Genomic DNA, 49,925 nt, shown 5'->3' on the forward strand with positions numbered 1-49,925 from the left:
GGACGAACACCCAGGTGAGCAGCGCCAGCGGCAGCAGCAGCCACCATGAGCGGACCCGCTTCTGCACCAGGAACCCGAACACCGCGAGCGGCACCAGCGCCAGCGCGAGCCACCCGACGGCGAGGGACGACGTGTAGAAGAGCGCGATGATCGTGATGGCCAGCAGGTCGTCGACGACGGCGAGGGTGAGCAGGAACGTCCGCAGCGCGCTCGGCAGGTGGGTGCTGATCACCGCCAGGACGGCGAGGGCGAACGCGATGTCGGTGGCCGTCGGGATCGCCCAGCCGCGCAGGCCGCCGTCGCCGCCGAGGTTGACCAGCGTGTAGAGCGCCGCGGGCAGCACCATCCCGCCGACCGCCGCGGCCACCGGCAGGGCCGCCCGGCGCGGGTCGCGGAGGTCACCGGCGACGAACTCGCGCTTGAGCTCCAGCCCGGCGACGAAGAAGAAGACCGCCAGCAGGCCGTCGGCCGCCCAGGTGCCCAGCGTGAGGTCCAGGTGCAGCGACGCCGGCCCCACCCGGGTGTCGCGCAGCGCCTCGTAGGAGTCCGCCCACGGCGAGTTGGCCCACACCAGGGCGATGACGGTGCCGATCAGCAGCAGGACGCCGCCGACGGTCTCCTTGCGCAGGACGGCGGCGATCCGGCTGGCCTCGGTCCACGAGCCGCGGCTGAACACGCGGGTGGATCCGTGCGGGGTGGTCATCGGGCGGCTCCTGGGGGAGGGGTCGGGTGCGATCCCGCCGACCAGACTTCCCGGCACACCTGCCGGCCACCCTAGCGGGCACCCCGTCGTCGCCGTCCGTGCACGGGGCCGGTCCGTAGAGTGGGCGCCGTGGACCCCCGCCCGGCACCGCCCCCGCGGGAGCGGTCCCTCCGGCTGGCGGAGCTGGCCGGCCGGCGCGTCGGGGTCTGGGGGCACGGCCGCGAGGGGCGCGCCGCGGTCGCCGCCGCCCGCGCCGCCGGCGCCGCGTCGGTCCTGGTCGCCGACAGCCGCCCCGTCGACCCCGCGTCGCTGCCCGACGGCGTGACCGCCACCGCCGACGTCGCCGACCTCGTCGGCTGCGACGTCGTCGTCCGCTCGCCGGGCATCAGCCCCTACCGCGAGGACGCCCGGGCGCTGGCCGACCGCACGCTCGTGACCACCGGTACCGGCATCGCGCTCGCCGAGGCCGCCGCCCGGGGGATCCCGGTCCTCTGCGTCACCGGCACCAAGGGCAAGAGCACGACCAGCGCGCTGGCCGCCGCGGTCCTCACCGCCGCCGGCCGCCCGGCCGTGCACGCCGGCAACATCGGCACCCCGCTGCTCGACGTCCTGGACGGGGTCGGCGACCGCACGCTCGTCGTCGAGGTCTCCAGCTACCAGGCCGCCGCCGTCCCGGACTTCGCGGGCCACGGCGCGCTCACCTCGCTCGCGCCCGAGCACCTGGACTGGCACGGGTCGGTCGAGACCTACTACCGCGACAAGCTGCGGGTCTTCTCCTCCTGCCCGGAGCGCTCGGTGGTCGTCAGCGCCCAGGCGCGGCCGCTGGCCGCCGGGTACCTCGACGCCGCGCAGCTGGTGGACCCCGCCGACGTGCTGCCCCCCGGACTGGCCGGGGCCCTGCAGCCGGTGCACCTGCCCGGCGCGCACAACCGCAGCAACGTCGAGGTCGCGCTGGCCGCCTGCGCCCTGCTCGGCCTGGACCTCGCCGCCACCGCCGACGCCGTGACCGGCGCCGTCGCCGCCTTCCGCGCGCTGCCGCACCGGCTCGCGCCGGTGGCCACGCTCGGCGGCGTCACCTTCGTCGACGACACCCTGAGCACCACCCCCGTCTCGGTGCTGGCCGCACTGGACGCGCTGGCCGGCCGCCCGGTCACGCTCATCGCCGGCGGCCAGGACCGCGGCCTGGACTACACGGGCCTGGCCGCGACGTTGGTGGCCCGTCGGGAGGAGGTCGCCCTGGTGACCGTCCCCGACACCGGGGCCCGGCTGGCCGACGACGTCCGCCGGGCGGCCGCCGGCGCCGACGTGCGGCTGACCGAGACGGCGTCGCTGACCGAGGCGGTCGCGGCGGCGATCGCCGGTACCGCCCCCGGCGGCGTCGTGCTGCTCTCGCCCGGCGCCCCCAGCTACAACCGCTTCCGCGACTTCGAGGAGTTGGCAGCCACCTATGAGGAGATCCTCGTCGACGCCGGCGCCGACCGCGTCCACGGTGTGTGAGGACGGCGTCGCCGGGGTCGGCACCTTCGTCGTCGCCGGCCGGTCCCTCGACCCCGCGACCGGCGAGGCGGCCTTCACCTACCGGCTGGGAGACGACGAGTTCACCGAGCGGCTCACCCTCGACCCGGCGCTGCTGACCGGGGCCGCGCCCGCGCAGCTCGGTGCCGCCGTGGAGGCCGCGCTGGACCTGGTGCACCTGGTCATGGGCACCAGCTACTACAAGCTCGCCGCGCCCGGCCGGGTCACCGTCGAGCGGCCGGTCACCGCCGCGCAGCTCGCCGTCGCGCAGGCCGCCTACACGCACGGGCTCGGCGAGTTCGCCGCGGTCAACCACCTGCCGGTGCCGCACCGGGTCGCGTTCGACGCCGAGGTCCGCGAGCCCGGCCCGGCCCCGGCCGGCGGCGGGCGCGGCGCGCTGCTGCCCGTGGGCGGCGGCAAGGACTCCGCGCTCGCGCTCGTCGTGATCCCCGACGGCACGGCGCTGGCGGTCAACCCCACCGGCGCGCAGCGCGACGTCGCCCGTGCGGCCGGCGTCCCGCTGGTCGAGGTCCGGCGGCGGCTGGACCCGCTGCTGGCCGAGCGGACGGCGCAGGGCGGCCTCAACGGGCACGTGCCGGTGACGGCGATCAACTCCTCGATCGCCACGCTGGTCGCCGTCCTCGGCGGCTTCGACCCCGTGGTCTTCGCCAACGAGCGCTCCGCCGACGAGGAGACGCTCACCGTCGACGGCGCGAGCGTGAACCACCAGTACTCGAAGTCCTACGAGTTCGAGCGCCTGTTCGCCGCGGCCGCCGCCGAGGTCGGCACCGGCTACTTCAGCCTCACCCGGCAGCTGTCGGAGCTGGCCACCGTGGCCGCCGTCGCCGCGCTGCCGCTCAAGGCCGACATCCTCAGCTGCAACCGGTCCTACACGCAGCGGCACCTGGGCGGGCAGGCCGAGCAGCGCTGGTGCCTGCACTGCGACAAGTGCCTGTTCACCTTCCTCTGCTTCGCCGTCTTCCTGACCCCCGCCGAGGCGCAGGACGTGTTCGGCGGCAACCCGCTGGCCGACGTCGCGCTCGCCGACGGGTTCCGCAGGCTGTGGGCCACGGAGAAGCCGTTCGACTGCGTGGGCGAGCGGGCCGAGAGCGCGGCCGCGATGGCGCACCTGGCCGCCAGCCGGTCGTGGGGGGACGCGCCGGTCGTGCGGGCACTCGGTGCCGAGGCCGCGGCCGCCGCGGAGGTGACCGGCGCGACCGTCGCGCGGTTCCTCCCGCCCCGCGGCGAGCACGCCATCCCGGAGCGGTTCCTGGCGTCGCTGCAGCGCGTGCTCGCGGACGCCCGGTCCGCCGTCGCGTAGCCCGGCCGCAACTAGGCTCGTCGGCGTGACGACCGAGCACGGTCCCGCGCCGCTGGCCGAGCGGCTGCGGGCACAGGGGCTGCGGCTGACCCCGCAGCGCCAGCAGGTGCTGGCCGCTGTCGCCGCGCTCGACCACGCCACCCCCGAGGCCATCGGGGCCCGGCTGCGCGAGGAGGCCGGGCCCGGCGGCGCGGCGCCGGACACCTCGACCGTCTACCGCACGCTGGAGCTGCTCGAGCGGCTCGGCCTGGTCTGGCACACCCACGTCGCCAAGGGCGCGCCGGTCTACCACGCCTCCGAGCACCCGCACCTGCACGTGGTCTGCGCCACCTGCGGGGAGATCTCCTCGGCCGACCCGGCGCTGCTGGAGCAGGCCGCGGAACGTCTGGCCGCCGACCTGGGTTTCACCCTGGACGTGGGGCACGTCGCGCTGTCGGGCACGTGCCGCCGATGCAGGGACGCCGGGACGGAGAACGCATGACCACCACCTCACCGCTGGCCGCACGGGCGGGCGCCGTCGTCGCCGAGGGCGCGACCGTGGCCACCCACTTCGGCGACCCGCTGCGCGAGCAGCGGCTGCTCGCCGAGAGCGCCGGGCTCGTCGACCGCAGCGACCGCGACGTGCTCACCGTCCCCGGCGCCGACCGGCTCACCTGGCTGCACAGCCTCACCAGCCAGCACCTCGAGCGGCTGGCCGACGGCACCGGCACCGAGGCGCTGGTCCTCTCGCCGCACGGCCACGTCGAGCACCACCTGGTCCTCGCCGAGCTCGCCGGCACCACCTGGGCCGACGTCGAGCCGGGCACGGGCGCGGCGCTGCAGACCTTCCTCGACCGCATGCGGTTCATGCTGCGCGTCGAGCCCGCGCTGGTGACCGCCGACCGGGCGCTGCTGTCGCTGGTCGGCCCGCGCTCGCCCGAGGTCCTCGCCGCCGCCGGGCTGCCCGCCCCCGAGACCCCGTACGCCGTCGTCGCGACGCCCGACGGCGGCTGGGTGCGCCGGATGCCGCCCCTCGGCGACGGCGGCGCGACCGCGTTCGACCTGCTCGTCCCGCGCGCCGGGATCGCCGACCGCGCCGACGCGCTGACCGCCGCCGGTGCCGGGCTCGCCGGCCTGGACGCCTACGAGGCGCTGCGGGTGGAGGCCCGCCGGCCGCGGCTGGGCGTCGACTCCGACCACCGCACCATCCCCAACGAGCTGGAGTGGCTGACCACCGCCGTCCACCTCGAGAAGGGCTGCTACCGCGGGCAGGAGACGGTCGCGCGCGTGCACAACCTCGGCCGCCCACCGCGGCGGCTGGTCCTGCTGCACCTCGACGGCGTCAGCGAGGACCTGCCCGTCCCGGGGACGCCGGTGACCTCCGGTGCCCGCGAGGTCGGCCGCACCGGCACGGTCGTGCGGCACCACGAGCTCGGCGTCGTCGCGCTGGCCCTGGTCAAGCAGTCGGTGGCCCCCGGGGCCGAGCTCGCCGTCGGCGGGTCGCGCGCCGCGGTGGACCCCGACGACGCCCCGGCCACGGTCGACGACACCCGGGCCGCGGCCCGCGACCGGGTGCGCGCGGTGCGGTCTGCCACCATCGGGCGGTGACCTCCGCAAGCTCTGGCCCGACCCCCGCCGGCGGCGCGGCCGTCGACGCGCTGCTCGACCCCGGCTTCCTCGCGGGCGTGGAGTCCCGCCCGATGGGCGAGGTGCGCGAGCTGCGCCGCCGCGCCGAGCAGGAGGAGGTCAACCTCTCCTACACGCGGCGGCTGCTGCAGGGCCGGCTCGACATCGTCCGCCGCGAGCTGCAGCGCCGCGCCGAGCACGACGGGCGCTCGCTGGTCGACCTGCTGCCCGAGATCCTCGCCGAGAAGGGCCGCGGCCCCGCTCACGGTCTCGGCCGGCACCAGACGGTGCAGCCGGCCGCGCCCGAGGAGTACGAGTCCTGGGTCACCGCGCTGACCCCCGACGTCGACCTCTCCGCCGTCCCCGACCTCGACGACGCCGACCTCGAGCGGGCCGCCCGCGCGCTGGCCGCCGCCGAGGGGTCGCTGTCCGAGCGGCGCCGCGGCGTGCAGCAGGTGATGGACGCCCTCGCCGGCGAGCTGGCCCGCCGGTACCGCAACGGCGAGGCCGACGTCGCCGCGCTGCTCGCCAGCGAGGGCCGCCACTGATGGAGGACGCCTCCACCCCGTCCTGGCCGGACGCGCCGGTCCTCGTGGAGGTCTGGCGCTCGGGGTTCCTGGAGTCCGTCCACCGCGGCGCGGTCGTCGTCGTCGGTCCCGACGGCGGGGTGCGCTGGTCGGCCGGTGACGTCGCCCGCCCGGTCCTGCCCCGCTCGTCGAACAAGCCGGTGCAGGCGACGGCCTACCTCGCGGCCGGCTGGCGGCCGCGCTCGGGCGAGGAGTTGGCCATCGCCGCCGGCTCGCACGCGGGCGAGGACGGCCACCGCGACCTCGCCGCCTCGGTCCTCGCCGCCGCCGGCCTCGGCCCGGACGCGCTGGGCTGCCCGGCGGCGCTGCCCGGGCACGAGCCGACCCGCGCCGCCTGGCTGGTCGCCGGCCGCGAGCCGGAGCGGCTGGCGTTCAACTGCTCGGGCAAGCACGCCGCGATGCTCGCCTCCTGCGTCGCCGCCGGCTGGCCGACCGAGGGCTACCTCGACCCCGGGCACCCGCTGCAGCAGGCCGTCGAGGCGCGCCTGTCCGACGCGGCCGGCGAGCAGGTGGCCGCCGTCGTCGTCGACGGGTGCGGCGCGCCGCAGCACGGGCTGTCCCTGACCGGGCTGGCGCGCGGCGTCGCCTCGCTGGTGGAGGCGCCGTCGGGCAGCCCGGAGCGGGCGGTGGCCGACGCGATGCGGGCGCACCCCTGGTACGTCGCCGGCACCGGCCGGGACGACACCGACCTCATGACCGCCGTCCCCGGGCTGCTGGTCAAGGGCGGGGCCGACGGCGTGCACGTCGCCGCGGTGCCCGGTCGCGGTGCGGTCGCGTTCAAGCTCGACGACGGTGGCGACCGCGGGCGCACGCCCGTCCTCGCCGCCGCGCTGCGCCGGCTCGGGGTGGACGCCGGGGCGCTCGCCCGGTGGTCGGTCACGCCCGTGACCGGCGGCGACGGCGTCGTCGGCGAGATCCGGTCCGCGGCGGTGCTCGCCGCCTGACGGCGACACGCCGGGTGTGAGGGGACTCACGCCCCGGTGCTTGCTCCTGCGCTTGCAGCTGCTAGCACCCGTGGTTAGCGTCGGAGACGTGCAGACCCCCGGCGAGTTCGTGAGCGGTCAGGTGAGGTCGGTCCGCGAGAAGGTGGACCAGCTCGCCGGCAGCGTCGCGGAGACCGTCGCGGCCGAGGCCCAGCAGGTCTCGGCGGTGCGCTCGCAGGTCGGGGAGTACATCCGGGAGCAGCGCAGCGCCGCCCGGGTGTCCCTGCGCGAGCTCGCCCGCACCGCGGGGGTGAGCAACCCCTACCTCTCGCAGGTGGAACGGGGGCTGCGCAAGCCGTCGGCGGAGATCCTCGCCGCCATCGCCAAGGGTCTGCGGATCTCCGCCGAGTCGCTCTACGAGCAGGCGGGGATCCTCGACCGGCGGGCCGGCAACCCCGACACGGTCGCGGCCATCCGGTCCGACGACCAGCTCTCCGAGCGGCACAAGGCCGTGCTCGTCGAGCTGTACGAGACCTACGTCCGCGAGTACGCGGCGTCGCACACCAGCACGCGCACCACCAGCCCGAGCACCGCCCCGGGTGCCACGCCCGGGTCCGACCCGACCCCCTCCAAGGAGTCCGCATGACCACCGCCACCACCCTGCTGGAGCAGGTCGCCGAGCGCGGCCGCCGTCAGTTCCTCGTCGCCGTCGGCGCCGGTGACCTCGCCGTCGAGCAGGCCCGCACCGTCCTCGCCTCGCTGCGCACCCTCCCCGGTGAGGCCCAGGTCCAGGTCGACCTGGCCACCAAGGAGGCCCGCACCCGCGCCGAGCAGGCTGCCGACCGCGCCCGCGAGGCCGTGTCCCAGGCCCGCGCCAACAGCCGTCAGCTGGCCACCGCCGTCCGTCCGGACGCGGTCGTGAGCACCGTCTCGACCCTGGTCGAGCAGGCCCGCACCCAGGCCGCCGCCACCGTCGAGCAGCTGGCCGAGCGCGGCGCCGACGTGCTGCAGGAGCTGCGCCGCCAGCCCGGCTTCCGCCGCTTCGTGGTCCGCGCCGAGCAGGCCGTCGACGTCGTCGAGGACGCCGTCGAGGAGGTCATCGAGGAGACCGCCGAGGCCGTGAACGAGGCCTCCGACGAGGTCACCTCGCTGGTCCAGAAGGCCGCCTCGAAGACCACCAAGGCCGCCGCCAAGGCCGAGGAGGCCGTCGACCAGGCCGCCGACCAGGCCAAGGCCGCCATCGAGGAGGGCGCCGAGGCCGCCGACGAGGCGACCGCCAAGGCCGCCCGCAAGCCGGCCAAGCGCACCACTGCCGCCCGCGGCAAGGCCACCGGCACCTCGACCCGCGTGACCCGCACCGGCAAGACCACCGACTGAGGAAGGCCCTCCTGCCCCCCGCCGCCCGCACGCCCGCGGCGGGCCCTGCAGGAGGTCCACGCGAGACCAGGGCCCCGGAGCTGCCACCGCGCTCCGGGGCCCTGTCGCGTCTCCGGGGGGAGACGTCCCCCGCGGAGGAGGCCGTGACCGCGTCCCGGCGGGTACCCTGCGGGCATGGGGTTCGACTGGGCCGTTCTCGAGGGCCTGCGGCTGGTCCTGCTGGCCGTCGCGGCCTGGGCGTTCGTCGACGCCGTCATCCGCCCGGCCGCCGGCTACGTCGCCGCCGGCAAGCTGAGCAAGCCGGCCTGGGCGGCGATCACGGCGCTCGCCGCGGTGGTGATCTACCTGCAGGGGCCGATGACCTTCCTCGGCCTGCCCGCGGTGATCGCCACCGTCGTCTACCTGGTCGACGTGCGGCCCGCGGTCCGCGGCGTGCAGCGCGGCAACAGCAGCTGGTGAGCCGGCCCGCCGGGACGGCGGGTCACCAGCGGTCGTCCGCGGGCATCAGCACCCACAGGACGAGGTACGCGATGAACTGCGGCCCCGGCAGGATGCACGAGACCACGAACGCCAGCCGCAGGGCGCCGACGGAGATGCCGTAGCGGCGGGCGATCCCGGCGCACACGCCGGCGATCATCTTGTTGCGGGTGTCGCGGGCGAGACGGCGCGGAGCCGGTGCGGGGTACGTCATGACCCGACACTAGGCGCGGCCGGCCGTCCCGGGCATCGGGGAAGACCCTGGTCAGCGGCCGAAGACCCCTGGGGGAGGCTCCGGTGAGGGGACGGCGCCGTCGTCGTGCACCGGCTGCGCCTTCCCGGTGAACCGGGCGAGGTCGGCGCCGGCCACCACCCGCGCCGGCATCGGGTCGCCCGCGCAGCGCCGGGTCAGCCCGGCCACCGGCAGCTCCGCGTCGGAGGCCACCGCCACCAGGTTGCCGAACCGGCGCCCGCGCAGCGTGCCCGGCTCGGCCAGGAGGGCGACGGAGCCGAAGACGGCGCACAGCGTGGCCACCTGACCGCGGGCGAAGCGCAGCGGCGGGCCGTCGGCGACGTTGGCCGCCAGCACCCCGCCCGGCCGCAGCACCCGGTGCGCCTCGGCGGCGTACCCGACCGTCGTCAGGTGCGCGGGGGTGCGGGCGCCGGCGAACACGTCGCTGACCACGACGTCGGCGCTCGCCGTCGGCAGGGCCGCCAGGCCGGCGCGGGCGTCGGCGGCACGGACCCGCACGCGGGCGCCGCGGGGCAGCGGCAGGTGGGCGCGGACCAGGTCGGTGAGCCGCTGGTCGAGCTCCACGACCCGCTGCCGCGACCCGGGGCGGGTCACCGCGACGTAGCGGGCCAGCGTCAGCGCGCCCCCGCCGAGGTGGACGACGTCGAGCGGCTCGCCGTCCGGCGCGGCGAGGTCGAGCACGTGACCCATCCGGCGCACGTACTCGAACTCCAGGTGCGCGGGGTCGTCGAGGTCGACGTGCGACTGCGGCGTGCCGTCGACCATCAGCACCCAGGAGCCGTCGCGGTCGGCGTCGCCGAGCAGCTCGGCGGTGCCGCCGTCGACCTCGGTGGGGCCGGGCGGGAGCACCTCCGGCCGGGGACGCCTCACCGGGGCGCCACCGCGGACCAGCGGACGGTGAGCTCGCCGTGCCGCCAGCGCCGGGTGCTCCCGACCAGCGGCCAGCCGTCGTCGGCCAGGGCCTGCACCGCGGCGAGCCAGCGCTGCCGCGGGCCGAACGTCGACAGGCCGGCCGCCGACGCCCACGCGGCGTCCAGGGCACGCAGCAGGTCGTGCACCGGCCGGCCGGGGACGTTGTGGTGGATGAGCGCCTTGGGCAGCCGCTCGGCGAGGTCGGAGGGGCGGTCCAGGTCCGCGACCCGCGCGGCCAGCGTGAGCGTCAGCGGCCCGTCGGCGTCCAGGGCCACCCAGGTCGCCCGCCGTCCCCACTCGTCGCAGGTGCCCTCGACCAGCAGCCCGCCGGGCCCCAGGGCGGCGCACATCGTCTCCCACGCCCGGGCGGCCGACGCCTCGTCGTACTGGCGCAGCACGTTGAACGCCCGCACCAGGACCGGCTGCAGCCCGGCGAGCTCGAACCCGCCGACCCGGAAGTCGACCCGCGGCGGTTCGCGGTCCCCGGCGACGGCGGCGACGCGGGCCGGGTCGATCTCCAGGCCGACCACCTCGAGCCCGGGGACCTCCGGGCCCAGCCGGTCGGCCAGCTCCAGCGTGGTGACCGCCGAGGAGCCGTAGCCGAGGTCGACCACCAGCGGACGGGCCGCGTCGCGCAACCGCGGCACCTGGGTGGCGGCCAGCCAGCGGTCGACCCGGCGCAGCCGGTTGGCGTTCGTGGTGCCCCGCGTGGGCAGGCCCAGCGCCCGCGCGCGGCCGGCGGCCAGCCGGGGGTGGGCCTTCCGCGGCGCCAGGTTCGCCCGGCGCTTGTGCTCGCTGCCCCCGTCGCTCACCGGCCCCGAGGGTAGTCGGCCCGCCGGGCGGGCCGGACCGCGCGGCTACCGTGGACGGGTGCTCGCCCGTTCCGACGCCCGTCTCGCCGACCTGACCACCCTGGGGGTCGGCGGCCCCGTCGAGCGGCTCGTCGAGGTCACCGACGCCGCCGAGCTGGTCGCCGCCGTGCGGGAGGCCGACGAGGCCGGGCGGCCGCTGCTGGTCCTCGGCGGGGGGTCGAACCTGGTCGCGCCCGACGAGGGGTGGGCCGGCGACGTCGTCGCGGTGCGCAGCCGCGGGGTCGAGCGGCGCGGCGAGGTCCTCGAGGTGCAGGCCGGCGAGGACTGGGACGACCTGGTCGCGCTCACCGTGGCGCAGGAGCTGGCCGGCATGGAGGCGCTGTCGGGCATCCCCGGCTCGACCGGCGCCACCCCGGTGCAGAACGTCGGCGCCTACGGCCAGGAGGTCGCGCAGACGATCACCGAGGTCCGGGTGTACGACCGCGCCGAGAAGCGCGAGCGCACGCTGACCAACGCCGAGTGCGCCTTCGCCTACCGCGACAGCCGGCTCAAGCGCGAGCCCGGCCGGTTCGTCGTCCTCACCGTGACCTTCGCGCTGGACCCCGGGCCGCTGTCCCGTCCGGTGGGCTACGCCGAGCTGGCCCGGCGGCTGGGCGTGGACCTCGGCGACCGCGCGCCGCTGGCCGACGTCCGCGCGACGGTGCTCGAGCTGCGCCGCGGCAAGGGGATGGTCGTCGACCCGGCCGACCCCGACACCCGCAGCGCCGGGTCGTTCTTCACCAACCCGATCGTCCCCGCCGGGCAGGCGGTGCCCGGCTGCCCGAGCTGGCCGGCCGGCGACGGGCTGGTCAAGCTCAGCGCCGCGTGGCTGGTGCAGTCGGCCGGCTTCGGCCGCGGCACGCGGGAGGGGCGGGTCGGGACGTCGTCGCGGCACAGCCTCGCCCTGACCACCGAGCCCGGCGCCACGGCGGCCGAGCTCATGGCCTTCGCCGACCGCGTCGTCGCGGCGGTCCGCGAGCGCTTCGGCGTCACCCTGGTCCCGGAGCCCACCCGGCTGTGAGGCAGGGCCGGTCTGGCCGGTGGTCCTGGTCGGCGACCGGGGCCGGGTCCGGACGCGGCTGGGTCGACCGCGCGGCTGCGGGGTAGTCGTCGCCCGGAGGTCCCCGTGGACGGCGACTTCCCGTCAGTTGCGGTCGGGGCCCCACCGTGCGGTGCCCGACCTCACCGCACAGGGCGGGGCCGGGCACCGCGAGGTGAGGTCGGCTGCGGGGAGCCGGCGGGCTCAGTCCTCCTCGCGGTGCACCTTGTGCTGCGCGGCCTGCGCGCGCGGGCGGACGACGAGCAGGTCGACGTTGACGTGGTGCGGGCGGGTGAGCGCCCAGGCGATGCAGTCGGCGACGTCCTCGGCCACCAGCGGCTCGCGCACCCCGCGGTAGACGGCGTCCGCCCTCTCCCGGTCGCCGACCCGGTTGAGGGTGAACTCCTCGGTCCTGACCATCCCCGGCGCGATCTCGATCACCCGCACCGGCTCGGCGACCAGCTCCAGCCGCATCGTCTCGGCCAGCGTGTGCACGGCGTGCTTGGCCGCGGTGTAGCTGGCGCCGCCCTCGTAGCTGACCAGCCCCGCCGTCGAGCCCACGAACAGCACGTCCCCGGCGCCGGACGCGCGCAGCGCGGGCAGCAGCGCCTTGGTCAGCCGGACGGTGCCGAGCACGTTGACGTCGTAGGTCCGCGCCCACGAGTCCAGGTCGGCCTCGGCCACCGGCGCGGCGTCGAACGCCCCGCCGGCGTTGTTGACCAGCACGTCGACCTGCGGCAGCGCGGCCGCGAACGCCTCGACCGACGCCGGGTCGGTGACGTCCAGCGGCAGCGCGCGGGCGCCGATCCGCTCGGCCAGCCCGGTGAGCCGGTCCAGCCGCCGGGCCCCGACGACGACGTCGAAGCCCTCGGCCGCCAGCCGGGCCGCGGTGGCCGCGCCGATCCCGCTCGAGGCGCCCGTGATGACGGCGGTGCGGCCGCTCCCCGGCAGCTGGCGCGGGCCGGAGGAGGAGATCTCGGCAACACCGGTCATGTGGTCATCCTGACCCTGTTGCAGGATGGAGAGCCGACAGGGGTGCCGCACCGGCGCCCGGGGCGGCGAGGCGGGAGGTCGTGGGTGCCTGCTCGCCGCCTCCTCCCTCCGCGCGCGCCGCGGCGGGTGGCGACCATCTCGGTGCACACCAGCCCGCTCGACCAGCCCGGCGCCGGCGACGCCGGCGGCATGAACGTCTACATCGTCGAGGTCTCCCGCCGGCTGGCCGCCCGCGGCATCGCCGTCGACGTGTTCACCCGCGCCACCTCCAGCGACCTGCCGCCGGTGGTCGAGATGAGCCCGGGCGTGACCGTGCGGCACGTCAGCGCCGGCCCGTTCGAGGGCCTGGGCAAGGAGGAGCTGCCCGGCCAGCTGTGCGCCTTCACCGCGGGCGTGCTGCGCGAGGAGGCCCAGCACGAGCCGGGCCACTACGACGTCGTCCACTCGCACTACTGGCTCTCGGGCCAGGTGGGCTGGCTGGCGCGCGACCGGTGGAGCGTGCCGCTGATCCACACCGCGCACACCCTCGCCAAGGTGAAGAACGCCGCGCTGGCCGACGGCGACCGGCCCGAGCCGCGCGCCCGCGTGATCGGCGAGGAGCAGGTGGTCGCCGAGGCCGACCGGCTGGTGGCCAACACCGACGAGGAGGCCGACCAGCTCGTCGAGCACTACGGGGCCGACCCGCGCCGCACCCTCGTCGTCCCGCCGGGCGTGGACCTCGACCGGTTCACCCCCGGCGACCGCGCCGCCGCCCGCCGCGCGCTGGGCGTGCCCGCCGACGCCGTCGTGCTCACCTTCGTCGGCCGCATCCAGCCGCTCAAGGCGCCCGACCTGCTGCTGGCCACCGCCGCCCGGATGCTCGAGGTCGACCCCGCGCTGCGCTCGCGGCTGCGGGTGCACGTCGTCGGGGCGCCGAGCGGGTCGGGCCTGGAGGCGCCGCGGCAGCTCGAGGAGCTCGCCGCGCACCTGGGCATCGCCGACCTGGTGCGCTTCCTCCCGCCGCAGCCGCCGGACCGGCTGGCCCTGCACTACCGCGCCGCCGACGTCGCCGTCGTCCCCAGCCACAACGAGTCCTTCGGCCTGGTCGCGCTCGAGGCCCAGGCCTGCGGGACGCCGGTGGTCGCCGCGTCGGTCGGCGGCCTGCGGACGGCGGTCCGCGACGGCGTGTCCGGCGTCCTGGTCGACGGGCGGGACCCGGGTGCCTACGCCGCGGCGGTCCGCGCGGTCCTCGAGCGCCGGCAGCTGATGGGGGCCGGCGCCCGCCGGCACGCCGCCGCGTTCTCCTGGGACCGCACCGCCGACGCGCTGGTGGCCGCCTACTCCTCGGCGGCCGCGGAGATGGCCGCCGTCGCCCGGCGCGGCCGCGCCCTCGGCGCGCTGCGGCCGGTCGCCGGGACGCAGGTGGCGTGGTGAACGAGGAGGCGCGGTGAGCGAGGGGACCGGGGAGGCGCCCTCCGCCCGCGCCGAGGTGGTCACCGCGCTGGACGCGGTCATCGACCGGACCCTGCGCGACGCCGGCCTGGTGCACGAGCACCCGGCGCCCGGCCGCTGGCTGGTCGACCTCCCGGGCACCAAGAAGCTCAAGACGGTCTGCGGGCTCATCGTCGGCGAGCACGCGCTGCGCATCGAGGCGTTCGTCTGCCGGCAGCCCGACGAGAACCGCGAGCAGCTGTGGACCTACCTGCTGCAGCACAACGCACGCATGTACGGCGTCGCCTACTCCGTCGACCGGGTCGGCGACGTCTACCTCACCGGCCGGGTCCCGCACGCCGCGGTGACCCCGGAGGAGCTCGACCGGCTGCTCGGCGCGGTCCTCAGCTACGCCGACGACCACTTCAACACCATGCTCGAGATCGGCTTCGGCACCTCGATCCGCCGGGAGTGGGAGTGGCGGGTCAAGCGCGGGGAGTCGCTGCGCAACCTGGAGGCCTTCGCCGCGTTCGCGCAGCAGGGCCGGACGGAGGCCCCGGCCGACGGCGGGGGAGCGTCCTCCGCGGACGGGGGATGACCACCACCGGGCGGGCCGCGGCGGCGCCGGCCGCCGAGGAGCGCCCCGGCCACGCCCGGCGGTGGTGGGTGCTGGGCACGATGACCGTCTGCCTGCTCGTGGTGATCACGGGCAACACGACGCTCAACGTCGCCATCCCGACGCTGCAGCGGGAGCTCGGCGCCACCCAGGGCGAGCTGCAGTGGGCCGTCGACGCCTACATCGTGGTCTTCGCCGGGCTGCTGTTCTCCTGGGGCGTCATCGGCGACCGCATCGGCCGCCGGCGGGTGCTGCTCATCGGCCTCACCGTCTTCGCCGGCGGCTCGGTGCTGGCCGCCTTCTCCGACAGCCCGCTGGAGCTCATCGCCTGGCGGGCGGTCATGGGCGTCGGCGGGGCCGCGGTGCAGCCGACGACGCTCGCCGTCATCACCAACGTCTTCCCGCCGGGCGAGCGCGGCCGCGCCATCGGCATCTGGGCGGCCACCGCCGGGCTCGCCGTCGCCGGCGGCCCGCTGGCCAGCGGCCTGGTGCTGACGCACTTCTGGTGGGGCGCGATCTTCCTCATCGGCGTGCCGGTCGCCCTGGTCGGCGTCCTCGGCACGCTGGCGTTCGTGCCCGAGTCGCGGGACCCCGACCCCGGCCGGCTCGACGTCCCGGGCGTGCTGCTGTCGATCGCCGCCCTGGCCGGGCTGGTGTACGGGATCATCCACGGCGGCTCGGGCGTGGGCTGGGGGACGCCGGGGGTGCTCGTCCCGCTGGTCGGCGGCGCGCTGCTCATGGTGCTGTTCGTCTGGCTGCAGCGGCGCTCGACGCACCCGGCCCTCGACGTCTCGCTGTTCCGCAACCCGGCGTTCTCCGCCGCGGCCGCCGCGCTGGGCTTGAACTTCTTCGCCCTGATGGGCGCCACGTTCTACCTCGTCTACTACCTGCAGGGCGCCCGCGGCTACGACCCGCTGCAGTCGGGTGCCGCGCTCATCCCGGTGGCGCTGGGGATGGCGGTGATGGCGCCGCGCAGCTCCCGGCTGGCCGAGCGGTTCGGCGCGAAGGCCGTCTGCGCGACCGGGTTCGGGCTCATCACGCTGTCGTTCCTGGGGTTCCAGCTGCTCGACCAGGCCGCGCCGCTGTGGCTGCTGCTCACCACGCTGACCGTGCAGGGCCTGGGCATGGGCGCGGTCATGGCCCCGGCCACCGAGTCGATCATGTCGGTGGTGCCGCGGGAGAAGGCCGGCGCGGGCGCGGCGGTCAACAACACGGTGCGCCAGGTGGGCGGGGCGCTCGGCGTCGCCATCCTCGGCTCGGTGCTGGCGACCGCGTACGCGGCCAACGTCCGCGGCGCCGTCGACGTGCTGCCGGCCGCGCTGCGCGACGAGGCGAGCACCTCGATCGCCGCGACCCTCGAGGCGGCCGGGGCGACGGCGGAGGAGGCGCGGGCCGCCGGGGAGACCGAGGCCGCCGCGGCCGCCGAGGCGCTCGCCGACACCGCCCGCGACGCGTTCGTCGCGGCGATGCACCTGACCGCCGTCGGCACCGCGGCGGCCGCGGCGGTCGCCGCCGTCGTCGTCCTGGTCTGGCTGCCCGGGCGGCGCGAGACGGGCACGCGGGCGACCTGACGGGCCTAGCGTGGGTGCGTGCAGGAGCCGCCCGCCGCGCAGGAACGGCTGGGCCGCGCGCTGATCGGCGTGGTCGTCGCGTCCGGCCTGGTCTACCCGCTGCTGCTGTGCGCGGTGCAGCTGGTGCTGGCTCAGCTGTACGTCGTCGACGTCGCCGCCACCGCGCTGTGGCTGGCGTTCGCGCTGACCTGCAGCGTGGCGCTGGTGGCCGCCGTCCGCTGGGGTGCCGCCCGCCGGGTGCGCAGCCCGTGGCTGCTGCTCGGGCTGGCCCCGCCGGTGCTCTACGAGGCCTGGGTGGTCTGGCCGCTGCTGGCAGGATGAGCGGTGTGACGACGCCTGCGGGACACGAGCCCGGCACCCTGGTCCTGCTCCGCCACGGCGAGAGCGAATGGAACAAGGCCAACCTGTTCACCGGCTGGGTGGACGTCGAGCTGTCGGAGAAGGGCCGGGCCGAGGCCACCCGCGGCGGGCAGCTGCTGGCCGAGCACGGCCTGCTGCCCGACGTGCTGCACACCTCGCTGCTGCGGCGGGCGATCACCACCGCGGAGCTGGCGCTGGCCGCCGCCGACCGGCAGTGGATCCCGGTGCGCCGCTCGTGGCGGCTCAACGAGCGGCACTACGGCGCGCTGCAGGGCAAGGACAAGGCGGCCACCCTCGCGGAGTACGGCGAGGAGCAGTTCATGACGTGGCGGCGCTCGTACAGCACTCCGCCGCCGCCGATCGCGCCCGACAGCGAGTACTCGCAGGACGCCGACCCGCGCTACGCCTCCCTGCCGCCGGAGGTCCGCCCGGCCACCGAGTGCCTGGCCGACGTCGTCGTCCGGATGCTCCCGTACTGGTACGACGCGATCGTCCCGGACCTGCGCAGCGGCGGGACCGTGCTGGTGGCCGCGCACGGCAACAGCCTGCGGGCGCTGGTGAAGCACCTCGACGGCATGGGCGAGGACGAGGTGGTCGGGCTCAACATCCCCACCGGCGTCCCGCTGCGCTACGACCTGGACGCCGACCTGCGGCCGGTGAAGCCGGGCGGGGAGTACCTCGACCCCGAGGCCGCCGCGGCCGCGATCGAGGCGGTCAAGAACCAGGGCAGGAAGTAGCCCCCACGACGCACGAGGGCCTCCCCACCGCGGTGGGGAGGCCCTCGTGCGTTCGTGCGGCGGTCAGACCGCCTGCATGTCCCGCTCGCCGGTGACGAGGAAGACCACCCGGCGGGCGACGCTGACGGCGTGGTCGGCGAAGCGCTCGTAGTAGCGGCCGAGCAGGGTGATGTCGATGGCCGACTCCATGCCGTGCGTCCAGCCGGGGCTGAGCAGCTCGGTGAACAGCTGGCGGTGCAGCTGGTCCATGAGGTCGTCGTCCTTCTCGAGCTGCGCGGCGCCCTCGACGTCGAGCTTGGCGATGACGGCGCCGACCTGCGTGACCAGGCTCTGCGCGACGTGACCGGCCTCGAGGAAGATCGGCCGCACCTCCGGCGGGACGGCGGACTCCGGGAAACGCATCCGCGCGAGCTTGGCCACGTGGACGGCGAGGTCGCCCATGCGCTCGAGGTCGCCGACGATGCGCATCGCGGTGGTGACCGTGCGCAGGTCGGTGGCGACCGGCTGCTGGCGGGCCAGCAGGGTGAAGCAGCGCTCCTCGATGCTCTCGCGGACGGCGTCGATGTGCTGGTCGCCGGCGATCACCAGGTCGGCGAGTGCGACGTCGGCGTCGAGGAGTGCGGTGGTGGCCTTGCTCATGGCAGAGCCGACCGAGTTGGCCATCTCCACCAGGCAGTGGTTGATGTCCTCGAGCTCTTCGCGGTAGTGCTCGCGCACGGGTCCTCCTCGTCGGCCGGCCGTCCACCGGGTGCCGCCGTCCGGACACCATCTGCTCGGTGCGCCGTCCTGACGATCCCGAGGGTAGGTGCTGACGGGACACCGGACGGGCCGGGTCGGTGAACGAGGGGGCACGCGGGCGTGAACAGTCCTCCTACCCGGTCGCGGCACCACTCACACGGGGGATGACCGGGTCCGGACGCGGCCTAGCATCGGCCCCGTGAGCACGCTGGTCGCCCTCGTGGCCGGCTTCGTCGTCGGCGCCGTCGTGGCGGCCGTCGTCGTGCTGCTCTCCAGGCGCCGCGCCGACGGGACCGAGCGCCCGGGGGACGAGGACGACCGGGGTGCGCCGTCCGAGGCGCTGCTCGCCCGCCGGCTGCTCGACCTCATGGACCCCGCGGTCCTCCTGCTGGACAAGGACGACGCCGTCGTCGTGGCCAACCCCACCGCGCGCGGGCTCGGCATCGTCCGCGAGCGCCGGCTCGTCGTCCCCGCGCTGCAGGACCTCGTGAAGGAGGTCCGCCGCCGCGGGCACCGGCGCGCGGACGTCACGCTCCCCGGCGAGGTCGTCGGCGCCGGCGCGCGGCTGGTCGGCGCGCACGGCGTCCGGCTGGACACCCCGCCCGGCGAGGTCGCGCCCTCGGCCGTCCCCGGCCCCGTGGCGCTGGTCCTCCAGGACGTGACCGAGGCCCGCCGGGTCGAGGCGGTCCGGCGCGACTTCGTCGCCAACGTCGGGCACGAGCTCAAGACCCCCGTCGGGGCGCTGGGCCTGCTCGCCGAGGCCATGCAGGGCGCCGCCGACGACCCGGAGACCGTGCAGCGCTTCGCCGCGCGGATGGCGCACGAGGCCGACCGGCTTGCCCGGCTCGTGCGCGAGCTGATCGACCTGTCCCGCCTGCAGGGCGCCGAGCCGCTGCCCGAGCTCGTGCCCGTCGACGTCGACACGGTGCTCGCCGAGGCCGTCGACCGCACCGGCCTGGCCGCGGCGGCGAAGGGCATCACGATCGCCGTCGGCGGCGCCCACGGGCTGGTCGTGCGGGGCGTCGAGGCCCAGCTGACGACGGCGGTCACGAACCTGCTGGCCAACGCGGTCGCCTACAGCCCCGAGAACACGAAGATCGCCGTCGGGGCGCGGGCGCGCGGCGGGTTCGCCGAGGTCGCCGTCACCGACAGCGGCATCGGCATCCCACGGGCCGACCGGGAGCGGGTCTTCGAGCGCTTCTACCGCGTCGACCAGTCGCGGGCCAGCAGCACCGGCGGCACCGGGCTGGGCCTGGCGATCGTCAAGCACGTGGCCAGCAACCACGGCGGTTCGGTCAGCGTGTGGAGCGAGGAGGGCCTCGGCTCCACCTTCACGCTGCGCATCCCCCTGGCGGTCGAGGACCGCCGGGAAGCTCCCGGCGCGGCCACTGACGCCGCGCGGGTCCTCCAGGAAGGACGGTCATGACCCGAGTGCTCGTGGTGGAGGACGAGGAGTCCTTCTCCGACGCGCTGTCCTACATGCTCGGGCGGGAGGGGTTCGAGGCGGTCGTCGCCGCCACCGGCCCCGACGCCCTCGCCGAGTTCGACCGCGCGGGCGCCGACGTCGTCCTGCTCGACCTCATGCTCCCCGGCCTGCCGGGCACCGAGGTGTGCCGGGCACTGCGTTCCCGCAGCAACGTCCCGATCATCATGCTCACGGCCAAGGACTCCGAGGTCGACAAGGTCGTCGGCCTGGAGCTCGGCGCCGACGACTACGTGACCAAGCCGTACTCGGCGCGGGAGCTGGTCGCCCGGATCCGGGCGGTGCTGCGCCGCGGCGGCGACGTCGACGCCCCGGCCGACGGCGCGCTGGAGGCCGGCCCGGTGCGGATGGACGTCGAGCGGCACGTGGTCGCCGTCGACGGCGAGCCGGTGGCGCTGCCGCTCAAGGAGTTCGACCTGCTCGAGCTGCTGCTGCGCAACGCCGGCCGCGTGCTGACCCGCGGCCAGCTCATCGACCGCGTGTGGGGCTCGGACTACGTGGGCGACACCAAGACCCTCGACGTCCACGTCAAGCGGCTGCGCGCCAAGATCGAGCCCGACCCGGCCAACCCGAAGCACCTCGTGACGGTGCGGGGCCTGGGCTACAAGTTCGAGCAGTGACCGGAGGACCGGCACCTCGCCGGGCCGGGGCCGGCCGGGGTCACTGACCCCGGCCGGTCTCCTCCTGGAGCTCGTCGATCCGCCGGGACGCGTCGGCCTTGGTGATGTCCTCCGGCACGTCCTCGCCGGCCTGGCGGGCCAGCGTGTGGAGATAGCTCTTCTGCGCCCCGGTGGCGGGCTCGTCGCCGGTCACCCAGTCCGACGGGTCCTTCTCGGCCGTCGGGTCGCCGGCCTGGCCGCTGTTCACGTTCGATTCGCTCATGTGTTCGATGCTAGGCGCGGGTGAGCTCCGCCGCAGGTCGAGCGGCCTGCCCGGCCCGGGCGGCCTGCGCGGCCTCCCAGCGCCGGCCGGTGCGGTAGACGTGCACGCTCCCGCAGGAGGGGCACTCGACCGACAGCGCGATGTGGGTCGGGTGGTTGACGACCGACCGGATCCGCCGTTCGGCGACCAGCTCGTCGGTCCGGGTCACGGGGCAGGTGATCAGCAACATGGGACGAGCGTGCTCCGCGGCCACTGCCGGGACGAGTGGCAGGGGTGACATGGATCGCGTCTTTCCTGCCATCATGTCCCCGTGACCGGATCCGACCGCCCGCTCGTCGTCAGCCTGCTCGCCGGGGACGGCGTCCTCGGCGCCTTCGGCCTGGGCGTCGCCGCCGAGGTCTTCGGCTACGACTACCGCCGCTTCGGCATGCCGCGCTTCGACTTCGCGATCGTCACCGACCACCCGGGCGTCGTCCGCACCGACACCGGGCTGTCGCTGTACGTCGAGCACGGCCTCGAGCGGCTGGCCGTCTCCGACATCGTGCTGGTGACCGCGTGGGAGAAGCTCTCGGCGCCCGTCCCGCCGGCGGTGGTCGACGCGCTGCGTGCCGTGCACGCCCGCGGCGCCCAGATCGTCAGCCACTGCACCGGCGCCTTCGTCGTCGCGGCGGCCGGGCTGCTCGACGGCAGGCGGGCCACCACGCACTGGCGCTACGCCGGCGAGCTGGCCGCCCGGTACCCGTCGGTCGACGTCGACCCGCGGGTCCTCTACGTCGACGAGGGCCCGATCATCACCGGCGCCGGGACGGCGAGCGGCGTGGACGCGCTGCTGCACCTGGTCCGCCGGGAGTGGGGCGCCGCGGCGGCCAACGCCCTGGCCCGCGAGATGGTCGTGCCGCCGCACCGCGACGGCGGGCAGGCCCAGTACATCGACGAGCCGGTCGCGCGCTGCGAGGACGACCTGCTCGGCGTCGTCCTGGACTGGGCGCGGGCGCACCTAGCCGAGGACATCAGCGTCGAGGCGCTGGCCCGGCGCGCGCTCATGAGCCCGCGCAGCTTCGCCCGCCGGTTCAAGGCCACGACCGGCACGACGCCGCACGCCTGGCTGCTGTCCCAGCGGCTGGCCGCGGCCGAGGCGCTGCTCGAGGAGAGCGACGCCCCGGTCGAGGAGATCGCGCGGCTGGTCGGCTTCGGCACCGCCGCCGGCTTCCGCGAGCAGTTCAGCCGCCGCCGCGGCGTCTCGCCGCGGGCCTACCGGCAGACCTTCCGCACCGGCGGTGCCCGGGTCGAGCTGGTGCCGGCGGGCGAGGACCCCGCCGCCTAGCACCCCGTCCGTGCGGCGAGGCGGGCGGCGAGCCACGCGTCCCGGCCGGCCAGCGCGGCCCGCGCCATGCCGGTCGGGTGGTGGGTGAACCCGTGCGGGGACTCCGGGTGGACGCGGACGTCGACGTCGTTGCCCGCCGCGGCGAGCCGGGCCGCCATGACCAGGTTGTCCTCGAGCAGGACGTCCCGCGCCCCGACGACCACCAGGACCGGCGGGAGGCCGCGCAGGTCGCCGAAGACGGGCGACACGTCGGGCAGGGTGCGGTCGGCGACGTGCCCGACGTAGGCCTCGAGGAACCACTCGCCGGCGATGCGCCGGCCCGCCGGGGTGCGCCCGCTCAGGTCGTAGGTCCCGAACTGCAGGACGGCGCCGGCGACGCGGTCCGCGAGGCCCCGGTCCCGGAGCCGGAGCAGCGTGGTCACGGCGAGCGTGGCGCCGGCCGAGCTCCCGCCGATCGCCAGGACACCGGTGCCGAACCGGTCGCGGGCGTGCTCGACGAGCCACAGCGCGGCGGCCTCGCAGTCGTCCGGAGCGGCCGGCCAGGGGTCCTCGGGCGCGAGCCGGTAGCCGACGCTGACCACCGCGATCCCCAGCGCCGCGGCCAGGGCCTCGTCGCGCGCGTGCCCGCCCGCGGTCTGCCCGAGACAGAAGCCGCCACCGGGCACGTCGAGGTACACGCCCCGCACCGCCGCCGACGACGGCACGGTGACCCGCAGCGGGATCCGCCGACCGGCGGCGTCCACCACGTGCTCGACGGTCCCCGCTGCCGGAGGTGGGGGAGGGACGTGCGCGGCACGGGCCTCCCGCAGCTCCTCCGCGGACGCGGGGCCGCGCCGCTCGCCCCGCGCGGCGTAGAAGGCGCGGCTCTCCGGGACGTGCCTCGCCAGGTCGGCTGGCACCAGCCCGGCCAGGCCGGCCCGCACGCGCGCGTCAGCCCAGGGGGACGGGGCGCGCGACGCCGACGAGGGAGTCCAGCCGGCCGGCGTTGCTCGGCGCGAGCGGGCTGCGCACCACCTGGGTCAGCGCGAACCCGGCCCGGGCCAGCAGCACAGCGTGCGTGCGCGGGGTGAAGTGCCAGATGTGCTCGGCGGGCTTGAGCGTCCACCAGCGGGTGCCGAGCAGCCGCGCCGGCAGCGACGAGACGTAGGGCGTGGAGAACAGCACCACGCCGTCGTCGGCCACCAGGGAGCGGGCGGTGCGCCAGAAGTCGAGCGGGTCGGGCACGTGCTCGACGGTGTCCCACGCGCAGACGACGTCGAACCCGGGCTCCAGCGGCGCCTCGGCGAGCTGGCCGCAGAACACGTCGAGCCCGAGCACCTCGGCGGCGTGCTTCGCGCCGGTGCGGGACAGCTCCACCCCGCTGGTCTGCCAGCCGGCCCGGCGCGCGGCGTCGAGGAACAGGCCGTAGCCGGCGCCGACCTCGAGCAGCCGGCCGCCGGCGGCGCGGCCGCGGACCCGGTCGAGCAGCGCGAGCCGGCCGGCGGTCCAGGTGCGCTGCAGCAGCATCGCGGGGTCGAACCGGCGGGGCTCCTGCGCCGCCCCGCCCTCGACGGCACCGCCGTACACGCCGCCCTCGAAGTAGCCGACGTCGTCGTAGAGCCGCTGCAGCGCCTCCGGCCGCAGCCGGGGGCTGATGAACACCAGGCCGCAGGACGGGCAGCGGACGACACCGAACGGGGAGAGGTCGTGCACGAGCCGGCCGGGGACGCCGCAGAGGCAGCACTCGACCGCCTCGGTGTCCTCGGGGGTCCAGGTCACCGGGCCGGGGGTCACCGGGGCGCTCACGCCGGTCAGCCTACGGAGCCTCCGGCGATCCCCCCGGGACCGGTCCGCGCCGCGCCGACCGGCGGGTCGGCCGCGCCGGCGGCGCCGTCGGCGAGCTCGCCGTGCTCGGGGTAGCGCTGGGTGATCAGCGCGGTGAGCTTCCGCCGCACCGCCGCCGACACCAGCCCGGCGCCGTCCGGGCCCCCGTCGGCGCCGAGCAGTTCGCCCGGCACGACGACGTAGCGGTCGGGCGCGGCGTCGGCCTGGGAGAGGAAGGCCGCCCGCACCGCGTCGGCGTCGGCGCCCGCGGGACCGGCGGTGACGGGGGAGTCGACGACCACGGTGAGGTCGGGCAGCAGCCCGCGGGTGGCCCACAGCGAGGTGCGGAAGATGCGGTCGGCGTCCAGGCCCTGTCCCGCGCCGTGGAAGGCGATCGAGGTGTCCACGTAGTGGGTGCACACCACGACCTCGCGCCGCTGCAGCGCCGGGCGGATGACCGTGGCCACGTGCTCGGCGCGGTCGGCGGCGGCCAGCAGCGCCGCGGTGTAGGCGGCGACCGGGTGGCCCTCGCCGTCGGTCGCGCCGGCCGCCTGGGGCGCCGGCGGGTAGAGCAGCGTGCGGACCTGCCGGCCCAGCGCCGTGTCGCTCGGCTCGTGCGTGGCCACCACCGGGCAGCCGGAGTCGCGCAGCACCTGGGTGAGCTCGGCGGTGTAGCGGCGGGTGAGGTCGCGGTCGGCGCCCTCGACGACCACGAACAGGCCGGTGCCGCTGGCCGAGGCCGACAGGATGTCCGAGCTGCCCCACAGCAGCCGGAACACGTCGCGGGGGCGGGTGCCCGGCCGGCCGCGGGGGACGACCTGGCGGACGGCGTAGGCGCTGACCAGCAGCGCGAGGACGCCGCCGATCAACAGCGTGAGGCCGGGCCCGGTGAGGCTGAGCATCAGCTCGCCCACGCGCAGGTCGTGGTTGCCGAGCAGGCCGGCCAGGCCCGGGCCGACGGCGACCGACAGCAGCAGGACGATGCGCACCGACGACACGACGAAGGCGAACACCCGCCCGCGCAGCCGGTCCTCGACCTCGAAGCCGATGAGCGTGTAGCCGATGATCCAGGAGATCCCCGCGAACAGGCCGACGAGGAACGCCGCCATGGTGGCGAGGACGAAGTCCTGCAGGAGGGACATCGCCAGCAGGGCGGTCCCGGCCAGGCCGATGGAGCGGGCGAACAGGCTGCGCCGCGGGATCGTGGGCAGGATCCGCGGCCCGACCAGCATGCCGAGGGCCAGGCCGGTGAAGACGATGCCGAAGACCACGCCGTAACCGGCGGCACCGGCGTCGAGCGTGGCGATGTAGAGCTGCGCGACGCCGATGATCAGCCCGCCCGCCCCGAACGCCCCGATGACGCCGACGTACAGCGCGCGCATCAGCGGCTGCCCGCGCAGGAACGAGACGCCCTCGACGACGAGGGAGAACACGTTGGCCGCCGTCTCGCGGTCGGTCGCGGTGGGCGGGATGAGCCGCCGGGACAGGAACACGGTCGTGGCGGAGATCGCGAAGCTCACCGAGTTGAACAGCAGGGCGACGACGATCGCCGTCCGCGCGTCGCCGGCCCCGCCGCTGCCGGGGAACACGCGCGCGACCGTGGACAGCAGGGCGAACAGCAGCGACGCCACCGGCACCGCGCCGTAGACGCTGAACAGCGACACCTGGTTGGCCACGGCCAGCCGCTCGCGCGGCACGATCGCCACCCAGATCGCCTGCTTGGCCGGGTTGGTGAACAGCCCGACCGCCTCGACGAGGAACTGGGCGACGTAGAGCCAGGTCAGCTCGTAGCTGAACGCGATCGACAGGTACAGCGAGCAGGCGAGCAGGTCGCCGACGACGACGGTGGTGCGGCGGTCGAGCCGGTCGGCCAGGGCGCCGGCGATCGGGCCGAGGAGCAGGTCGGGCAGCAGCCGGGTGAGGATGACGCCGGAGATCGCCGCGCCCTGGACGCCCAGCGACTGGTCGCGGGTGAGCTGCTGGGCCATCGCGGTGGTGGCCAGCAGGCCCAGCCAGTCGCCGAGGCTCGAGACGGCGATCGCCGCCCACATGCGGCGGAACACCGGGATGCGCAGGAGGACGAGCAGCGCGTTCTCCTGCGCCCGCCCACTGGCCGACGACCCCGCCGGGCGCGCGCGGGGGCTCGCCGCCTGTCCGTCGCTCACAGTCCTCGCCGTCCGGTCGTCGCGGTCGTCCCCAGCAGGGTAGTGGCGGGGGGTGTCGATCCGGCCCCTGCCGCACCCGGACGGGCGAGTGCCGCTCAGCCGCCGGGCCGCAGCCGGGGCAGCGGGAGGGGCACCGGCGCCGGGCTGGCCGGGTGCGGGGCGACCAGGCCGAGGTCCAGCCGGGCCTCGGTGAGCCGGCGCAGCTCGGCGTAGGCGGCCGGGCCGAGCAGGGCGGTGAGCTCGGCGGCGTAGGTGGCCACCAGCGGCTCGGGGGAGACGTGCGCGGCCGGCGAGCCGGTGCACCACCAGTGCAGGTCGGCGCCGCCCGGGCCCCAGCCGCGGCGGTCGAACTCGCCGATCGTGCTGACCAGCACCGTCGTCCCGTCGGGCCGCTGGACCTCCTCCTGCTCGCGGCGCACCGGCAGCTGCCAGCAGACGTCGGGCTTGGTGAGCAGCGGGTGCAGCTCCTCGCGCAGCGCCATCCGGTGCAGCGCGCAGCCGGTGCCGCCCGGGAAGCCGGGGCGGTTGAGGAAGACGCAGGCGCCGTCGACCAGGCGGGTGCGCAGCGAGCGGACGCCGCCCTCCTCGGGGGTCACGTCGTCCGCGCTGTCCTCCTCGGTCCAGGCGCCGCGGCCGAGCGGCGCCAACTGCCAGTCCTCGTCGGTGAGGTCGGCGACGGCGGCGGTGACCCGGGCGAGGTCGTCCTCGTCGCTGAAGAACGCGCCGTGGCTGCAGCAGCCGTCGTCGGCCCGGCCCTCGACGACGCCGGCGCAGCCGCGGCCGAACACGCAGGTCCAGGCCGAGGACAGCCAGGTCAGGTCGGCGCGGACGACGTGCCGAGGGTCGGCCGGGTCCGGGAACTCGATCCACTCGCGGGCGAAGTCGGGGTCGACCTCCGGTGGCACGTCCTGCACGCCCCCAGGCTAGTGAGAGGACCCCCTCCCCCTCGTACCTCGCTCCGCTCGGCACGAGCCTCCGGAGGGGGCCAGGCAGACTGGGCGCATGCGGCTCGGGGTGCTGGACGTCGGCTCGAACACGGTCCATCTGCTCGTGGTGGACGCCCACCGCGGCGGCCACCCCACCCCGACCTACGACGACCGCGCGGTCCTGCGCCTGGCCGAGCACGTCGGCAAGGACGACGTCCTCTCCAAGACGGGGGAGAAGGCACTGGTCACCGCCGTGCGCAAGGCCTGCCGGCGGGCCGAGGAGCAGGGCTGCGACGAGGTCCTCGCCCTGGTCACCTCGGCCATCCGCGAGGCGGTCAACGGCATGGAGGTGCTCGACCGGGTCCGCGCCCAGACCGGCGTCGAGCTGCAGGTGACCAGCGGCGAGGAGGAGGCCCGGCTGACCTTCCTCGCCGTCCGCCGCTGGTACGGGTGGAGCGCGGGCCGGCTGCTCGTCCTCGACATCGGCGGCGGCTCGCTGGAGCTGGCCAGCGGCGTCGACGAGGACCCCGACGTCGCGCTGTCGGTGCCGCTGGGCGCCGGCCGGATGACCCGCCGCTTCCTGCAGGACGCCGCCGAGGGCGGCCGGCCCGACCTCGCGGCCCTGGAGGCGCTGGGCGAGCACGCGGCCGACGTGCTCAAGCCGGCGGCGAAGAAGCTGCGCGGCGCCGGCGAACCGGACCTCGTGGCGGCGACGAGCAAGACCTTCCGCACGCTGGCCCGGCTGACCGGCGCGGCGCCCTACTCGGCCGGCCTGCGGGTCCCCCGCGAGCTCACCCTCGACGGCCTCGGCCAGCTGATCGGCTTCGTGTCCCGCATCGAGGCGCGCAGCCTGGCCGAGCTGCGCGGCGTGTCGCCCGACCGCGCCCACCAGGTGCCGGCCGGTGCCGTGGTGGCGCAGGCGGCCATGCAGGCGCTGGAACTACCCTCCGTCAAGATCTGTCCGTGGGCGCTGCGCGAGGGCGTCATCCTCCGGCGACTGGACTCCTTGGGAGACGCGTGATGGCACAGCCCCGCAGGGACCCCGACTCCGGGCGCGGCCCGGAGACCGGCGGCCGGCCGCTGGCCGACATCCTGCGCGAGGCCGGCATCGAGGCACCGCGCAGCGTGCGCCGGCGCCGCGGCGACACCGGCGACATCCCGATCAAGCAGCGCCGCCGCGACCCCGACACCGAGGACGCGCCCAACCCCGGCCGCCGCGCCGGCGACACCGGCCGGGTCTCCGAGACCGGCCGGCTGTCCCGCGACACGGGGCCGGTCGCCGACACCGGCCGCCAGGCGCGGGACCGGGCCGCGGAGAAGGCGGCCGCCAGGGTCGAGAAGGCGGGCCGGACCGAGAAGACGGGCAGGGCGGAGAAGGCCGCCGAGAAGGCCCGGAGGACCCGGGACACCGGTCGCGTCGCGGGGGCGCCGGCCGAGGACGGGCGCGGACCGGCCGAGCCGTCGACCGCGGCCATCCCCGGCATCCGGCCCTCCCGCAAGCCCGGCGTCCCCGGCGCCTCGGCGGCGGAGTCCACCCCGGCCACCGGCCCGATCCCGGTCACCCGCGCCGGGGAGACCGAGGTCCTCGACGAGCCGCTGGGCGCCCGGGAAGGCGCGCTGGCCTGGCTGCGCTTCGCCGGCGAGCTGGTCCTGGCGCTGGCCGCCGGCGTCGGCATCTACTTCCTGGCCACCGTCGTCTGGGAGCAGGTGCCGCAGGTCGCGGTCGTCCTCGCCCCGCTCGCGGTGACCGGCCTGGTCGCCGGCGTGGGCGCCTGGCGGCAGCGCACCGGCCGCGAGCCCACCGGGCTGCGCCTGGTCGCCGTCCTCGTGTTCGCCGGGACGCTGCTCACCATCGCCCCGGCCGCCGGGCTGCTCGCCGGCACCTGAGGCGCCGGCGGGCAGCCCGGCGGCACCTCACTCGTCCTCGTCGTCCTCCTCGGCGCCGGTCTGGGCGAACTGCTCGACGATCGCCGCGTTGAACGCGTCGAGGTCGTCGGGCTTGCGGCTGGTGACGAGGTTGCCGTCGACGACGACCTCCTCGTCGACCCACTTCGCACCCGCGTTGCGCAGGTCGGTCTGCAGCGACGGCCACGACGTCATCCGCCGACCCCGGACGACGTCGGCCTCCGCCAGCACCCACGGGGCGTGGCAGATCGCCGCGACCGGCTTGTCCGCGTCGAAGAACGCCTTCACGAAGGCGACGGCGTCGGCGTCGGCCCGGACGAAGTCGCCGTTGATGACGCCGCCGGGCAGGACCAGCGCCGCGTAGTCCTCGGGATCGGCCGAGGCGACCGTCGTGTCCACCTTCCTCGTGTCGCCCTTGTCGACGTGCTGGTACATCGTGATGCTGCCGCCGTCCAGCGACACCAGCTCCGGCTCGGCCCCGGCGTCCTCCAGCGCCTGCCACGGCCGCTCCAGCTCGACCTGCTCGACGCCGTCGGTCGCGAGCACGGCCACCTTCATCCCGTCCAGTTCTCCTGCCATGCGGCCGCGGCTACCCGGCGCCGGGAGACGGCACACCCGCGCGCACTACCGTCCGGCGCAGGGGCGATGCGGCGTCCGGCGCAGGGACGATGCGGCGTCCGGCGCACACCGAGGACTGGGAGGACGGGATGGCACAGCGGCAGGGCCTGGCGGTCTACGGCGGCGGCAAGATGGGCGAGGCGCTGCTGGCCGGGCTGGTGAAGAGGCAGGGGGCCGACGGCGTCGTCGTCTGCGAGCGGCACCCGGAGCGGGGCCGCGAGCTCGCCACCCGCTACGGGATCGACGTCGTCGGGATCGAGGAGGCGGCCGCCCGCGCGCGGGTGCTGCTGCTGGCGGTCAAGCCGCAGGACCTGCCGGCGCTGCTGGAGCGGCTCGCGCCGTCGGTGGACGGCGGGCACCTGGTGGTCAGCATCGCCGCCGGCATCTCCACCGCCACGATCGAGGCGGCGCTGCCGGCCGGCGTGCCGGTGGTGCGGGTCATGCCCAACACCCCGGCGCTGGTCGACGAGGGGATGAGCGTGCTGTCGGCCGGGGCGTCCGCGGGCGAGGCCGAGCTGGACGAGGCCGAGGCCCTGCTGTCCACCGTCGGGCGGGTGGCGCGGGTGCCCGAGTACCAGCAGGACGCGGTGACGGCGCTGTCCGGCAGCGGGCCCGCCTACTTCTTCTACCTCGTCGAGGCGATGGTCGACGCCGGGGTGCTGCTCGGCCTGCCGCGGGCGCTGACCACCGAGCTGGTGGTGCAGACGGCGTTGGGGTCAGCGGTGATGCTGCGCGAGTCGGGGGAGCACCCGGCGCAGCTGCGGGACGCGGTGAGCAGCCCCGGTGGCACGACCATCGCCGGCATCCGGGAGCTGGAGCGGCACTCGGTCCGCTCGGCACTCATCGCGGCCATCGAGGCGGCCGCCCGGCGCTCGGTGGAGCTCGGCCGGGCCGACGGGAGCCGGTGACGGTAACCCGGTCGCGACCGGTGCAGTGGGACGCTGCGTGACCGTGTCGACACGTCCATGTGGAGACGCGCCGACACGGCTGTGAAGCGAGTTGCATAGGTGTAGTTCTGACAGGGACGGACCGTTCCCCGTGTTCGTTTCTTCCATCGCTTCTGTCACGCGGGTCCCCCTACTCTCTGTGTCAGCACGTGCGTGTCCCGTAGTCGGTGGGGAAGCCGACGCCCGACGCGTGCTAGGTCCGGAGAGCTGATCATGACCATGCCCCAGCGCACCAACGCCGCCTACGTCCGCCCGGCCGTCCCCGGCCCGCGGCCCATGGCCCGCCCGATGCCGGCCGCCGCTGCCGTCGCGCGCCCCGTCGGCCCGGCCCACCCCGCCGCCATGCCCGTCGGTCGCCCGTCCGTCCCGCAGCCGCGCGCCGCGGTCACCTTCCTGACCGTCGCCGAGGTCGCCAGCATGATGCGCGTCTCCAAGATGACCGTGTACCGCCTCGTGCACGCCGGCGAGCTGTCCGCCGTCCGCGTCGGCCGCTCCTTCCGCGTCCCCGAGCGCGCCGTCCAGGACTACCTGCGCGACGCCTACACCGACATCGCCTGAGCGGCCGGCCCCACGGGGCTCCGTTCCAGCACGTCGGCACCACCGTCACCCGCCGTTCCGGGTGAGATCCGTCCGGCCCGGTTCCCGCGGCAGCGTCGCCGCGGGGGCGCCGGGTAGGCTCGGGCGCCGAGCGACACCCCGGCCCCGGCCGGAGCCGTCGCACACGAGCTGATCCACACTCGCGTGGCGTCCGGTTCCGAGTCCTGCGGTCACCGGCACGACACGCGGCCACGACCTCGGGAGCAGGACATGGGTTCGGTCATCAAGAAGCGCCGCAAGCGGATGGCGAAGAAGAAGCACCGCAAGCTGCTGAAGAAGACCCGCGTGCAGCGTCGCAACAAGAAGTGAGCTGACGCTCGTGCCGCCTGCAGTCGTCCTCGTCACCGGTGTCAGCCGGTGGCTCGGGGGTGCGCTGGCGGCCGAGCTCGCTCGCGACCCGTCCATCGACCGGGTCATCGGGGTCGACACCGTCCCCCCGTCGGCGGAGTCGCTCCGCCGCCTCGGCCGCACCGAGTTCGTGCGCGCCGACATCCGCAACCCGCTGATCGGCAAGGTCATCAGCACCGCGGCGGTCGACACCGTCGTGCACATGAACATCAGCTCCACGCCCGCCGGCTCCGGCGGGCGGGGGCCGATGAAGGAGCTCAACGTCATCGGGACGATGCAGCTCCTCGCCGCCTGCCAGCGCGCGCCCTCGGTGCGCCGGTTGGTGCTCAAGTCGACCAGCGCCGTCTACGGCGCCTCCCCGCGCGACCCCGCCGTCTTCACCGAGGCGATGCAGGCGCGCCGGGTGCCCTCCGGCGGGTTCGCCAAGGACAGCCTCGACATCGAGGGCTACGTGCGGTCCTTCGCGCGCCGCCGTCCCGACGTCGGGGTCGCCGTCCTGCGGTTCACCAACTTCATCGGCCCGCGCATCGACTCGGTGCTCACCGGGTTCCTGCGCATGCCCGTCGTCCCCACCGCCCTCGGCTACGACGCCCGCGTCCAGCTGCTGCACGAGGACGACGCCCTCGGTGTCCTCACCCGCGCCACGACCGGGGACTTCGCCGGGACGGTGAACGTCGGGGGAGAGGGCACGTTGCTGCTGTCCCAGGTCATCCGCCGGCTGGGCCGGCTGCAGCTGCCGGTGCCCTCGCCGGCGCTGGGTTCCCTCGGCCGGCTCACCCGCCGCTTCGGCTACGTCGACTACTCCCCGGAGCAGATGCGCTTCCTCAACTTCGGCCGGGTCGTGGACACGACCGTGCTGCGCACCGAGTTCGGCTACACCCCGCGCTACACCACCGCCCAGGCGCTGGCCGACTACGCGCGGACCGTGCCGCCCGTGGTCCCGCCGACCCTCGTCGGCGAGGTGACCGACCAGGCCCGCGGGCTCGTCGCGCGGGCCGGGTCGGTCGCCTCCTCCGTGGGGACGACGGTCCAGGGCCGGCTGCGGCCGGCGCCGGCCCCGCCGGGACTGCGGGCGGTGCGCGATGCCTGAGGCCCGCGTCATCCGGCTGCGCCCCGACGACGACGGCGGGCCGCACGTCCCGCCGCCGTCGGACCCGAGCTGGGACGAGCAGGTCGCCGGCGGCCTGGAGTTCCTCCGCCGCCGCCTGACCGGTGAGTACGAGACGGACGAGTTCGGCCTCGACACCGACCTCACCGACCACGTGCTCCTGCCGGTCCTGCGGCCGCTGTTCAACCGGTGGTTCCGCGTCGAGACCCACGGCATCGAGAACGTGCCCACCGACGGCGGGGCCCTGGTGGTGGCCAACCACTCCGGCACGCTGCCGGTCGACGCGCTCATGGCCACCGTGGCGCTGCACGACGACCACCCGGCGCAGCGGCGGTTCCGACTGCTCGGCGCCGACCTGGTCTTCGACCTGCCCTTCGTCGGCTCGCTGGCCCGCAAGTTCGGCGCCACCCTGGCCTGCAGCGAGGACGCCGAGCGGCTGCTGTGCGGCGACGAGCTGGTCGGCGTCTTCCCCGAGGGGTTCAAGGGCATCGGCAAGCCGTTCCGCGACCGCTACACCCTGCAGCGGTTCGGCCGGGGCGGTTTCGTCACGGCGGCCCTGCGCACCGGCAAGCCGATCGTCCCGTGCGCCATCGTCGGCGCGGAGGAGATCTACCCGATGGTCGGCAACGCGAAGACCCTCGCGCGGCTGCTGGGGCTGCCGTACTTCCCGGTGACGCCGACGTTCCCGGCGCTCGGCCCGCTCGGGCTGGTGCCGCTGCCGTCCAAGTGGCTGATCGCCTTCGGCGAGCCGATCGAGACGGCGCACCACGGCCCGGCCGCCGCCGAGGACCCGATGCTGGTGTTCAACCTGACCGACCAGGTCCGCGAGACCATCCAGCACTCGATCTACCAGCTGCTGCTGCAGCGCAAGTCCGTCTTCTCGTGACACTGTCGGCCTCCGGCCGACACCGCGGCCACGTGCCGTCCCCCTGCTGCGTGGAGCCCTTCCTGCCGCTCGGTCGCGGGAGCCTCCGGCCCCCACTCCTCACGGCACCTCGCAGGGCGCGTCACGTCGGCATCCGCGAGCGCGTGCCGTCCCCGCCCGGCGGTCGCGGCCGCGAGTCCTTCGTCGGGGGACCCTCCGGGCCCCCGCTCCTCAGAACGGCCAGGCGTTGCGGCGGCGGAGGGCGACCGCGCCGCCGACGACCCCGCCGGTGAGGGCGGCGGCCGCGACCGTGGGGACGCCGATCCGGGCGGCCTTCCGGCCGGTGCGGAAGTCGCGGACGGTCCAGTCGCGGGAGCGGGCGACCGCGCGCAGCTCGGTGTCGGGGTTCACCGCCACCGCCGTCCCGGTCAGGGTGAGCATCGGCAGGTCGTTGGCCGAGTCGCTGTACGCGGTGCAGCGGGCGAGGTCGAGGCCCTCCCGCTCGGCCAGCGCCCGCACGGCCTCCGCCTTGGCCTCCCCGTGCATGAGCTCGCCGACCAGCCGGCCGGTGTAGCGGCCGTGGACCACCTCGGCGACCGTGCCCAGGGCGCCGGTGAGCCCCAGCCGGTGGGCGATGATCCGCGCCAGCTCCACCGGCGTCGCGGTGACCAGCCACACCCGCTGGCCGGCGTCGAGGTGCTGCTGGGCGAGGTTGCGGGTGCCCGACCAGATCCGGTCGGCCATCAGCTCGTCGTAGATCTCCTCGCCGGCGGCGACGATCTCCGCCACCTCCCGGCCGGCCACGAAGGCCAGCGCGGTCTCGCGGATGGTGTGCATGTCGCCGGCGCTCTCGTTGCCCGCGACGCGGAACTTGGCCTGCTGCCAGGCGAACCGGGCGACGTCGCGCGAGGTGAGGTACTTGCGGGAGGCCAGGCCGCGGGCGAACCAGAAGAGTGAGGCGCCCATCATCATCGTGTTGTCGACGTCGAAGAAGGCGGCGGCGGTGCGGTCGGCCACCACGGCCGGGACCGGCTCGACCTCCGCGGCAGCCGCGGACGCCGCGCCGGCGACGTGCGCGCGGATCTCCTCCTCGGACGGCGCCCCGCCGTCCTGCCTGCGGCGGCCGCGGAACGGCAGACCCGGCACGGGCTCCCTCCCTGGGGTGGTCCTCCCGCCTGTGGCGGTACCGGACCGACCCTATCGGCCGCCCGCCGGCGTCCCCGACCCGGACCGGGACCTCAGCAGATGACCGGCCAGAGGCAGATCGGCAGCGGCGCGTCCAGGACCGGGGGCGGCGTGGTGGTCGACGGCGCGGACGGCTGACCGCCGCCCCCGGGCAGCGGGAGCGGCGGCAGGGGCAGGCCGCCACCGGGCGCCGGCGGGGCCGTCGTCGGCACGGGACCGCCGCCGGTCGGGGTGCTCCCGCCCCCGGGGCCGGTGGGCGCCGCCGGGCCGCTGCCCGTGGACGGCGCGGGAGGCGCGCTCGAGGGCGCCGGGACGGACGACGGGGCGGGCTGGGACGACGGCGCGGCCGGCTGGTCGGGGGTCGGGGTGCCGGGGTCGGCGGGTGCGGGGGCCGGGGTCCCGGAGCCGGCCTGCGGGGGGGCGGCGGCGTCGCAGGCGACGGGGAGCGGGCCGAACCGGTCGGCGCCGGCGACGGCGGGGCCGGCGGGGCAGTCCAGCGCGGTCTGCAGGGCCGCGGCCCGGCCGGCGACCTCGGAGACCACCCCGAGCGAGCGGGTGGCGGCGGTGCCGGCGTCCGCGGGCAGCGCGCCCTGCAGGCCGGCCAGCCCGGACCCCTGGTCCTCGGCCCAGCCGGAGAGCACCGTCAGGGGGGCGGCGTCGCGGCCGGCGACGGCCTGGGTGAGCACCAGGGCGGCGCCCTCGGTGGTCTGGGCGTCCATGGTGGCGAGGGTGTCGACGACCAGGTCGGCCGGCGGCGTACCCCCGCCGTCCTCGACGAGGTCGCCGAGCTCCTGCAGCCGGGTGGTGGCGAACTCCAGCAGCGTCAGGCCCCGCTCGTCGCCGGCCAGCGCGAGCTGGGTCTGCTCGGTGCCCCGCTTGAGGGCGTAGAGCGCGTCGCCGGGCTCGGCGTCGGTGGACAGCGCGACCAGGGAGCCGAGCGCGGTGACCGCCAGCGCCGCGCCGGCGACCCCGGCGGTCAGCCGGGACCGCCACGCCGGGCGGGCGGCCGGCCGGGCGGCCCGCAGCCGGGCCAGGCCGCGGCGCGGCTCCGGCTCCGGCGAGCGGACGGCGGCCATCGCGACCAGCCGGGCGCGGGTGGCCGCACGGAAGTCGGGCGCGGGCTCGTCGTCGAGGTCCAGGGCGAGCGCGCGGAGCCGGTCCTCGACGGCCGCCTCCCGCTGCTGCACGGACGCACGGCGGGTCGCTCCCGCGGCGTCGTGCTCGGCGCTCACCTGGGTCCTCCGGTCGCTCGGTCGGGAGTCGGTCGACGGGAGCAACGACGCAGGTCGGGGGCCGTTACGGCGTACCCGCGGGTAACAACGGCGGGTCCCCCTCCCGGGGTCCTGCGGGTCACCGCAGCCCCTCCGGCAGCAGGCTCGCCAGCCGCCGCACCGCCCGGTGCTGCAGCGCCTTGACCGCGCCGTCCTTCTTGCCCATGACCGCCGCGGTCTCCGACACCGACAGCCCCTGGAGGAACCGCAGCGAGATGCACTCCTGCTGCTCGCTGCCCAGCTGGCGGATGCAGGCCAGCAGCTGCTCGTTAGTCAGCCGGGAGACGACGGCGTCCTCGGGGCCGTCGGTGGCCTGGTCGGCGTCGCGCATGTCCGCGGTGGTGACCTCCAGCCGGAACCGGCTGCTCTTCACGTGGTCGCGGATGATGTTGCGGGCGATCGTCACCAGCCAGGCGCCGACGTCGCGGCCCTGGAACGACAGCGAGTCGATGCGCCGCAGCGCGCGGACGAAGGTCTCGCTGGTGAAGTCCTCGGCCTGGGCGCGGTCGCCCACCCGGTGCAGCACGTACCGGTAGACCAGCGTCACGTAGTGGTCGTAGAGCCGGCCGAACGCCTCGGCGTCGCCGGCCTGCGCCTGCCGGACCAGCTCCCAGACGTCGACCCGGTCGCCGGGCAGGTCCTCCTCGAGCGCCGCGAGCTCCTCGGCGAGCGCGCCCTCGTCCTCCCCGGGCTCCGCGACGAGCTCCGGGGCGACGAGCTCCGGGGCGACGACCTCAGGGGCGACGACCTCGGGGGCGACGGCGTCGGGAGCCGGGCCGTCGGGCGCGGCCGCCGCGGGGTCGACGACGACGTTCGGCTCCGCCGGAGCGCCCTCCACGCTGGCGCGCGGGTAGGGCGTCGGCCGGGGGCGCGGACTCGGCCGACGCCCCGCCGGGGCGGCGGACGACCGCTCGTCCACCGGGCGCGACTGCGGCATGCGGGACGTCGACCTCCTCGTCGGCCCGCCGAGCCGCGACGGCTCGCCCGACGGGAGTCCTCCCCGGCTCGGCGGTGTCCCGCTCTCCTGCGGGTCCTGCCCCATGGTGACAACATCACTGCGAACCGTCCACGTCGGCAGGCCGTGCGGTACGTCTCGGTACCTCGCCGGGGGGAGCCGCCGCCCCGCAGGAGGTGCCCCGTGACCGAGACCCCCGTGCGGCTGGAGCTGCTCACCCGGGCCGGCTGCCACCTGTGCGTGACGGCGGCCGAGACCCTGGCGCGGATCGCCGCGGAGGCCGGCGTCGACACCCGCGAGGTCGACGTCGACGCCGACCCGGAGCTGCAGGCCGAGTACGGCGACCGGGTGCCGGTGGTGCTGCTCGACGGCCGGGAGCACTCCTACTTCACCGTCGACGTCCCCCGGCTGCGCCACGACCTCGGGATCGGCTGAACGGCCCACTCGGACGGGTCCGGAGACGCCCGGGCGGGTATGGTGTCGGACACAGCCGCGGGCATCCGCGCTGGCCCGGGGCCCGTGGCCGTCCCCGGGACTTTGTTCCTGCGTTCACAAGCGGTTACCGTGGCTGTCGCCGGGTGGGTGTACCGCCCGGATCCCCGATGTCGTCCGCCCCCGCAGGCTCCCGCCGGCGCCCGGGCGCGACCGCTGTGGAGTAGGCCCGTGATGCAGTCGCGGCCCCGGATCCCGGAGGCCACCGTCGCCCGGCTGGCCGTGTACCTGCGGGTGCTCACCGGACTCGCCGACAGCGGCCGCGGCACCGTGTCCTCCGGCGAGCTGGCCTCGGCGGCCGGCGTCAACCCCGCCGGGCTGCGCAAGGACCTCTCGCACCTCGGCCCCTGCGGCGTCCGCGGGGTCGGTTACGAGGTGGCGACCCTGCGCGACCGCATCGCGGCCGTGCTCGGGATGGAGACCGCGCACGCGTGCGTGCTCGTCGGGATCGGGAACCTCGGGTCGGCGCTGGCCGGGTACGGCGGCTTCGGCAACCGCGGCTTCGAGTTCGTCGGCCTGTTCGACGCCTCGCCGGCCCGCGTGGGGCAGCGGATCGGCGACCTGCCGGTCCGGCCGATGGAGGAGCTCGACGAGGTCGTCGCCGCCACGCGGGCGACGATCGGGGTCATCGCGACACCGGCCGAGGTGGCGCAGCGGGTCTGCGACCGGCTGACCACGGCCGGGGTGAGGAGCATCTTGAACTTCGCGCCGGTGGCGCTCACCGCGCCCGCAGGGGTCGGCGTCCGCCAGGTCGACCTCTCCGTCGAGCTGCAGGTCCTCGCGTTCCTCGACAAGCAGCGGGGCACCGCCCCGGTGGCCGGGCTGGCGCCCGCCGGGGGGATGGCATGAGCCTGCTCGCCGTCGGCATCAGCCACCAGACCGCGCCGGTCGCGCTGCTCGAGCAGGTCGCGATGAGCGCGGACGACAAGGTCAAGGCGCTGCACGAGCTGGTCGGGAGCGACCACGTCAGCGAGGCGCTGGTGCTGGCCACCTGCAACCGGGTCGAGGTCTTCGCCGAGGTGGACCGCTTCCACGGCGGCGTCGCCGAGGTCAGCCGGGTGCTGGCCCGCCACGCCGGTGCCGCCGTCGAGGAGCTCTCGCCCTACGTCACCGTCCACTACGAGGACCAGGCCGTCGCGCACCTGTTCACCGTGGCCGCGGGCCTGGACTCGATGGTGGTCGGCGAGACCCAGGTCCTCGGCCAGCTGCGCGCCGCCTACGCCCTCGCCCAGGAGGAGGGCACGGTCGGCCGCTCGCTGCACCCGGTCGCCCAGCACGCGCTGCGGGTGGGCAAGCGGGTGCACTCCGAGACCGGCATCGACCGCGCCGGCGCCAACCTGGTCACCGTCTCCCTCGACCACGCCGAGCAGCGGGTCGGCCCGCTCGCCGGCCGGCCGGCGCTGGTCGTCGGCGCCGGGTCGATGGGCGCGCTGGCCGCCACCACGCTGTCCCGCCGCGGCGCGCTGGTCACCGTGGCCAGCCGCTCGCCCGAGTCGGCCGCCCGCCTGGCCGCCGCGGTCGACGGCGGCACCGCCGAGCTCGCCGACCTGCGCGCGGCGATCGCCGACGCCGACGTCGTCGTCACCTGCACCGGCGCCACCGGCCTGGTGGTCGGCACCGACGCCGTCGCCGGCGCCATGGCCGACCGGGGCCGTCGCCCGCTGGCCGTCGTCGACCTGGCCCTGCCCCGCGACGTCGACCCGGGCGTGGCCGCGCTGCCCGGCGTGCACCTGGTGGACCTGGCCCTCCTGCAGGGCGAGCGCTCGGCCGCCGGGGGCGCCGGCCCGGTCGCCGCCGACGACGTCTCCGCCGCGCACGCGCTCATCGAGGCCGAGACCGCGCTGCTGCGCGCCGAGCAGCAGGCCGCCGCCGTCGCCCCCACCGTGTCCGCGCTGCGCAGCCAGGCCGCCGAGGTCGTCGACGCCGAGCTGCTGCGGCTGTCCACCCGGCTGCCCGACCTCGACGCCCGCGCCCGCAGCGAGATCGCCCGCACCGTGCGGCGGGTCGTCGACAAGCTGCTGCACGAGCCGACCGTGCGGGTCAAGGAGCTGGCCGCCGCCCCCGGCGGCGTCGACTACGCCGACGCGCTGCGGGCGCTGTTCGGCCTCGGCATCGACACCGAGGTGCCCGAGGACGGCACCCGGCTGGCCGAGGCGGTCACCGTGGACCCCGACGACCTGCGCCCCGGCGGTGTGGCATGACCACGCCGTCGACCAGCACCGCCACCCGCACGCTGCGCCTGGGCACCCGCGCCAGCCAGCTGGCCCGCACCCAGTCGCAGACCGTCGCCGACGCGATCACCGCGGCCAGCGGCGTGCCGGTGGAGCTGGTGCACATCAGCACCGAGGGCGACCGGTCGGCCGCGGCCATCGCCCAGCTCGGCGGCACCGGCGTCTTCGTCACCGCGATCCGGAAGGCGCTGCTCGAGGGCACCGTCGACGTCGCCGTGCACAGCTACAAGGACCTGCCCACCGCGCCCGAGCCCGGCCTGGTGCTCGCCGCCGTCCCGCCGCGGGAGGACCCCCGGGACGCGCTGGTCGCCCGCGACGGCCTGACCCTCGGCGAGCTGCCGGCCGGCGCCCGCGTCGGCACCGGCGCCCCGCGGCGGGTCGCCCAGCTGCGCGCGCTCGGCCTGGGCCTGGAGGTCGTGCCGATCCGCGGCAACGTCGACACCCGCATGGCCCGCGTCGTGCCGGGTGACCTCGACGCCGTCGTCCTCGCCCGGGCCGGGCTCGCCCGCCTGGGCCGGCTGGCCGCGGTCACCGAGACCCTCGACCCGCTGCAGGTGCTGCCCGCCCCCGCGCAGGGCGCCCTGGCCGTCGAGTGCCGGGCCGGCGACGAGCGGACGCTGGAGCTGCTCGCCCCCCTCGACGACGCCGGCACCCGCGCCTGCGTGCTCGCCGAGCGCACCACGCTCGCCGCGCTCGAGGCCGGCTGCAGCGCCCCGGTCGCCGCGTACGCCGAGCTGGCCGAGGGCGAGGACGGCGCCGAGCTGTACCTGCGTGCCTCGGTCACCGCGATCGACGGCAGCGACGGCGTCCGCGGCTCGGTCACCGGGCCGGTCGGCGAGGCCGAGCGGCTGGGCCGCGACCTCGCCGCCGACCTGCTCGACCGCGGCGCCGCGGAGCTCGTGGCGGCCGCCCGGTGACCCCCGGGCCCCGTCCCCCAGCCGGGCAGACCGCTCCGGCACCCCAGACCCCCACCCACGCCCTCCCCAGGGCCTCGACACCAACAAGGACCAGGAGCTCGTGATGACGCGCTTCCGCAAGACCCCCGGCCGCGTCGTCTTCGTCGGCGCCGGCCCCGGTGACCCCGGCATGCTCACCGCCCGGGCCACGGCCGCGATCGCCGAGGCCGCGGTGCTGCACGTCGACCCCGACGTGCCCGCCGCCCTCCTCGACGCCGTGCGCGCGAGCCGCCCCGGCGTCGAGCCGACCGTCGTCAGCGGCGAGCCGGCCGACGTCGCCAAGGGCGCCGTCGCGGCCGCGAAGACCGGCGACGTCGTCGTCCGGCTGGTCGCCGGCGACCCGTTCACCTCCGACGCCGTCGTGAAGGAGGTGCTCGCCGTCGGCCGCACCTCCGTGCCCTTCGACGTCGTCCCCGGCGTCGCCCCCGCCACCGCCGTCCCGGCCTTCGCCGGCGTCGCGCTCGGCGGCACCTCGCTGACCGCCGACCTGCGCGACGGCGGCGTCGACCTGCCCGCGCTGGCCGGCGCCGCGCACGCCCTCGGCGCCCCGGTGGTGCTGCAGGGCGGCGCCGAGCAGCTGCCCGACGCCGCCGCGCGGCTGGTCGAGGGCGGCCTGTCCGGCAGCACGCCGGTCGTCGTCACCACCGGCGGCTCGGGCACCGGCCAGAAGAGCGTGACCGCGAAGCTGTCGGCCGTCGCCGAGAAGACCGCCGACCTCGGCGCCGTCAGCGGGCCGGTCGTGGCCACCGTCGGCGCGGCCGTCGACAAGCGCGGCAAGCTCTCGTGGTGGGAGAGCCGCCCGCTGTTCGGCTGGCGGGTGCTGGTGCCGCGCACCAAGGACCAGGCCGGCGAGATGAGCGACCGGCTGCGGGCCTACGGCGCGGTGCCGGTCGAGGTGCCGACCATCGCCGTCGAGCCGCCGCGCAGCCCCGCGCAGATGGACCGCGCGATCAAGGGCCTGGTCACCGGCCGCTACGGCTGGATCGTGTTCACCTCGGCCAACGCGGTGCGCGCGGTCCGGGAGAAGTTCACCGAGCTGGGCCTGGACGCCCGCGCCTTCGCCGGCGTGAAGGTCGCCTGCGTCGGCGAGCAGACCGCCGAGGCGGTCCGCGCGTTCGGCATCGTGCCCGAGCTGGTGCCCACCGGGCAGCAGTCCAGCGAGGGCCTGCTGGCGGACTTCCCCGAGTACGACGACGTGCTGGACCCGATCAACCGGGTGCTGCTGCCCCGCGCCGACATCGCCACCGAGACCCTCGCCGCGGGCCTGCAGGAGCGCGGCTGGGAGATCGACGACGTGACCGCCTACCGCACCGTGCGCGCCGCCCCGCCGGCCGCCGCGGTCCGCGAGGCGATCAAGGGCGGCGGCTTCGACGCGGTGTGCTTCACCTCCTCGAGCACCGTGCGCAACCTGGTCGGGATCGCCGGCAAGCCGCACGCGAAGACCGTCGTCGCCGTCATCGGCCCCGCGACCGCGGCCACCGCGCAGGAGTTCGGCCTGCGGGTCGACGTCCAGCCCGAGACCGCCGCGGTGCTCCCGCTGGTCGACGCGCTGGCCGAGTACGCCGAGGCGCAGCGGGAGGGTGAGGGCGAGTGACCTCCCCGCTGGGCGGGGCGAACCCGGGCTTCGCGCGCGGGCGCCGGCTGCGGTCGACGCCCGCGCTGCGGCGGCTCACCGCGCAGACCCGGGTGGCCCCGGCCGACCTGGTGCTGCCGGTGTTCGTCAAGGAGGGCCTCGACCGGCCACAGCCGATCGGCGCGATGCCCGGCGTCGTGCAGCACACGCTGGACTCGCTGCGGAAGGCCGCGCACGAGGCGGCCGAGGCCGGCATCGGCGGTCTGATCCTGTTCGGCGTCCCCGCCGAGAAGGACGAGGTCGGCTCGCAGGCCGACGCCGCCGACGGGATCGTCAACGTCGCGCTGCGCCAGCTGCGGGCCGACCTCGGCGACGAGCTGGTGCTCGTGGCCGACCTGTGCCTGTGCGAGTACACCTCGCACGGGCACTGCGGCCTGGTCACCCCGGCCGGCGTGGTGGACAACGACCCGACGCTGGACCGGTACGCCGCCGTGGCCATCGCGCAGGCGCAGGCCGGCGCCCACGTCATCGCCCCCAGCGGGATGATGGACGGGCAGGTCGCGGCGATCCGCCGGGCCCTCGACGGCGCCGCCTCCACCGAGACGCCGATCCTCGCCTACGCCGCCAAGTACGCCTCGGGCTTCTACGGGCCCTTCCGCGAGGCGGCCGAGGGCGCGCCTCAGTTCGGCGACCGCTCGACCTACCAGATGGACCCGCCCAACGCCGACGAGGCGCTGCGCGAGGTGGCGCAGGACCTCGCCGAGGGCGCCGACGCCGTCATGGTCAAGCCGGCGCTGCCCTACCTGGACGTCGTGGCCCGGGTCGCCGACGCCGTCGACGTCCCGGTCAGCGCCTACCAGGTGTCCGGCGAGTACGCGATGGTCGAGGCGGCCGCGGCCAACGGCTGGATCGACCGGGAGCGGGCGATCCTCGAGACGATCACCGCCATCCGCCGCGCGGGTGCCGGCCAGGTGCTGACCTACTGGGCGGTCGAGGCCGCGCGCCTGCTGAGCCGCTGACCGGCAGCTGGTGTCCTACGTCGAGCCCGGGGGCTCCTGGCGGCCGTTCTGGCTGGTCGCCGGGGTCCTCGGGCTCCTCGCTGTCCTGGACGTGGTGCTGCCCGGCCCGGACGTGCCGCTGCTGCTGTGGGTGCTCGCCGTCGTCGCGGTGCTGGGCATCGTCGCCTTCGGCTGCACGGCGGCCCGGCGGGTGTGGACGGTGCGGGTCACCGGGGCCGGCCCCGACGGCGCGCTGTCGGTGGGCCGCGAGCGGGTGCCCCTGGCCGACGTCGACGCCGCCCACCTGCGCGCCGCGCGCGAGGGGACGGCGGGCGTGGACGCCGGCGCCCCCGTCCTCGGCGGCGGCTGGTCGGTGCCGCGCGGGCGCACCGGGCTGCCGCTGCGGCTGACCGACGGGCGGACCGTGCTGGTGCCCACCCGCGACCCCGCCGCGCTCGCCGGCGCGCTGCTGGCCGCGGTCCCGGCGAGCGCTGCACCGGGGAGCCCGACGTCACACGACGCGGGCCCCGACACCCCCGACGGGCGTCCGGGCGGCAGGGGGACACTGGGCCGGTGACCTCGCTGGACACGACCCGGTACGACTACGACGCACCGGTCTCCGCCGACCTGTTCGCCCGCGGGCAGCGCGTGACCCCGGGCGGGGTGAACTCGCCGGTGCGCGCCTTCCGCGCCGTCGGCGGCACCCCGCGGTTCATCGCGCAGGCCCGGGGCCCCTGGCTGACCGACGCCGACGGCCGCCGCTACGTCGACCTCGTCGCGTCGTGGGGGCCGATGATCCTCGGCCACGCGCACCCGGCCGTCGTCGAGGCGGTGACCGCCGCCGCCCGCCGCGGGCTGTCCTTCGGCGCGCCCACCGAGGGCGAGCTCGAGCTCGCGGAGGAGATCATCGCCCGCGTGCGCCCGGTCGAGCGGGTGCGGCTGGTCAACTCCGGCACCGAGGCGGTGCTGTCCGCGCTGCGCCTGGCCCGCGGCGCCACCGGCCGGCCGCTGGTGGTCAAGTTCGCCGGCAACTACCACGGCCACGTCGACGCGCTGCTGGCCTCGGCCGGGTCCGGCGTCGCCACCCTCGGCCTGCCCGACACCCCCGGCGTCACCACCGGCGCGGCCGCCGACACGATCGTGCTGCCCTACAACGACGTCGCCGCCGTCGAGGCCGTCTTCGCCGAGCGCGGGTCCGACATCGCCGTCGTCGTCTCCGAGGCGGCGCCGGGCAACATGGGCGTCGTCCCGCCGCTGGACGGCTTCAACGCGCAGCTGCGCCGGATCACCGCCGAGCACGGCGCGCTGCTGCTGCTCGACGAGGTCATGACCGGCTTCCGGGTGTCCCGCTCCGGCTGGTACGGGCTCGACCCCGTCGACGCCGACCTGTTCACCTTCGGCAAGGTCATGGGCGGCGGGCTGCCGGCCGCGGCCTTCGGCGGGCGCGCCGACCTCATGGAGCAGCTGGCCCCGACCGGGCCGGTGTACCAGGCCGGCACGCTGTCGGGGAACCCGGTCGCCGTCGCCGCCGGGCTCACCACGCTGCGGCACTGCACCGACGAGGTCTACGCCCGCTGCGACCGGGTCGCGGTCACCCTGCGCGGCGCGGCCAGCGCGGCCCTGTTCGCCGCCGGCGTCCCGCACCGGGTGCAGCAGGCCGGCTCGATGTTCTCGGTCTTCTTCGTGCCCGACGAGCGCCGGGTGCGCGACTACGACGACGCCCGGACCCAGGACACCGCGGCGCACCGCGCGTTCTTCCACGAGATGCTCGCCCGCGGCGTGTACCTGCCGCCGTCGGCGTTCGAGGCCTGGTTCGTCAGCGCCGCGCTCGACGACGAGGCCGTGGAGCGGGTGCTCGACGCGCTGCCCGCCGCCGCCCGCGCCGCCGCGGCCGCCGACCCCGCCGACGCGCCGTCCGACGAGGACGCCAAGGACGCCCAGGAGCTGCAGCCCTGATGGAGACGACCGTCGTCCACCTGCTCCGGCACGGGGAGGTCCACAACCCCGGGAGGGTGCTCTACGGCCGGCTGCCCGGGTTCCGGCTGTCGGAGGCCGGCGAGGCGATGGCCCGGCGCGCCGCCGAGTGGCTCGTCGGGCGCGGCGTCACCCACCTGGTGTCCAGCCCGCTGGAGCGGGCGCGGCAGACCGCCGCGCCGGTCGCCGAGGCGCTGGACCTGCTGGTCGCCGTCGACGAGCGGCTCATCGAGGCCGGCAACGCCTTCGAGGGGATGCCGGTCGCGGGCGGGCAGGGGCTGGTCCGCCGGCCGCGGGACTGGTGGAAGCTGCGCAACCCGGTGCGGCCCTCCTGGGGCGAGCCCTACGTGGAGATCGCCGCGCGGATGCTGCTCGCCGTCGAGGCCGCCCGCGACGCCGCCCGCGGCGGCGCCGCCGTCTGCGTCAGCCACCAGCTGCCCATCTGGACGCTGCGGCTGCACCTGGAGGGGAAGCGGTACGCGCACGACCCCCGCCGGCGGCAGTGCGGGCTGGCCAGCGTCACGTCGGTGACCTACGAGGGCGACCGGGTCGCCGGCATCGCCTACGCCGAGCCGGCCGGAGCCACCGACCCCGACGCGGTGCCCGGAGCATGAGGCGCGCCCTGACCGCCGCTCTGGCGTCGGTCGCCCTGCTGGCCGGCTGCTCCACGGGCTCGGACGCCGTCGACGTGGGCAACGGCGGCGAGTTCCGCTTCGTCGCGGCCACCCCGGCCGGCGAGGTGATCCCCGAGGCCGAGCGGGACGCGGCGCCCGAGTTCGGCGGCACCCTGGTCGGCGGTGGCGACTGGTCCTCCGACGAGCTGGCCGGGCAGATCGCCGTCCTCAACTTCTGGGGCTCCTGGTGCGCGCCCTGCCGGGTGGAGACGCCGGCGTTCCAGGAGGTCTACGCCGACGTCCGCGACCGGGGCGTGGCCTTCCTGGGACTCAACGTCAAGGAGGCCGACGAGCAGTTCGCGCAGGCGTTCGTCGACAGCCAGGGCATCGAGTTCCCCTCGCTCTACGACCCCGCCGGCGAGGTCGCCCTGGCTTTCCGGGACTACCCGGCGAACGCGATCCCGTCCACGATCGTGCTGGACCGGGACGGCCGGGTCGCCGCCGTGTACACGGGCGAGGTGGCGCAGGAGGACCTGCGCGCCGTCCTCGACCGGCTGCTCGGGGAGGAGAGCTGAGTGGACGGCGTGCGTGAGCTCGTGACCGACGGCCCCCTGCTGGTGGCCGCCGCCGTCGCCACGCTGGCCGGGCTGGTCAGCTTCGCCTCGCCCTGCGTGCTGCCGCTGGTGCCCGGCTACCTGTCCTACGTCACCGGGCTGGTCGGCACCGGTGCCCGCCCCGCGCCGGCGCCCGTCCCCGCCGGCCCGGGCGCCACCGCCACCACCGTGCGCACCGACCAGCGCACGCCGCGCGGGCGGATGGTGCTCGGCGCGCTGCTGTTCGTCCTCGGCTTCACCGTCGTGTTCGTCGCCGCCGGCGCCGCGTTCGGCGGGCTGGGCCGGCTGCTGGTCCAGTACGACGACGTCATCACCCGGGTGATGGGCGCGGTCGTCATCGTGGTCGGGCTCGGCTTCCTCGGCTGGCTGCCGTTCCTGCAGCGCACCGCGCGGCTGTCGGTGCGCCCGGCGGCCGGGCTGGCCGGCGCCCCGCTGCTCGGCGTCGTCTTCGGGCTGGGCTGGACGCCGTGCCTGGGCCCGACGCTGTCGGCGGTCTACTCGCTGGCCTACACCGAGGCCACCGCCGGCCGCGGCGCGCTGCTGTCGGTCGCCTACTGCCTCGGCCTGGGCGTGCCGTTCGTGCTGGTGGCGCTCGGCGCCCGCTGGGCGGTCGGGGCGACGGCGTTCCTGCGCCGGCACGCCCGCGGGGTCACCCGCTTCGGCGGCGCGGTGCTGGTGCTCGTCGGCCTGCTCCTGGTCACCGGCGCGTGGACGGAGATGATGGCCTGGCTGCGGTCGTGGCTGGCCGTCACCGGGCTGGGGGAGTCGGCGCCGTTGTGACTGGGCTCGCGAAGTCACCGATGAGCAGAGCACGACTCGACACAGCGCCGACGAGCGCCAGCGGGGAGGTGCTGTGACGACGACCGCTCCTCCCCGCACGCCCGCGGCGCCCCCGCCGCCGGCCAGGCCCTCCGGGCTCCGCCGCGCGGGCGGCTTCCTGCTGCGCCAGTGGCGCCGGCTCACCGCCATGCGCACGGCGATCGTGCTGCTGTTCCTGCTGGCGCTGGCCGCCATCCCCGGCTCGCTGCTGCCGCAGCGGTCGCTGTCGCAGAGCAACGTCACGCAGTACTTCGCCGACCACCCGACGCTCGCGCCGCTGCTCGACCGGCTCTACCTGTTCGACGTCTTCAGCTCGCCGTGGTTCGCCGCGGTGTACCTGCTGCTGTTCGTCTCGCTCATCGGCTGCGTGCTGCCCCGGGCGCTCGAGCACGCCCGCGCGCTGCGCACCCCGCCGCCGCCCGCGCCGCGGCGGCTGACCCGGCTCCCCGACGCCGCCGCGCTGCCCACCGCGCTGCCGGCCGCCGGCGCCCTCGACGTCGTCGAGGAGGAGCTGCGGGTCCGCCGCTACCGCGTGGTCCGGCGCGAGCGGGACGGCGTCGCCGAGCTGTCGGCCGAGAAGGGCCTGCTCAAGGAGACCGGCAACCTGGTCTTCCACCTGGCGCTGGTCGGCCTGCTGCTCGCGCTGGCCGGCGGCAAGCTGTGGGGCTACGAGGGCAGCATCCTGGTCACCGAGGGCCAGCGGTTCTGCAACTCGTTCCAGCAGTACGACACCCACTCCTCCGGCGCGCTGGTGGAGGGCAGCGACCTGACGCCGGTCTGCGTCGGGCTCGACGACTTCCGCGCCACCTACGAGCAGGACCTCACCGCCTCCTCGTTCACCGCCGACATCACCTACGGCGCCCCCGGCGAGGAGGGCCGGCCGACGACGATCGGCGTCAACGACCCCCTGCGGGTCGACGGCGACCGGGTCTACGTCACCGGCCACGGGTTCAGCCCGACGTTCACCGTCACCCGGCCCGACGGGTTCAGCATCGACGACGTCTCGGCGCCGTTCCTGCCCAGCGACCAGCGCACGATGGGCAGCCAGGGCGCGCTCAAGCTGCCCGACCTGGGCGCCGGCGCCGAGGACCAGTTCGCGCTCGAGGGCTTCTTCGCGCCGACCGGCCTGACGCAGGGCGGGATCCTCACCTCGATCGACCCGCGCCCGCTGGCGCCGCAGGTCGCGGTCGTGGCCTACGAGGGGTACCTCGGCCTGGACTCCGGCCTGCCGCAGTCGGTCTACTCGCTCGACGCCTCGCAGATCGAGCGCGGCCGGCTCACCGAGGTCGGCCGGGGCAACCTGTCGGTCGGGGAGTCGCTCACCCTGCCCGACGGGACGACGGTGACCTTCACCGGCTACAAGGAGTTCGCCGCCCTGCAGTTCTCGCACGACCCGGGGCAGGTGTGGGTGCTCGCCGCGGCGATCGCGGTGCTCGCCGGCCTGCTCGGGATGCTGCTGCTGCGCCGGGAGCGGGTCTTCGCCCGCGCCACCGGGCCCTCCGCCGACGGCGGTACCGTGCTCGAGGTCGGTGGACTGACTCGAGGCAGCGGCGACAGCGCACCGCGCTTCACGGCGTTGACCGACGACCTGCGGGCGGCCCTCGCCGCCCGCGCCGCGACCCGCGCCCCGTCCGGGGGCGCACCCGAGACCGGAGGCACACCCGCGTGACCGCCGACCAGCTGTCCGGCCTGTCGGACACCCTGTTCTCCGTCAGCGTCGGCCTGTACTCGCTCGCCGTCGTCGCCTTCGCCGCCCAGCTGGCCTTCGGTCGCCGGCCCGCCCGCGCCCGCGTGCTGGTCGGCGCCGGCGCCCCGGTCGACGAGCCGGTGTCCCCCGAGGCGGCTCCGGCCGGCACGGACGACCCGCCGGCGGTGCGCCGCTGGGGCCTGGTGGCGATGCTGCTCACCGCCCTCGGGGTGCTCACGCACGCCGGGGTCCTCGTCGCCCGCGGCCTGGCCGTCGACCGGCTGCCCTGGGGCAACATGTACGAGTTCGCCACCGCGGTCGTGCTGGTCGCCGTCGTGGCGTTCCTCGTCCTCGCCGTCCGATCGCCGGGCCTGCGGCACCTGGGGTTGTTCGTCCTCGCCCCCGTCGTGGTCAGCCTGGTCGCGATCGGGCTGTTCCTCTACGTCGAGGGCGCCCCGCTCGTGGCGGCGCTGCGGTCGAGCTGGCTGGCCGTGCACGTGACGACGGCGATCCTCGGCTTCGGCGTCTTCTTCGTCAGCGGCATCGCCAGCGTGCTCTACCTGGTCCGCAGCCGGTTCGAGGCCCGCGGCGGCGACCCGTCGTCGTCGCGGCTGGTGGCGCGCATCCCGTCGGCCGCCACCCTGGACCGGGTCGCGCACCGCACCGCCGTCTTCGGCTTCCCCATCTGGACCTTCGCGGTCATCGCCGGCGCCATCTGGGCCGAGAGCGCCTGGGGCCGGTTCTGGGGCTGGGACCCGAAGGAGACCTGGGCCTTCATCGCCTGGGTCGTGTACGCCGCCTACCTGCACGCCCGGACGACGGCGGGCTGGCGCGGCCGGCCCGCGGCGTGGGTCAACGTGGTCGGCCTGGGCGTCATGGTCTTCAACCTGCTGTACGTGAACATGGTGTCGTCCGGGTTGCACAGCTACGGCGGTGTCAACTGACCTGCGCCCCGTCCGTCCCACCCGCCCCGCCCGTCACTCCAGCGAGGGGGTCCGGGCGCAGGTTCCCGGCCCGGCGTGTTGCGATGGGCGCATGACTGCACGTGCGGGGGGACGCCGTGGGTAGGCACGCAGCCGCCGACGGCGCCGGCACCGACCCGATCGTGGCGGCCGCGCTGGCCACCGGGACCCCGGCGACCCGGCACGCGCCCGGCGCCACCGGGCAGGGGACCGAGGGCGAGCTGGGCTGGCCGGGGGACACCACCACCGGCGGCGGGCTCGGCTGGCCGGGCTCGCTGGACCGGGCGGACGACGCCGGTGAGGCGGCCGGGACCGAGGTGGCCGGGACCGAGGTGGTGGTGACCGAGGCGGCGGTGACCGGCGCGACCGAGGGGCCCGAGGCGACCCTGCGCATCGACGTCGTCCCCGCCGTGCCGGGGACCGGGCCGGACGGCGAGCCCGAGCCGCCGGGCCCGCGCGGCTGGCGCCGCCTGTTCGGCGGCCGCGCCGCCTGAACCCGGCACCCGCCGCGCACCTCCGCGGAGGTGTCCCGTGGGCGGGGGGGGGCGGGGGGCGGGGGGGGGGGGGGGGGGGGGGGGGGGGGGGGGGGGGGGGGGAGGGCGGGGGGGGGGGGCGGGGTGAAGACTCGGTTTCTT

The 49,925-nt window shown here is 76.4% G+C and carries 55 protein-coding genes (1 of these 55 running past the window's edge); 39 read left to right on the plus strand and 16 right to left on the minus strand.

Annotation, left to right across the window (positions count from 1 at the left end; all coding sequences use genetic code 11):
- A protein-coding gene (nhaA, locus tag ACI798_RS11970; protein WP_456941557.1) for a Na+/H+ antiporter NhaA crosses the window boundary here: on the minus strand, positions 1–703 show its 5' portion. Its footprint begins 647 nt before the window's first position; 703 of the gene's 1,350 nt are visible here — the first part of the coding sequence; it begins with the start codon at positions 701–703; the stop codon falls past the left edge of the window.
- 129 nt (positions 704–832) lie between these two features.
- Here nhaA and murD point away from each other — a divergent pair, with 129 nt between their 5' ends.
- From murD to ACI798_RS12015, 9 genes are all read left to right on the plus strand, one after another.
- The gene (gene murD / locus ACI798_RS11975; protein ID WP_457048007.1) at positions 833–2,200 is read left to right on the plus strand and encodes a UDP-N-acetylmuramoyl-L-alanine--D-glutamate ligase; all 1,368 of its coding nucleotides are present in this window, start codon (positions 833–835) and stop codon (positions 2,198–2,200) included.
- Positions 2,193–3,539, plus strand: a complete 1,347-nt coding sequence (locus ACI798_RS11980) for a hypothetical protein (protein WP_456941559.1) — start codon at positions 2,193–2,195, stop codon at positions 3,537–3,539. Before murD ends, ACI798_RS11980 begins: the two co-directional genes overlap by 8 nt.
- Before the next feature lie 25 nt (positions 3,540–3,564).
- Positions 3,565–4,020, plus strand: coding sequence for a Fur family transcriptional regulator (locus tag ACI798_RS11985; RefSeq protein ID WP_456941560.1), 456 nt, complete (start codon positions 3,565–3,567; stop codon positions 4,018–4,020).
- The gene (ygfZ, locus tag ACI798_RS11990) at positions 4,017–5,126 is read left to right on the plus strand and encodes a CAF17-like 4Fe-4S cluster assembly/insertion protein YgfZ (protein ID WP_457048008.1); all 1,110 of its coding nucleotides are present in this window, start codon (positions 4,017–4,019) and stop codon (positions 5,124–5,126) included. Before ACI798_RS11985 ends, ygfZ begins: the two co-directional genes overlap by 4 nt.
- Complete coding sequence (locus tag ACI798_RS11995; protein ID WP_456941562.1) at positions 5,123–5,692, plus strand: RsiG family protein; 570 nt, start codon at positions 5,123–5,125, stop codon at positions 5,690–5,692. The genes ygfZ and ACI798_RS11995 overlap by 4 nt, the downstream gene beginning before the upstream one ends.
- Positions 5,692–6,675 carry an asparaginase gene (locus ACI798_RS12000; protein ID WP_456941563.1) on the plus strand — a complete coding sequence of 328 codons (984 nt, stop codon included), beginning with the start codon at positions 5,692–5,694 and terminating at the stop codon, positions 6,673–6,675. The genes ACI798_RS11995 and ACI798_RS12000 overlap by 1 nt, the downstream gene beginning before the upstream one ends.
- A gap of 88 nt (positions 6,676–6,763) precedes the next feature.
- Entirely contained in the window at positions 6,764–7,300 is a 537-nt protein-coding gene (locus ACI798_RS12005; RefSeq protein WP_456941564.1) for a helix-turn-helix domain-containing protein, read from the plus strand.
- Positions 7,297–8,031: a hypothetical protein gene (locus ACI798_RS12010; protein WP_456941565.1), complete on the plus strand. Its 735-nt coding sequence runs from the start codon at positions 7,297–7,299 to the stop codon at positions 8,029–8,031. Before ACI798_RS12005 ends, ACI798_RS12010 begins: the two co-directional genes overlap by 4 nt.
- Positions 8,032–8,205: 174 nt before the next feature.
- Positions 8,206–8,490, plus strand: coding sequence for a DUF2516 family protein (locus ACI798_RS12015; RefSeq protein WP_387988361.1), 285 nt, complete (start codon positions 8,206–8,208; stop codon positions 8,488–8,490).
- 22 nt (positions 8,491–8,512) lie between these two features.
- On the opposite strand, the gene ACI798_RS12020 is transcribed toward ACI798_RS12015, so the two are convergent.
- From ACI798_RS12020 to ACI798_RS12030, 3 genes are read right to left on the minus strand one after another with little or no spacing between them, the layout of a single operon-like run.
- Entirely contained in the window at positions 8,513–8,722 is a 210-nt protein-coding gene (locus tag ACI798_RS12020) for a PspC domain-containing protein (protein WP_456941566.1), read from the minus strand.
- Between the two features lie 51 nt (positions 8,723–8,773).
- Positions 8,774–9,631 (minus strand): spermidine synthase, encoded by an 858-nt coding sequence (locus ACI798_RS12025; protein ID WP_456941567.1) that lies wholly within the window; start codon positions 9,629–9,631, stop codon positions 8,774–8,776.
- Entirely contained in the window at positions 9,628–10,485 is an 858-nt protein-coding gene (locus ACI798_RS12030; protein WP_456941568.1) for a class I SAM-dependent methyltransferase, read from the minus strand. The genes ACI798_RS12025 and ACI798_RS12030 overlap by 4 nt, the downstream gene beginning before the upstream one ends.
- Before the next feature lie 58 nt (positions 10,486–10,543).
- On the opposite strand from ACI798_RS12030, the gene ACI798_RS12035 reads away from it, so the two are divergent.
- Positions 10,544–11,545 (plus strand): UDP-N-acetylmuramate dehydrogenase, encoded by a 1,002-nt coding sequence (locus tag ACI798_RS12035; RefSeq protein ID WP_456941569.1) that lies wholly within the window; start codon positions 10,544–10,546, stop codon positions 11,543–11,545.
- 222 nt (positions 11,546–11,767) lie between these two features.
- Here ACI798_RS12035 and ACI798_RS12040 read toward each other — a convergent pair whose 3' ends face one another.
- The gene (locus tag ACI798_RS12040; protein ID WP_457048009.1) at positions 11,768–12,556 is read right to left on the minus strand and encodes an SDR family oxidoreductase; all 789 of its coding nucleotides are present in this window, start codon (positions 12,554–12,556) and stop codon (positions 11,768–11,770) included.
- 84 nt (positions 12,557–12,640) lie between these two features.
- On the opposite strand from ACI798_RS12040, the gene mshA reads away from it, so the two are divergent.
- Genes mshA through ACI798_RS12065 form a run of 5 tightly spaced genes read left to right on the plus strand, consistent with a single transcriptional unit; the run spans position 12,641 to position 17,250 of the window.
- Complete coding sequence (gene mshA / locus ACI798_RS12045) at positions 12,641–13,969, plus strand: D-inositol-3-phosphate glycosyltransferase (RefSeq protein ID WP_457048010.1); 1,329 nt, start codon at positions 12,641–12,643, stop codon at positions 13,967–13,969.
- A 13-nt stretch (positions 13,970–13,982) separates the two neighbouring features.
- Entirely contained in the window at positions 13,983–14,564 is a 582-nt protein-coding gene (locus tag ACI798_RS12050; protein ID WP_457048011.1) for a YbjN domain-containing protein, read from the plus strand.
- Positions 14,561–16,153, plus strand: coding sequence for an MFS transporter (locus ACI798_RS12055; protein ID WP_456941573.1), 1,593 nt, complete (start codon positions 14,561–14,563; stop codon positions 16,151–16,153). The genes ACI798_RS12050 and ACI798_RS12055 overlap by 4 nt, the downstream gene beginning before the upstream one ends.
- Positions 16,154–16,171: 18 nt before the next feature.
- The gene (locus tag ACI798_RS12060; protein ID WP_456941574.1) at positions 16,172–16,474 is read left to right on the plus strand and encodes a hypothetical protein; all 303 of its coding nucleotides are present in this window, start codon (positions 16,172–16,174) and stop codon (positions 16,472–16,474) included.
- A gap of 5 nt (positions 16,475–16,479) precedes the next feature.
- Positions 16,480–17,250: a phosphoglyceromutase gene (locus ACI798_RS12065; RefSeq protein WP_456941575.1), complete on the plus strand. Its 771-nt coding sequence runs from the start codon at positions 16,480–16,482 to the stop codon at positions 17,248–17,250.
- Positions 17,251–17,313: 63 nt separating this feature from the next.
- Here ACI798_RS12065 and phoU read toward each other — a convergent pair whose 3' ends face one another.
- Positions 17,314–17,967, minus strand: a complete 654-nt coding sequence (gene phoU, locus ACI798_RS12070) for a phosphate signaling complex protein PhoU (protein WP_456941576.1) — start codon at positions 17,965–17,967, stop codon at positions 17,314–17,316.
- Positions 17,968–18,187: 220 nt separating this feature from the next.
- Here phoU and ACI798_RS12075 point away from each other — a divergent pair, with 220 nt between their 5' ends.
- Positions 18,188–19,414: a sensor histidine kinase gene (locus ACI798_RS12075; RefSeq protein ID WP_456941577.1), complete on the plus strand. Its 1,227-nt coding sequence runs from the start codon at positions 18,188–18,190 to the stop codon at positions 19,412–19,414.
- Complete coding sequence (locus tag ACI798_RS12080) at positions 19,411–20,091, plus strand: winged helix-turn-helix domain-containing protein (RefSeq protein WP_456941578.1); 681 nt, start codon at positions 19,411–19,413, stop codon at positions 20,089–20,091. The genes ACI798_RS12075 and ACI798_RS12080 overlap by 4 nt, the downstream gene beginning before the upstream one ends.
- Before the next feature lie 40 nt (positions 20,092–20,131).
- On the opposite strand, the gene ACI798_RS12085 is transcribed toward ACI798_RS12080, so the two are convergent.
- Complete coding sequence (locus ACI798_RS12085; RefSeq protein ID WP_457048012.1) at positions 20,132–20,353, minus strand: DUF3072 domain-containing protein; 222 nt, start codon at positions 20,351–20,353, stop codon at positions 20,132–20,134.
- Between the two features lie 10 nt (positions 20,354–20,363).
- A complete protein-coding gene (locus ACI798_RS12090) occupies positions 20,364–20,582 on the minus strand; it encodes a hypothetical protein (protein WP_456941580.1) in 219 nt (72 codons plus the stop codon).
- A gap of 81 nt (positions 20,583–20,663) precedes the next feature.
- On the opposite strand from ACI798_RS12090, the gene ACI798_RS12095 reads away from it, so the two are divergent.
- Positions 20,664–21,677: a helix-turn-helix domain-containing protein gene (locus ACI798_RS12095; protein ID WP_457048013.1), complete on the plus strand. Its 1,014-nt coding sequence runs from the start codon at positions 20,664–20,666 to the stop codon at positions 21,675–21,677.
- Here the strand turns inward: ACI798_RS12095 and ACI798_RS12100 are convergent.
- From ACI798_RS12100 to ACI798_RS12115, 4 genes are all read right to left on the minus strand, one after another.
- On the minus strand, positions 21,674–22,600 hold the full coding sequence (locus ACI798_RS12100) for an alpha/beta hydrolase (RefSeq protein WP_457048014.1): 927 nt from the start codon (positions 22,598–22,600) through the stop codon (positions 21,674–21,676). The genes ACI798_RS12095 and ACI798_RS12100 overlap by 4 nt on opposite strands.
- Before the next feature lie 7 nt (positions 22,601–22,607).
- Positions 22,608–23,462 carry a class I SAM-dependent methyltransferase gene (locus tag ACI798_RS12105; protein ID WP_456941583.1) on the minus strand — a complete coding sequence of 285 codons (855 nt, stop codon included), beginning with the start codon at positions 23,460–23,462 and terminating at the stop codon, positions 22,608–22,610.
- A gap of 5 nt (positions 23,463–23,467) precedes the next feature.
- A complete protein-coding gene (locus tag ACI798_RS12110) occupies positions 23,468–25,645 on the minus strand; it encodes a bifunctional MFS transporter/dTMP kinase (RefSeq protein ID WP_456941584.1) in 2,178 nt (725 codons plus the stop codon).
- A gap of 95 nt (positions 25,646–25,740) precedes the next feature.
- Positions 25,741–26,559, minus strand: a complete 819-nt coding sequence (locus ACI798_RS12115; RefSeq protein ID WP_456941585.1) for a hypothetical protein — start codon at positions 26,557–26,559, stop codon at positions 25,741–25,743.
- Positions 26,560–26,647: 88 nt separating this feature from the next.
- Between ACI798_RS12115 and ACI798_RS12120 the strand changes: the two genes are divergently transcribed.
- Positions 26,648–27,592 carry a Ppx/GppA phosphatase family protein gene (locus ACI798_RS12120; RefSeq protein WP_456941586.1) on the plus strand — a complete coding sequence of 315 codons (945 nt, stop codon included), beginning with the start codon at positions 26,648–26,650 and terminating at the stop codon, positions 27,590–27,592.
- The gene (locus ACI798_RS12125; protein ID WP_457048015.1) at positions 27,592–28,458 is read left to right on the plus strand and encodes a hypothetical protein; all 867 of its coding nucleotides are present in this window, start codon (positions 27,592–27,594) and stop codon (positions 28,456–28,458) included. The genes ACI798_RS12120 and ACI798_RS12125 overlap by 1 nt, the downstream gene beginning before the upstream one ends.
- Positions 28,459–28,485: 27 nt before the next feature.
- Here the strand turns inward: ACI798_RS12125 and ACI798_RS12130 are convergent, their stop codons facing one another.
- Positions 28,486–29,055, minus strand: coding sequence for a type 1 glutamine amidotransferase domain-containing protein (locus ACI798_RS12130; RefSeq protein WP_456941588.1), 570 nt, complete (start codon positions 29,053–29,055; stop codon positions 28,486–28,488).
- A gap of 128 nt (positions 29,056–29,183) precedes the next feature.
- On the opposite strand from ACI798_RS12130, the gene proC reads away from it, so the two are divergent.
- The 5 genes from proC (at position 29,184) to ACI798_RS12155 (ending at position 32,980) form a co-directional block, all read left to right on the plus strand.
- Positions 29,184–30,002, plus strand: a complete 819-nt coding sequence (gene proC / locus ACI798_RS12135) for a pyrroline-5-carboxylate reductase (RefSeq protein WP_456941589.1) — start codon at positions 29,184–29,186, stop codon at positions 30,000–30,002.
- Between the two features lie 252 nt (positions 30,003–30,254).
- Entirely contained in the window at positions 30,255–30,599 is a 345-nt protein-coding gene (locus ACI798_RS12140) for a helix-turn-helix domain-containing protein (RefSeq protein WP_456938194.1), read from the plus strand.
- A 249-nt stretch (positions 30,600–30,848) separates the two neighbouring features.
- A complete protein-coding gene (locus tag ACI798_RS12145) occupies positions 30,849–30,947 on the plus strand; it encodes a 30S ribosomal protein bS22 (RefSeq protein WP_012854759.1) in 99 nt (32 codons plus the stop codon).
- 10 nt (positions 30,948–30,957) lie between these two features.
- Positions 30,958–32,076, plus strand: coding sequence for an NAD-dependent epimerase/dehydratase family protein (locus tag ACI798_RS12150; protein WP_457048016.1), 1,119 nt, complete (start codon positions 30,958–30,960; stop codon positions 32,074–32,076).
- Positions 32,069–32,980, plus strand: coding sequence for a lysophospholipid acyltransferase family protein (locus ACI798_RS12155; RefSeq protein WP_456941591.1), 912 nt, complete (start codon positions 32,069–32,071; stop codon positions 32,978–32,980). Before ACI798_RS12150 ends, ACI798_RS12155 begins: the two co-directional genes overlap by 8 nt.
- 210 nt (positions 32,981–33,190) lie before the next feature.
- On the opposite strand, the gene ACI798_RS12160 is transcribed toward ACI798_RS12155, so the two are convergent.
- The 3 genes from ACI798_RS12160 to ACI798_RS12170 form a co-directional block, all read right to left on the minus strand.
- Positions 33,191–34,105, minus strand: a complete 915-nt coding sequence (locus ACI798_RS12160) for an HAD family hydrolase (RefSeq protein ID WP_456941592.1) — start codon at positions 34,103–34,105, stop codon at positions 33,191–33,193.
- A 92-nt stretch (positions 34,106–34,197) separates the two neighbouring features.
- Positions 34,198–35,376, minus strand: a complete 1,179-nt coding sequence (locus tag ACI798_RS12165) for a DUF5667 domain-containing protein (RefSeq protein WP_457048017.1) — start codon at positions 35,374–35,376, stop codon at positions 34,198–34,200.
- 118 nt (positions 35,377–35,494) lie between these two features.
- Positions 35,495–36,253 (minus strand): sigma-70 family RNA polymerase sigma factor, encoded by a 759-nt coding sequence (locus ACI798_RS12170; RefSeq protein WP_457048018.1) that lies wholly within the window; start codon positions 36,251–36,253, stop codon positions 35,495–35,497.
- Between the two features lie 300 nt (positions 36,254–36,553).
- Here ACI798_RS12170 and ACI798_RS12175 point away from each other — a divergent pair, with 300 nt between their 5' ends.
- The 14 genes from ACI798_RS12175 (at position 36,554) to ACI798_RS12240 (ending at position 49,784) form a co-directional block, all read left to right on the plus strand.
- Positions 36,554–36,805 (plus strand): glutaredoxin family protein, encoded by a 252-nt coding sequence (locus ACI798_RS12175; RefSeq protein ID WP_457048019.1) that lies wholly within the window; start codon positions 36,554–36,556, stop codon positions 36,803–36,805.
- 231 nt (positions 36,806–37,036) lie between these two features.
- Complete coding sequence (locus ACI798_RS12180; RefSeq protein WP_456941596.1) at positions 37,037–37,711, plus strand: redox-sensing transcriptional repressor Rex; 675 nt, start codon at positions 37,037–37,039, stop codon at positions 37,709–37,711.
- Entirely contained in the window at positions 37,708–39,063 is a 1,356-nt protein-coding gene (locus ACI798_RS12185; protein ID WP_457048020.1) for a glutamyl-tRNA reductase, read from the plus strand. The genes ACI798_RS12180 and ACI798_RS12185 overlap by 4 nt, the downstream gene beginning before the upstream one ends.
- A complete protein-coding gene (gene hemC / locus ACI798_RS12190; protein ID WP_456941598.1) occupies positions 39,060–40,010 on the plus strand; it encodes a hydroxymethylbilane synthase in 951 nt (316 codons plus the stop codon). Before ACI798_RS12185 ends, hemC begins: the two co-directional genes overlap by 4 nt.
- Before the next feature lie 103 nt (positions 40,011–40,113).
- A complete protein-coding gene (locus tag ACI798_RS12195; RefSeq protein WP_456941599.1) occupies positions 40,114–41,643 on the plus strand; it encodes a uroporphyrinogen-III synthase in 1,530 nt (509 codons plus the stop codon).
- Complete coding sequence (gene hemB, locus ACI798_RS12200; protein ID WP_457048021.1) at positions 41,640–42,641, plus strand: porphobilinogen synthase; 1,002 nt, start codon at positions 41,640–41,642, stop codon at positions 42,639–42,641. The genes ACI798_RS12195 and hemB overlap by 4 nt, the downstream gene beginning before the upstream one ends.
- 10 nt (positions 42,642–42,651) lie before the next feature.
- Entirely contained in the window at positions 42,652–43,197 is a 546-nt protein-coding gene (locus tag ACI798_RS12205) for a hypothetical protein (RefSeq protein WP_457048022.1), read from the plus strand.
- The gene (gene hemL, locus ACI798_RS12210; RefSeq protein WP_457048023.1) at positions 43,194–44,576 is read left to right on the plus strand and encodes a glutamate-1-semialdehyde 2,1-aminomutase; all 1,383 of its coding nucleotides are present in this window, start codon (positions 43,194–43,196) and stop codon (positions 44,574–44,576) included. Before ACI798_RS12205 ends, hemL begins: the two co-directional genes overlap by 4 nt.
- The gene (locus ACI798_RS12215) at positions 44,576–45,208 is read left to right on the plus strand and encodes a histidine phosphatase family protein (RefSeq protein ID WP_457048024.1); all 633 of its coding nucleotides are present in this window, start codon (positions 44,576–44,578) and stop codon (positions 45,206–45,208) included. The genes hemL and ACI798_RS12215 overlap by 1 nt, the downstream gene beginning before the upstream one ends.
- On the plus strand, positions 45,205–45,783 hold the full coding sequence (locus ACI798_RS12220) for a TlpA family protein disulfide reductase (RefSeq protein WP_457048025.1): 579 nt from the start codon (positions 45,205–45,207) through the stop codon (positions 45,781–45,783). Before ACI798_RS12215 ends, ACI798_RS12220 begins: the two co-directional genes overlap by 4 nt.
- Complete coding sequence (locus ACI798_RS12225; RefSeq protein ID WP_456941605.1) at positions 45,784–46,602, plus strand: cytochrome c biogenesis CcdA family protein; 819 nt, start codon at positions 45,784–45,786, stop codon at positions 46,600–46,602.
- Between the two features lie 73 nt (positions 46,603–46,675).
- A complete protein-coding gene (gene resB, locus ACI798_RS12230; protein ID WP_456941606.1) occupies positions 46,676–48,310 on the plus strand; it encodes a cytochrome c biogenesis protein ResB in 1,635 nt (544 codons plus the stop codon).
- Positions 48,307–49,272 (plus strand): c-type cytochrome biogenesis protein CcsB, encoded by a 966-nt coding sequence (gene ccsB, locus ACI798_RS12235; protein WP_456941607.1) that lies wholly within the window; start codon positions 48,307–48,309, stop codon positions 49,270–49,272. Before resB ends, ccsB begins: the two co-directional genes overlap by 4 nt.
- Positions 49,273–49,388: 116 nt before the next feature.
- Entirely contained in the window at positions 49,389–49,784 is a 396-nt protein-coding gene (locus ACI798_RS12240; protein WP_456941608.1) for a hypothetical protein, read from the plus strand.
- Positions 49,785–49,925: the final 141 nt, after the last annotated feature.

The sequence above is a fragment of the Geodermatophilus sp. SYSU D01045 genome (assembly GCF_054050295.1).

Bases quoted from the DNA above. Each gene is read 5' to 3' on its own strand.
- ygfZ (WP_457048008.1), top strand. From the start codon at position 4,017: ATGACCACCACCTCACCGCTGGCCGCACGGGCGGGCGCCGTCGTCGCC.
- ACI798_RS12000 (WP_456941563.1), top strand. From the start codon at position 5,692: ATGGAGGACGCCTCCACCCCGTCCTGGCCGGACGCGCCGGTCCTCGTG.
- ACI798_RS12010 (WP_456941565.1), top strand. From the start codon at position 7,297: ATGACCACCGCCACCACCCTGCTGGAGCAGGTCGCCGAGCGCGGCCGC.
- ACI798_RS12015 (WP_387988361.1), top strand. From the start codon at position 8,206: ATGGGGTTCGACTGGGCCGTTCTCGAGGGCCTGCGGCTGGTCCTGCTG.
- ACI798_RS12020 (WP_456941566.1), bottom strand. From the start codon at position 8,722: ATGACGTACCCCGCACCGGCTCCGCGCCGTCTCGCCCGCGACACCCGC.
- ACI798_RS12040 (WP_457048009.1), bottom strand. From the start codon at position 12,556: ATGACCGGTGTTGCCGAGATCTCCTCCTCCGGCCCGCGCCAGCTGCCG.
- ACI798_RS12055 (WP_456941573.1), top strand. From the start codon at position 14,561: ATGACCACCACCGGGCGGGCCGCGGCGGCGCCGGCCGCCGAGGAGCGC.
- ACI798_RS12080 (WP_456941578.1), top strand. From the start codon at position 19,411: ATGACCCGAGTGCTCGTGGTGGAGGACGAGGAGTCCTTCTCCGACGCG.
- ACI798_RS12085 (WP_457048012.1), bottom strand. From the start codon at position 20,353: ATGAGCGAATCGAACGTGAACAGCGGCCAGGCCGGCGACCCGACGGCC.
- ACI798_RS12090 (WP_456941580.1), bottom strand. From the start codon at position 20,582: ATGTTGCTGATCACCTGCCCCGTGACCCGGACCGACGAGCTGGTCGCC.
- ACI798_RS12120 (WP_456941586.1), top strand. From the start codon at position 26,648: ATGCGGCTCGGGGTGCTGGACGTCGGCTCGAACACGGTCCATCTGCTC.
- ACI798_RS12125 (WP_457048015.1), top strand. From the start codon at position 27,592: ATGGCACAGCCCCGCAGGGACCCCGACTCCGGGCGCGGCCCGGAGACC.
- ACI798_RS12130 (WP_456941588.1), bottom strand. From the start codon at position 29,055: ATGGCAGGAGAACTGGACGGGATGAAGGTGGCCGTGCTCGCGACCGAC.
- proC (WP_456941589.1), top strand. From the start codon at position 29,184: ATGGCACAGCGGCAGGGCCTGGCGGTCTACGGCGGCGGCAAGATGGGC.
- ACI798_RS12140 (WP_456938194.1), top strand. From the start codon at position 30,255: ATGACCATGCCCCAGCGCACCAACGCCGCCTACGTCCGCCCGGCCGTC.
- ACI798_RS12145 (WP_012854759.1), top strand. From the start codon at position 30,849: ATGGGTTCGGTCATCAAGAAGCGCCGCAAGCGGATGGCGAAGAAGAAG.
- ACI798_RS12155 (WP_456941591.1), top strand. From the start codon at position 32,069: ATGCCTGAGGCCCGCGTCATCCGGCTGCGCCCCGACGACGACGGCGGG.
- ACI798_RS12180 (WP_456941596.1), top strand. From the start codon at position 37,037: ATGCAGTCGCGGCCCCGGATCCCGGAGGCCACCGTCGCCCGGCTGGCC.
- ACI798_RS12185 (WP_457048020.1), top strand. From the start codon at position 37,708: ATGAGCCTGCTCGCCGTCGGCATCAGCCACCAGACCGCGCCGGTCGCG.
- hemC (WP_456941598.1), top strand. From the start codon at position 39,060: ATGACCACGCCGTCGACCAGCACCGCCACCCGCACGCTGCGCCTGGGC.
- ACI798_RS12195 (WP_456941599.1), top strand. From the start codon at position 40,114: ATGACGCGCTTCCGCAAGACCCCCGGCCGCGTCGTCTTCGTCGGCGCC.
- ACI798_RS12215 (WP_457048024.1), top strand. From the start codon at position 44,576: ATGGAGACGACCGTCGTCCACCTGCTCCGGCACGGGGAGGTCCACAAC.
- ACI798_RS12220 (WP_457048025.1), top strand. From the start codon at position 45,205: ATGAGGCGCGCCCTGACCGCCGCTCTGGCGTCGGTCGCCCTGCTGGCC.